The organism is Paeniroseomonas aquatica, assembly GCF_030409335.1.
GTDB classification, from domain to species: Bacteria; Pseudomonadota; Alphaproteobacteria; order Acetobacterales; family Acetobacteraceae; genus Belnapia; species Belnapia aquatica.
Genome location: NZ_JAUFPN010000167.1, coordinates 1 through 54,234, shown reverse-complemented (window position 1 = coordinate 54,234; position 54,234 = coordinate 1). Strand labels below are relative to the sequence as shown.

Genomic DNA, 54,234 nt, shown 5'->3' with positions numbered 1-54,234 from the left:
CAATACACTTCCAAAACCGATAAAGTTTTAAAAGAACAAGATCCCCGCTAGAACCACCAAAGGCGAAGCCCCTGGCAAACCAGCTTTCAGACCCAACCGGGTAGGGAAACCGCATTTCCGTGCGGGCCAATCAACATAGTGACCAAGGTCACCGGCGTCAAGGCCCGCTCTTCAGCGGTCCCGGCGAGCGGCGGAAGCGCCGTCGTCGGGAGGCGGCTTCTAGGCGCCGGCTCCCTGGCTGTCAAACCGGTTTTTTGAAAGTTCCGCTGCCGTCTCAACTCGTCTCGTAGCCGTACACGTCAACCCATTGACTTAGAATGCTTTATCCCAGAAAGGTTTCTGCGTATTTCAGCCCTGGGAGGGGTATTCATGCTGTTTCGCGCCGCGCACCCCGCGCGCTGGCTCCTGCCTGCCATGCTTTTTGCTGCATTGCCGAACACCGTCTTCGCACAGTCCGAGCCGGAAGGTCCGGCGCCGGCCCAGCCGGCCCCTCTCCAGTCGGAATCCGTCCGCGTCCTGGTCGTCCGCCCCGGCGATACCCTCACCCGCCTGCTGGCCGGTGCCGGCGTCGAGGCTGGCCAAGCCAAGCCCGCGATCAACGCCCTCGCCCCGATCTTCCCGCCCCGCAGCCTGCAGCCCGGCCACGAGATCACCGTCCGCCAGGACCCCAGCCGCGACGACGCCCTCCTGGCGCTCATCCTCGAGCCGCAGCCCGGGCGCACCGTCACCGTCACCCGCAACGGGACGGGATGGCAGGCCGTCGAGGAGGAGGCCGCCCGCCACCGGCACCTGGTCCTCGCCCGCGGCGAGGTCAGCGGCAGCATCTTCCAGGACCTCAGCCAGGCCGGCCTGCCGCAGCCCCTGGCCCTCGGCCTCGTGCGGATGCTGGGGCATGCCGTCGACTTCCAGCGCGAGCTGCAGCCGGGCGACGAATTCACCGTGCTGTTCGAGCGCTTCCGCGACGCCGAAGGCGGCCTGCTGCGCGATGGCGAGGTGCTGCATGCGGAGTTCCGCCTGGCCAACCGGCAGCTCTCGCTCTGGCGGCAGGAGACGCCGAACGGCGCCGAATGGTTCGACGAGACCGGCCGCAGCCTGCGCCGCAACTTTCTCCGCACCCCCCTCGACGGCGCCAGGGTCACCTCCGGCTTTGGCCAGCGGCGTCACCCGGTGCTGGGCTTCACCCGCATGCACCAGGGGGTCGATTTCGCCGCCCCGACCGGCACGCCGGTCCTCGCCGCGGCGGACGGCGTGGTCGCCCGCATCGGCTTCGCCGGCGGTTATGGCCGGCTGATCACCCTGCAGCACCCCGACGGCAGCGAGACCCGGTACGCCCACCTCTCCGGCTTCGCCCGCGGCCTGGCGCAGGGCAGCCGCGTGGCCCAGGGCGAGGTGATCGGCAAGGTCGGCTCCAGCGGCATGGCGACCGGGCCCCACCTCCACTACGAGATCGTCGATGCCGGCCGCCTGGTGGATCCCTCCATCGCCCGGCCGGCGCCGACCACCCAGCTCGCCGGCGCCGACCTCGAGTCCTTCCAGCAGACCCGCACCGCGATCCTGGCCCAGATCGCCCATCTGGAGCCGAAGCAGGAAGTCGCCTGGGCGGAGTGACCCGCCCAGAACCGAGCCTCCGCTTGACGCCTCAGGCCGCCGCCGCCAGCGGCTGCTGGACCACCAGCCCGTCCGGGCCGGTGGTGACCGTCAGCCGCTCCCCATCGTGGATACGGCCTTCCAGCAGCAGGTTGGCCAGCTGGTCCTGCAGCGCCCGCTGGATCACCCGCTTCAGCGGCCGGGCGCCATAGGCCGGGTCGTAGCCGGCCTCGGCCAGCCACTCCCGCGCCGCCTCGTCCAGCGTCAGGGTGATCTTGCGGTCCTCCAGCAGCCGCCGCAGCCCGGCGAGCTGGATGTCGACGATCGAGGCCATGTCGCTCCGGGCCAGGCGCCGGAACAGCACGATCTCGTCCAGCCGGTTGAGGAACTCCGGCCGGAAGCGCTCCCGCACCGCGCGCATCACCGCCGGGCGGGCCGCCTCGATGTCGCTGCTCTCGGGCAGCTCGGCGATCGCCTGGCTGCCGAGGTTGCTGGTCAGCACGATGATCGTGTTGCGGAAATCGACCGTCCTGCCCTGCCCGTCGGTCAGCCGCCCGTCGTCGAGGACCTGCAGCAGGATGTTGAAGACATCCTCGTGCGCCTTCTCCACCTCGTCGAACAGGATGACCTGGTAGGGCCGCCGCCGGATCGCCTCGGTCAGCGCACCGCCCTCGTCGTAGCCGACATAGCCCGGCGGGGCGCCGACCAGACGCGAGACCGAATGCTTCTCCATGTACTCGGACATGTCGATGCGGGTCATTGCCCTTTCGTCGTCGAACAGGAAGCTGGCGAGGGCCTTCACCAGCTCGGTCTTGCCGACGCCGGTCGGGCCGAGGAACAGGAAGCTGCCGATCGGCCGGTTGGGGTCCTGCAGCCCGGCGCGCGCCCGGCGCACCGCCTTGCTGACCGCCTCCAGCGCCTCCTGCTGGCCGACCACCCGCTGGCGCAGCTGGTCCTCCATCTTGAGCAGCTTGGCCCGCTCGCCCTCCAGCATCTTCTCGACCGGGATGCCGGTCCAGCGGCTGACCACGCCGGCGATGCCCTCCTCGGTCACCGCCTCGTTCACCAGCCGCGCGTCGCCGTCGCCCGCGGTCGAGAGCTTCTTCTCGAGCTGCGGGATGACGCCGTACATCAGCTCGGAGGCACGGCCGAGGTCGCCGCGGCGCTGCGCCAGCTCGACCTCGGTGCGGGCGCGGTCCAGCTCCTCCTTCAGCTTCTGGCTCTCGACGACCTTGCCCTTCTCGGCCGCCCAGCGCTGCGTCATCTGGTTGGAGCGCTCCTCGAGATCGGCCAGCTCCTTCTCCAGCTTGCCCAGACGGTCGCGGGAGGCGGTGTCCTCCTCCTTCTTCAGCGCCTCGCGCTCGATCTTGAGGCGCATGAGGTCGCGGTCGATCGCGTCCAGCTCCTCGGGCTTGCTGTCCACCTGCATCCGCAGCCGCGAGGCCGCCTCGTCGATCAGGTCGATCGCCTTGTCCGGCAGGAAGCGGTCGGTGATGTAGCGGTTGGACAGGGTCGCCGCCGCCACCAGCGCGCCATCGGTGATGCGGACGCCGTGGTGCAGCTCGTACTTCTCCTTGATGCCGCGCAGGATGGAGACGGTATCGGCGACGCTCGGCTCGCCGACGAACACCGGCTGGAAGCGCCGGGCCAGCGCCGCGTCCTTCTCCACATGCTTGCGGTATTCATCGAGGGTGGTCGCGCCGATGCAATGCAGCTCGCCGCGGGCCAGCGCCGGCTTCAGCAGGTTGGAGGCGTCCATCGCCCCATCCGCCTTGCCGGCGCCGATCAGCGTATGCATCTCGTCGATGAAGAGGATGACCTCGCCGGCCGCCTCCGTCACCTCGGAGAGCAAACCCTTCAGCCGTTCCTCGAATTCGCCGCGGTACTTGGCGCCGGCCACCATCGCGCCGAGGTCGAGCGCCATGACGCGCTTGGTCTTCAGCGCCTCCGGCACGTCGCCGTTGACGATGCGCAGCGCCAGCCCCTCGACGATGGCGGTCTTGCCGACGCCGGGCTCGCCGATCAGCACCGGGTTGTTCTTGGTGCGGCGGGCCAGCACCTGGATGGTGCGGCGGATCTCCTCGTCGCGGCCGATCACCGGGTCGAGCTTGCCCTCGCGCGCCACCTCGGTGAGGTCGCGGGCGTATTTCTTCAGCGCGTCGAAATTCTGCTCGGCGTTCTGGCTGTCGACCTTGCGGCCCTTCCGCAGGTCGGCAACGGCGGCTTCCAGCCGCTGCGCATCGGCGCCGGCGGTCTTCAGGATGCGTCCCGCGCCGCTGTCGCTGGCGGCGAGCGCCACCAGCAGCCGGTCCTGGGCGACGTATTCGTCGCCGGCCTTCTGCGCCTGCTGCTGCGCGCCATCCAGCACGCGGACGATATCGGGGGTGAACTGCGGCTGCCCGGCGCCGCCGCCGGAGACCTTTGGCTGGCGGCCGACCTCGAGGTCGACGGCCTGCTTGGCCTTCGCGGCATCGCCGCCGGCAGCCCGGATCAGCCCGGCGGCCGCGCCCTGCTCATCGTCGAGCAGCGCCTTCAGCAGATGCTCGGGCGTGACCCGCTGGTGGTATTCGCGGATGGCGATGGTCTGCGCCGCCTGCAGGAAGCCCTTGGCGCGGTCGGTGAATTTCTCGATGTCCATACTGGTGGTCCCTCCTCTGGCCTCCCTGGCGGCCCTGCTGGGCCCGCCAGCGGGCGAGACTCGACGGCAACTGATGCGCCCGCCCCTATCCCGGCGACGGACAGCATCATGGTCGCGCCGGATGTGGTAAGCCGCCTTGCGTTGGGTCAAGAGCCGGAGGAATTAATTCCGATGCGCGTCGAACATATCTACCGTTACCCGGTGAAGGGCCTGACCGCGGAGGCTCTGGAAGAGGTCGCCCTGCGGGAAGGCGAATGCCTGCCGCACGACCGCCGCTTCGCCCTCGCCCAGGGCGACGCCCCCTTCGACCCCGCCGCCCCGACCTGGCTGCAGAAGCGCCATTTCGGCTGTCTCATGGCCAATGCGAAGCTCGCCCTGCTGCACAGCGCCTTCGACGCCCGGACCGGCCAGATGCTGATCCGCCCGCCGGAAGGCGCACCCCTGCTGGCCGATACCCGCAGCGAAGCGGGCCGCGCCGCGATCGCCACCTTCCTCGCCGGCTTCCTGGGCGAGGAGGCCCGCGGCACCCCGCATTTCGTCGAGGCGCCGGGCCACAATTTCACCGATGTGGCCGCCAAGGCGGTGTCCATCATCGGCATGGCCAGCCTGCATGCCCTGGAACGGGCGGCCGGCATGACGCTGGACCCGCTGCGCTTCCGCGCCAATGTCTATGTCTCGGGTGGCCGACCCTGGGCCGAATTCGACCTGGTCGGGCAGGAGATCCAGCTCGGCGGCGCCCGGCTGCGGGTCTTCAAGCGGATCGTCCGCTGCCCGGCGACCGAGGTGAACCCGGACACCGCCGAACGCGACGCCAAGCCGCCGAAGGCGCTGCGCGAGCATTTCGGCCATGCCGACCTCGGCGTCTATGCCGAGGTCATCGAGGGCGGCCACCTCGCCATCGGCGATGCGCTGGAGCCGCTGCAGGGCGACCTGCTGCATTGAGCTAGGCCGGCCAGCGCCCGGCCCAGGGCTCCGCCGCCTCCCATTCCCGCGCCATGGCGCAGAGCAGCCCATCCGCCCCGCTTGCCCCGACCAGCTGGAACCCGATCGGCAGGCCATTCGCCGCCGGCGCCGCCGGCAGCGCGATGCCCGGCAGGCCGCCGATATTGGCGAAATTGGTGAAGACGGCATGGCCGCGCGGCCCGACCGCCTGCCGGGCGATGGTCACCGGGGCGACCGCCTTGGCGGGCCAGGGCAAGGCCGCCGCCGCCGGGGTGAGGATCAGGTCCCAGGCCCCGAAGAAGCCAGCCATCCGGCGCCGGAAGGCGGCGATGCCGTCGATTGCGCCGAACAGCGCGGCCGCCGACAGGCCGCGCCCGGCGGCGGCCATCTCCCGCAGCCCCGGGGCGGTCGGCTCGCCGCCCTTCTCGGCCAACAGCCAGGCAAGGCCGGCCTGGCCGACCGGGCCGAAGATGGCGGCCAATTCCTCCACGGTGAAAGGCGGCTCGCCCTCCTCCACCGCATGGCCGAGGCCTTCGAGGCGGACCGCAACGGCAGCGATGCTGGCGGTGATCTCCGGGTTAACCGGCGCGGCGCCGAAGCGCGGCACATACAGGATGCGTTGCCGCGGCAGCGCGTCCGGCACCAGGAAGGGCGGCATGGCCCGGCAGGAGGGGTCGCGCGCATCGGGCGCCACCAGCAGCGACAGCAGGGCGATCAGGTCCCCGGTGGTGCGGGCGAGCGGCCCGATCTGCTCGAGGTCCAGCAGGATGGCCGGCAGCCCGTCGCAGCGCGGCACCCGGCCGGGCGAGGGCTTCAGCCCGACCACCCCGGCATGCGAGGCCGGCCGGCGGATCGAGCCACCGCCATCGGTGCCGAGCGCCAGCGGGCCGAGGCCGGCCGCCAGCGCCGCCACCGCGCCGCCGGAGGAGCCTCCGGGCGTCAGCCGCGGGTCCCAGGGATTGCGGGTCACCCCGAAGACGCTGTTGTCGGTGTAGCCCTGCAGGGTGAACTCCGGGACATTGGTCTTGCCCAGCAGCACCAGCCCCGCGGCCCGCAGCCGCGCCACCGGCAGCTCGTCCCGCTCCGGGACGAAGTCGCGGAAGAGCGGGCTGCCCCAGACGCAGGGCAGGCCGGCGACGGCGATGTTGTCCTTCACGTGGAAGGGCACGCCATCCAGCGGCGACAGCGGCACGCCGGCCCGCCAGCGGGATTCGCTGGCCCGGGCCGCGGCGCCGGCCCCGGCCGCATCCAGGGTGACGATGGCGTTCAGCGCCGGGTTGAGCCGCTCGATCCGGGCCAGCACCGCCGCCAGCACCTCGGCCGGGGACAGGGCCTTGCGGGCGAAGAGCCCGGCCAGGGTGGTGGCCGGCAGCAGGCAGGGGTCGCTCATGCGAACACCCCCCGCATCCGGGCCAGGCCCTCGGTCGCCTCCGCCGCCATCCGGGCGATGATGGCGCGCGCCGGCTCGATGCCGTCGATCAGCCCGACGCTCTGGCCGGCCCAGACATAGCTGTCCTCGAGGTCGCCGTCGTCGGTGCCGCGCGCATTGGCCCGGCCGGCGATCAGCGCGACGATCTCCTCCTTCGGCGCCCCGGCCGCCTCGGCGGCCACGATGCGCTCGGCATAGGCGCTGTGCAGGACGCGGCCGGGCATGCCGAGCGTGCGCTTGATCAGCATGGTATCGGTCGGGACCGCACCGACCAGCGCCTGCTTGTAGCGGGCATGCGCCACGGCTTCCTCGCTGGCGACGAAGCGGGTGCCCATCTCGACCCCCTCGGCGCCGAGCGCCAGCGCCGCCAGCAGCCCGGCCCCGGTGGCGATGCCGCCCGAGGCCAGCACCGGGATCTTCACCGCGGCGACGGTGCGGGGGACCATGACCATGGTGGTCTCGTCCGAGCGGCCGATATGGCCGCCGCCCTCGTAGCCGACGGTCGCCACCATGTCGGCCCCGGCGGCCTCGGCCTTCCGCGCCAACTCTGGCCCGGCGGTCAGCACCAGGGTCTTCGCGCCGACCTCCTGGCAACGGCGGATATAGGGCGCGGGATTGCCGGCGGTGAGCGCGATGACCCGCACGCCCTCCTCCAGCGTCGCCTCCAGCCCGGGCCAGATATCCTGCCGGCCGATCGGGAAATTCACCGCGAAGGGCTTATCCGTCAGCATCCGGCAGCGGCGGATCTCGGCCCGCAGCGCCTCCGGCCCGTCGAGCCCGCCGGGCAGCCCGGCCGTGCTGATCTGGCCGAGCCCGCCGGCATTGGAGACGGCGGCGGCCAGGTCGGCGAAGGCGACCCGGGCCAGCCCGCCCTGCACGATCGGGTAGCGGATGCCCAGCAGGCGGGTGACGCGGGTTTCGATGGCGTGCGACATGAGGCCCCGTAGAGGAAGGATTGGGCTTCATGCTGACCCATCTGGGCGGGATCGACCATGGCGTGGTGCTGGTGCGGGACCTCGACGCGGCGGCGGCCGGCTTCGCCGCGCTCGGCTTCACCATCGCCGCGCGCGGCACCCATTCGCCCCACATGGGCACCGGCAACAATTGCGTCATGCTGCGGCGGGATTACTTCGAGCTGCTCGGCGTGCTGGTGCCGACCGAGCTGAACGCGCGCTGGCGCCGGCTGCTGGAGACCCGCGAGGGCATCTCCGGCATCGCGCTGCGGGCGCATGACGCCGATGCCGGCCGCACCGAGCTGGAGGCCCGCGGCATCGCCACCCTGCCGGTGCAGCATTTCGGCCGCCCGGTCGTCCTGCCCGGCGGGCATACCGCGGAGACCCGCTTCCAGACCTTCCACGTGGCGGAGCCGCCGGCCCCGGGCCTCCGCCTCTTCGCCTGCCAGCACCTGACGCCGGAGGCGACCTGGGTGCCCGGGCTGATGGACCATGCCAATACCGCCGAGGCGCTGGACGCGATCGAGGTGCTGGCGGCCGACCCCGCCGCCGCGGCGGCCGGCGTCGGCCGGCTGCTGGACCGGGCGCCGGCGGCGGAGCCGGACGGGGCCCTGCGGCTCGAGACCGGTGCCGCGGCGCTGGTCTTCCTCACCGCCGGGCAGCTGGCGGCGCGCTACACCGGGCTCGACCTCGGCGGGCTGCCGGAGGAAGGGCCGGTGACCCTGGCGATCCGCGTCGCCGACCGGGCCGCCGCGGCGCGCTGCGCCGCCGGGGCCGGCGCCATCGAGGGGGCCCATGGGATCGCGGTGCCGCCGGCGGCGGCGCATGGGATCATCCTGGCCTTTCGTTGACGGGCTTGCATGCCGTGCCCGGCCCTGGGCATTTTGCGCCGCAACAGACCAAGGAGCCGGTGATGGAGCTAACGCGCAGGCAGGCACTGGCGGGTGCCGGCGGGATGGCCATGGGCGGGCTGCTGCCCGGGCTGGCGCTCGGCCAGACTTCCCCTGGGGCCCCGCAGCGCGGCGGCACCCTGACGGTACAGCTGACCAGCGAGCAGCGGGTGCTGAACCCGGCCATCCAGGCCTCGACCGGCGTCTACGTCATGGCGTCGAAGATCGTCGAGCCGCTGGTCGACCTCGATGCGGCGGGCGAGCCGACCGGGGTGCTGGCCGAGCGCTGGGAAAGCGCCGCGGACGGCCTGACCCATACCTTCTTCCTCCGCCGCGGCGTGACCTGGCACGACGGGAAGCCCTTCACCGCGAAGGACGTGCAGTTCAGCGCCATGGAGTGCTGGAAGAAGATCCTGAACTACGGCACCACGCTCTACCAATTCCTCGACGCGGTGGAGACGCCGGACGACCATACCGCGGTCTTCAAATTCTCCAGGCCGATGCCGCAGGGGCTGCTGCTGCGGGCGCTGCCCGACCTCGGCCACGTGATCCCGGCGCATGTCTATGCCGGCACCGATATCCGGGCCAGTCCGGCCAATACCGCCCCGATCGGCACCGGCCCCTTCAAATTCGCCGAATACCAGCGCGGCCAGTACCTGATGGCCGAGCGCAACCCGAACTACTGGCGCGGAGGCGGGCTGCCCTACCTCGACCGCATCGTCTGGCGCTTCATCGCCGACCGCGCGGCGGCGGCGGCGGCGGTCGAGAGCGGCCAGGTGCAGTTCAGCCCCTATTCCGGCCTGTCGCTGTCCGACATCGCGCGGCTGTCCAAGGATGCGCGCTTCACGGTCGGCACCAAGGGCAACGAGGGGAATACCGCGCATACCGTCACCGAGTTCAACCTGCGGCGGAAGGAGCTGTCCGACGTCCGCGTGCGGCGCGCCATCGCCCATGCGCTCGACCTCGACTTCTTCATCGAGAACTTCCTCTATGGCTACGCCAAGGTCGGGACCGGGGCGATCCCGTCGTCGAGCGCCGCCTTCTACGTGCCGCGCCCGGCGCCCTATCCCTTCGACCGAGTCAAGGCCGAGGCGCTGCTGGACGAGGCCGGCTACAGGCGCCCCTCCCGCAACGGCCAGCGCTTCGCCCAGCCGCTGAAGCTGCTGCCGGCGCCCTGGGGCGAGTACACGCTGAACTTCGCCACCTTCATCCAGCAGTCGCTGCGCGAGATCGGCATAAGGGTGGAGATCGAGGCGCGGGATGCTCCCGGCTTCCTCACCGGCGTCTATCGCGCCCATGAATTCGACCTGACCACCGGCTGGCACCAATACCGCAACGACCCGGCGGTCAGCACCACCGTCTGGTTCCGCACCGGCAGCCCGGTCGGTGCCCCCTGGACCAACCAGTACGGCTACGCCAACCCGGCGATGGATGCCGTCATCGATGCCGCGGCGACCGAGCTGGATGCGGCGAAGCGGAAGGCCCTCTACCAGGACTTCGTCCGCCTCGCGATCGAGGATTTGCCGGTGCATACCGCGGTGGAGCATGCCTTCATCAGCGTCTATTCCAAGCGGTTGATGGGCAGCCACAACACCCCGCGCTGGGCCAGCAGCAGCTGGCACGACGCCTGGCTCGCACCCGCTTGAAGCGCCTCGGCGGATTGGCGCTGCGCCGGCTGGCGCAGTCGCTGCCGGTGCTCGCCATCATCCTCATCGGCCTGTTCCTGCTGCTGCAGCTGGCGCCGGGCGATACGGTGGATGCGCTGATGGCGCAGATGGGCGGCGGCAGCGCCGAGGATGCGGCGCGGCTGCGGACCCAGTACGGGCTCGATGCCGGCGTTGCGGTGCAGCTCGGTCGCTACCTGCTGCGGCTGCTGACCTTCGACCTCGGGCAGTCCGCCATCTACGGCAAGCCGGTGGCGAGCGTGATCGCGGAACGCCTGGCGGTGACCGCGATGTTCATGTCCTGCGCGCTGGCCTTCGCCTTCTCGGCCGGGCTGGTGCTGGGCGTGCTGGCAGCGCGGCGAGTGAACGGCTGGCCGGACACCGTCATCAGCACCCTCGGCCTGGTCTTCTACGCCATCCCCAGCTTCTGGCTCGGCCTCATGTTGATCGTGCTGTTCAGCGTGAAGCTGGCCTGGCTGCCGCCGGGCGGCTTCGAGAGCATCGGCGCCGGGCTCAGCGGCCTCGACCGGGTGCTGGATATCGCCACCCATCTGGTGCTGCCGACGCTGTCCCTGGCGCTGATCTTCCTCGCCATCTACCTGCGGCTGATGCGGGCCTCGATGCTCGAGGTGATGAACCTCGACTTCGTCCGCACCGCCCGGGCCAAGGGCCTCTCCGAGGGGCATGTGCTCTGGCGGCACGTGCTGCGCAACGCGCTGCTGCCGATGGTCACCTTCATCGGGCTGCAGTTCAGCACCATGCTCGGCGGCAGCGTGGTGATAGAGAGCGTCTTCTCCCTGCCCGGCCTCGGCCGCCTGGCCTTCGAGAGCGTGGTGCAGCGGGATTTGAATACCCTGCTCGGCATCGTGCTGGTCTCGGCCGTGCTGGTCATCATCGTGAACTTCCTGGTCGATATCCTCTACGCGAAGCTCGATCCGCGGATCGGGGCGAATTCATGAAGGCGGTCCGCGCCTATCTGCGCAGCCCGGCCGGGATCATCGGCGCGGTGCTGCTGGTCGCGGTCATCGCCGCGGCGCTCTCGGCCGACTGGCTCTTCCCGCGCGACCCGATGGCGCTCGCCGGGCGGCCGCTGCAATGGCCCGGCGCCAATCCGCGGCTGCCGCTCGGCACCGACAACCTCGGCCGCGACATCGCCGGCTTCATCTTCCATGGCGCCCGGGTCTCGCTGCTGATCGGGCTGGTCGCCTCGGTCGTCGCGGTCGGCATCGGCGTGCTGGTCGGCGCCGTTGCCGGCTTCTACGGCGGCTGGGTCGACGATCTGCTGATGCGGATCACCGAGGCCTTCCAGACCGTGCCCAATTTCATCCTGCTGCTGGTGCTGGTGGCGGTCTTCGGCTCGGAGCTGGAGGTGATCACCATCGCCATCGGCCTGGTCGGCTGGACCGCGCCCTGCCGGCTGGTGCGGGCGGAGTTCCTCTCGCTGCGGTCGCGGGAATTCGTGCTCGCCGCGCGCGGCCTCGGGATGCGCGACGCGCAGCTCATCCTGGGCGAGGTGCTGCCGAATGCGCTGCCGCCGGTCATCGTCTATGCCAGCGTGACCATGGCCATCGCCATCCTGCTGGAAAGCGCGCTCGCCTTCCTCGGCCTGTCGGACCCGAACGTCGCCTCCTGGGGCAACATGATCGGTGCCGGTCGCTCGGTGCTGCGGACCGAATGGTATGTCTCGGCCATCCCAGGTGCGGCGATCCTGACGACCGTGCTGGCCTTCAGCCTGGTCGGCCAGGGGCTGAACGATGCGCTGAACCCGCGGATGCAGGTGCTTTGAGCGCGCCCCTGCTGTCGCTGCGCGGCGTTTCCGTCCGGCTGCCCAAGGGGGCGGACCGCGAATTCGCCCTGCAGGATGTCGACCTCGACGTGGCGGCGGGGGAGATCCTCTGCGTCGTCGGCGAGAGCGGCTCCGGCAAGTCGCTGACCGCGACCGCCATCCTCGGCCTGCTGCCGGCGCCGCGGGTGACCTTGGCCGGCGGCAGCATCACCTTCGAGGGCGAGGACCTGGCCAGCCTCTCCCCCGCCCGCCTCCGCGCCATCCGCGGCAAGCGGATCGGCATGATCTTCCAGGAGCCGATGACGGCGCTGAACCCGCTGATGCCGGTCGGCCGCCAAGTCGCGGAGGTGCTGGAGGAACATGCCCGCGACCTGACCGCGGCGATGGTGGACGCCCGGGTGCAGTTGCTGCTCGAGGAAGTCGGCATCCCCGACCCGCCGGGCGCGGCCCGGGCCTATCCGCATGAGCTCTCGGGCGGCCAGCGGCAGCGGGCGATGATCGCCATGGCGCTGGCGATGGAGCCGAAGCTGCTGATCGCCGACGAACCGACGACGGCGCTCGACGTGACGACGCAGGCGCGCATCCTGGCGTTGATCAAGGAGATCCAGTCGCGCCGCGGCACCGGCGTGCTCTTCATCACCCATGACTTCGGCGTGGTGGCCGAGATCGCCGATCGCGTCGTGGTCATGCAGCAGGGCCGCATCGTCGAGACCGGCCCGGCGCAGCAGGTGCTGCGGGCACCGGTGCACCCCTATACCCGCGCCCTGGTCGGCGCGGTGCCGCCGCTGACCCCGCCCGCCCGCGCCCCGACGCCGCAGGGCCCCGCCGTGCTGGTGGTGGAGGGCCTGCGCAAAACCTACCGGACCGGCGGGCTGTTCGGCCGTCGCCGCGTGGTGGCTGCGGTGCAGGGCGTCTCCTTCACCCTGCACAAGGGCGAGACGCTCGGCATCGTCGGCGAGAGCGGCTCCGGCAAGTCGACCGTCGCCCGTACCCTGGTGAAGCTGCTACCGGCCGATGGCGGCTCCATCCGGCTCAACGGCACCGAGGTGCGGGAGGCGACGCGGACCGCCTTCCGGCCGATGACGCGGCATATCCAGATGGTCTTCCAGGACCCCTTTGCCTCGCTCAACCCGCGCCGCCGGGCCGGCGACCTCATCGCCCAGGGGCCACGCATCCATGGCGCCTCGCGGGCCGAGGCCCGGGCCACGGCGGAGCGCATGCTGGCACTGGTCGGGCTCGACCCCTCGGCCGCCGGGCGCTTCCCGCATGAGTTCAGCGGCGGCCAGCGCCAGCGCATCGGCCTCGCCCGGGCGCTGGCGCTGGAGCCGGCGGTGCTGGTGGCGGACGAGCCGGTCTCGGCACTGGATGTCTCGGTCCAGGCGCAGGTGCTGCGGCTGCTGGCGGAGCTGAAGCAGCGGCTGTCGCTCTCCCTGGTCTTCATCACCCATGACCTGCGCGTGGCGGCCCAGGTCTGCGACCGGATCCTGGTGATGCACCGGGGCGAGGTGGTGGAACAGGGCGAGACGGCGGCGATCTTCGCTGCGCCGGGCCATCCCTATACCCGGGCGCTGCTCGCCAGCGTGCCGGGCCGCGGCTGGGTGCCGCCGGCTGTCGCGGCGGAATAAGCCCCCGACAGGCGGTGGAAAGTGTGTTGCCCCGTCGCACCGGGAACCGGCACCCTGGCGGATCGCAGCCAGGGAACAGCCGGATGAGCGTCGTCGCGAGAGCCAAGGCCTTGATCCTCCAGCCGGAGCAGGAATGGCGCGTCATCGCGGCCGAGCCGGCGGATACCAAAAGCCTGTTCCTGGGCTATGCGGTGCCGCTCTCGGCGGTGCCGGCCGTCGCCGGCTTCATCGGCTCGGCGATCTTCGCCGGCACCCTGGAGCAGGTGACGGGCGTGCAGATCGGCGTCGTCAGCCTGCTGCTGCAGGCGATCGCCGGCTATGTGCTGGGGCTCGTCGGGGTCTGGGTCTGGGGCAAGATCATCCAGGCGCTGGCCCCCCGCTTCGGCGGCACCGGCGACGAGACCGCGGCCATGAAGCTGGCGGTGCATGCGCCGACCGCGGCCTGGCTTGCCGGCGTCTTCGCCATCGTCCCGCCGCTGGCGATCCTCGGCATCCTCGGGCTCTACAGCCTCTATATCTTCTACAAGGGCGCGCCGGTCGTCGCACAGGTGCCGCGGGACAAGGTGATGGTCTTCACCATCGCCGTCATCGTCGTCGGCATCCTGGTGAACATCCTGGTCGGGCTGGTGGCGGCCACCTTCCTACGGTTCTGACGCCGGCGCTACCGGCCGAGCTTCGCCGCCACCCAGCGGAGCAGCAGCGCGCTGATCGCCGCGCTGTTCGCCTCCAGCATCAGCATATGGCCATTGCCGGGCTGGCCATGCTCCTCGAGCCGCATGTGCTCGACGCCGGCGCCGGCCTGGGCCAAAAACTTGACGGTGCAGTGGTCGTAGGTGGCGCGGTAGCTCGCCTCCCCGGTCACCACCAGGATGGGGATGCCGGCGAGCCGCGGCAGGCGCCGGGCCGGGGCGCGCTGCACCCAGCAGCGGACCAGCCCAGGCCCATCGGGCAGCGCCTGGCGTTCCAGCGCCAGGTCCTCCGGCGCCGCGGCCGGCGGATCGAAGGTCAGCGGCAGCCGGGCGATGCCCCAGGGCCGGGCGGGGGTCGCACCCTCGGCGTACCAGTCCTCGCCGCCCTGGAAGGTCACGTCGAAGAAGGGCGGGCCATTGGGCTCGATCGCCAGGATGGCGCGGACCAGCGCAGGCCGGGCATCGGCCAGCTTCCAGCCGAAGACGCCGGATTGGGAATGGGTCAGCAGCACCGCCGGGCCGATCCGCTCCAGCAGCGCGAGATGGGCATCCAGCACCACCGCCTCGGTCTTCGCGGGGTCGGCGATATAGCCCACCTGGCTGGCGAAGAACTGGTCGAAGGCCGGGTTGCCCGGCCGCCCGGGCCCGCCCGGCCATTGGCTGTGCCGCGCCGCCTGCGGGTAAAGCGCGGTGCCGGCCGGGTCGGTGAACATGCGCGTCACCTGGGCGACCGGGGCGCGGGCATGGGCGCCATGCGCGGTATCCTGGCCGGAGCGGCCGCGCCCCGCCTGGTCCACGACATAGACCGCATGGCCGGCGCGGAGGAAATCCTCGGCCCAGCCGGGGCGGCCATCCGGCGTCGACAGGAAATTGGTCCCGGTCTGGCCGGTGCCGTGGATCATCACCACCGGCGGGCCGGTCTCCACGGCGGGGATCTGGAACTGCACGAAGGACTGGCCGCGCATCGCTTGGCCATCATCGGTATAGCGGCCGCCGGTGAAGAAGCAGCCCTGGCGGGCGATGGCGAGGGGTGTTTCCTTGGTCAATCCAGGCACTCCGGCGGGTTCGCCGGATGATGAATTGAAAAGGGGGCGCCGACCAGCGGCGCCCCCTTCTGATTTATGCCGCCTCGCTGTCCGAGCGGCGCGCGTGCTTCTTGCGCTCATGCGGGTCGAGGTAGCGCTTGCGCAGGCGGATGGCGCCCGGCGTCACCTCGACCAGCTCGTCGTCCTCGATGTAGGCGATCGCCTGCTCCAGGCTCATGCGCCGCGGCGGGATCAGCAGCAGCGCCTCATCCTTGCCGGCGGCACGGATGTTGGTGAGCTTCTTCTCCTTGATCGGATTCACGTCGAGGTCGTTCTCGCGCGAATGCTCGCCGAGGATGAGCCCGACATAGACCTTCACGCCGGGGTCGACGAAGAGCGTGCCGCGGTCCTGCAGGTAGAACAGCGCGTACTGGATCGCCTCGCCATCCGAGTTGCTGATCAGCGAGCCGTTGCGACGGCCCTCGATCGGGCCGGCCCAGGGCTGATAGCCATGGAACAGCCGGTTCATGATGCCGGTGCCGCGGGTGTCCGTCATGAACTCGCCGTGGTAGCCGATCAGGCCGCGCGACGGGATGATGAAGGTCAGCCGCTGCTTGTTGCCGCCCGAGGGCCGCATGTCCTGCATCTGGCCCTTGCGCATCGACATCTTCTGCACGACGGCGCCCGAGTATTCCTCGTCGACGTCGATCAGCACCTCCTCGAAGGGCTCCTCGCGGTCGCCCGTCTCCGGGTTCTCGCGGGTCAGGACGCGCGGGCGGCCGATGGTCAGCTCGAAGCCCTCGCGGCGCATCTGCTCGATGAGCACGCCGAGCTGGAGCTCGCCGCGGCCGGCCACCTCGAAGGCGTCGGATTCCTCCGACTCCTTCACCTTGATGGCGACGTTGCTCTCGGTTTCCTTGAACAGCCGGTCGCGGATCTGCCGCGACGTGACCTTCTTGCCCTCGCGGCCGCCAAGCGGGCCGTCGTTGATGCGGAAGGTCATGGCGAGCGTCGGCGGATCGACCGGGATGGCATGCAGCGGCTCGGTCACTTCCGGCGTGCAGACGGTGTCCGGGATGGTGCCATTCTCGAGCCCGGCGATGGCGATGATGTCGCCCGCTTCGGCGGTCTCCACCGGCACCCGCTCCAGGCCGCGGAAGGACAGCAGCTTGGTCAGCCGCCCCGTCTCCACCAGCGAGCCATCGGCGCGCAGCACCTTCAGCGGCATGTTGACGCGGGCGGTGCCCTGCTCGATGCGCCCGGTCAGGATGCGGCCGAGGAAGTTGTCGGCCTCGAGGATCGAGGCGGTCATGGCGAAGGGCGCGTCGACGTCCTTGCCCGGCGCCGGCACGTGCTTGAGGATCAGGTCGAACATCGCCGAGAGGTCCTTGCGCGGACCTTCCATGCTGTCGTCCGCCCAGCCCTGCCGGCCGGAGGCAAACAGCGTCGGGAAGTCGAGCTGCTCATCCGTGGCGCCGAGCGCGGCGAAGAGGTCGAAGACCTGGTCGTGCACGGCATGCGGCGAGCCGTCCGAGCGGTCGACCTTGTTGATGACCACGATCGGGCGGATGCCACGGGCCAGCGCCTTGGTCAGCACGAACTTGGTCTGCGGCAGCGGGCCTTCGGCCGCGTCGCACAGCACGATGGCGCCGTCGACCATGGACAGGATACGCTCGACCTCACCGCCGAAATCGGCGTGGCCGGGGGTATCGACTATGTTGATCTTCACGCCCTTCCACTCGACCGCGGTGCACTTGGCGAGGATGGTGATTCCCCGCTCGCGCTCCAGGTCGTTGCGGTCCATGGCGCGGTCGGCAACCACCTGATTGGTCCGGAAGGCGCCGGCCTGCTTCAGCAGGTTATCCACCAGCGTCGTCTTGCCGTGGTCGACGTGGGCGATGATAGCGACGTTACGGAGTTCCATTAGGGGGCCTTGCTTCCCATGCGGCCGCAAAGCAAAGCAAAACCCGACCCCAACCCTGCGTTTCGAACGCGGTCGGGGATCGGGCAGAGCAGGCAGGCGGCTTGTTGCAGCGCACACATAGGGGTTTGCTGCGGAAAAAGCGAGCGTCACCTGCGCTTATGCCATGCGCATGACGCTCGCCTTGCATGCAGCGGCTCCCGGAATCCGGGAATCCGCCGCAAATCCAGGCGTTTAGCCTAGCGGGTCGGATTGCCGCCGGTGCCGCCGCCGCCCGGAGGGCTGCCCGGCTGGATCGTCGCCCCGCCCAGCCCGCCGCGGCCGCTGCCCTGCTGCGGCGTGCCCGAGCCCGGCGGCGGGGCGCCGACCCCGGACGAGCCCGAGCCCATGTTGCTGCCGGGGCTGGCGCTGCCCTGCGGCGGCTGGGTCGTGGTGCCCATGCCGGTGCTCGGCGTGCTGCCGGGGTTGCCGACGCCCGGCGAGCCGGGGGTGGAGCCGGACACGCCGCCGCTGCCGCTGCCGCCGGCCTGCACCCGGATGATGCCGTCCGCCCGGCTCATCGAGCCGCCGGCCGGGCCGCTGTCGCGCATCATCTGGCTGCCCGCGCCGCCGCCCTGGGCCGGCATGTCGCGCATCGGCGCCGCGCCGCTGCGCGCATCCGAGGGCATCGTCCGCAGCCCGGCCATCGCCTGGTCCATCTCGCGCAGCGCCCCGGCCCGGTCACGGGCCTGGATCGCGCCACGGGCGGCCGCCAGGCGCTGGAGCACCGGCCCCTGCATCGGCTGGCCGGCCTGGTCGGCCGGGGTGCTGCGGGTCAGCAGCCGGGTCTCGGACTGCTCGATCAGGTCCCGGGCCTGGGCGGTGCGGCCGGCGCGCAGGGCGGTGCTCGCCTGCTGGACCAGCTCGCCGGCATCCATCCGGTTCTCCGCCCGGGCCGCGGCCCGCTCGGCGCGCATCTTGCCATGGCGATGCCGGCCATCCTCGGCGCCACCCATGGCGTGGTGGGGCACGCCCCTCGGCATGCGCTCCGCGCCGAGGCCGGTGGTGGCCGGGGCCGGCATCGGCATGGCGCCGTTCTGCATCGGCATGTCGCGCCGCATCGGCGCATCCGCCTGCTGGGCCAGTACCGGACCGGCCAGCAGCGCGAGTCCGAGCGTCGAGGCAAGCAGCTTGGATTTCGTCATGAGGAGCGTCTCCTTGGCCTCCGGCCCAGGAGCAGACGTCCGGCCGGGGCGTTCTGGCCTTTACTGCCTGGCCCGGCAGCGAGAGAGCCGCCGGCCGACACTGGCCTTGCCCTAGCCCAACACGGTGGAGACCGGGTGGTTCCCCGGAACGGCCGCCACCAGCGCCCGCAGGTCCGCCTGCGGCCTGGCGCCGAAGTGCGAGATCACCTCCGCCGCGGCGATCGCGCCCCAGCGGCCGCACTCCGGCAGGGGCAGCCCCTGGGTCAGCGCCGCCAGGAAGCCGGCGGCATAGGCGTCGCCGGCGCCGGTGGTGTCCACGACCTCGGTCGGCACCGCCGCCACCTCGTGCCGCTCCTCCCCGGCGATGATGACGCTGCCCCGCTCGCTGCGGGTCAGCGCCACCATGGCGACGTCCTGCCGGGCCAACATCGCCGCCGTCTCGAAGTCGTCGGTCTGGTACAGCGACAGGATCTCGCTCTCGTTGGCAAAGAGGATATCCGTCTCCTCTCGCAGGAAGCGGCGGAAGGCGGCGCGGTGGCGCTCGACGCAGAAGGCGTCCGACAGGCTCAGCGCCACCAGCCGCCCCGCGCCATGCGCGGCGTCGGAGGCGGCAAAGAAGGCCTCCTGCGCCGCCGGCGGGTCGAACAGGTAGCCCTCGAGGTAGACCACCTTGGCCCGCGCCACCTCGTCCGGATCGACATCGGCGGCCGAGAAGGTCACGCAGGCGCCGAGGAAGGTGTTCATGGTCCGCTGCGCATCCGGCGTCACCAGGATCAGGCAGCGCGCGGTGGGCGCGTCGCCGACCAGCGGCGCGGTCGGGAAATGCACCCCGGCCGCCCGGATGTCGTGGCCGAAGACCTGGCCGAGCGCGTCATCCGCGACCTTGCCGAGGAAGCCGACCCGGGCGCCGAGCGCCGCCGCCACCGCGCAGGTATTGCCGGCGGAGCCGCCCGAGCTCTCGAGCCCCGGCCCCATCTGGCCATAGAGGGTTTCCGCCTCCTCCGCCCCGATCAGCCGCATGCCGCCCTTGGCGAGGCTGCGGGCTTCCAGGAATTCGTCTTCGGCGCGGGCGAGCACATCGACGATGGCGTTGCCGATGCCGAGGATGTCGAGGGTGGGCTCGCTCATGGAACGGAAGACCTCTTGTACGGTTGCGTCCGGCCGGGTGACAGGCGGAAGGCGCGGGCCATGCCCGATTAGCCTCCGCTCCGGCCGGCCGCAACCAACTAAGGGTTCCACCTGATGCTGACCGCCTGCCTGCTCGCGCTCCGGCAAATGACCGACCCGGTCTTCCTCGGGCCGCTGGCCAAGGCCTTCGGCGCCGCCCTGCTGGCCTTCCTCGGCCTGGCGGGCCTGGCCGCCTGGGGGGTCGCCGGGCTGGCCGGGGGCGAGGGCTGGCTGGCCGGCCTGGCCGGGGCACTCGGCGGGCTGCTGGTGCTGGGGCTGGCGGTCTGGCTCTTCGTGCCGGTGATGCTGGGCCTGTCCGGGCTGTTCCTCGACCCGGTGGCGGCGGCGGTGGAGCGGCGCTTCTACCCCGCCCTGCCGCCGCCCCAGGGGGCCAGCCTGATCGCCCAGGCCGGCTTCAACCTCGCCTTCGCGGCCAAGACCGGCGTCGTCGCGCTGCTGGCCCTGCCGCTGCTGCTTTTTGCCCCGCCGGTCGGGGCGGTGGCGCTCTGGCTCATCTCCACCGTGGCGCTCGGCCATGGGCTGTTCGAAGGCGTGGCCCAGCGCCGCATGCCCATCGCCGCCGCCCGCGTCCTGCGCTGGCAGCGGGAGGTGCCGGTGCTCGGCATCGGCGCTTTGCTGGCGGCCATGGCACTGGTGCCGGGGCTGAACCTGCTGGTGCCGGTGCTCGGCACCGCGGCCATGACCCATCTGCTGCATCGGTCCGCCCCGCCGCGGTGACGCGGCGCCGGGGCCGCCGGCCCCGATACGAAATTGCAACATGATCCGAATTCCACGCCACGGTTGCCGCAGCCCGTTGTGTCTTCACAACTCGGCGTGTTAGCCCGATGGCCTTGGGACAGGCCGTGTGGGGATTGCACGGTGCACCAGGATGCACCGCTGTGGGGGGGAGCACATGGCCATCTTTGGCCGCAAGCGAGACGACGGGCCGGCGGCGCCGGCCAGCGACGACACCGTGGAGCCCACGGATCCCGCAGGGCAGGGCCTCGGCCAGGAGTCGGGCCAGGCTCCCGGCCAAACTCCGGGCCAGGCCATGGGCACGCCTCCCACCGCACGTGACGCCGATATCGGCGTGCCGCCTTTCCGCCCAACCCCGAAGGACACGCCCATGATGTCGATGGCCCCGAAGCCGACCGCCGCCCCCGCAACCCCCTCCCTTGCCCCGCGCCCGGCCGCGCCGGGTGCCATGGGCGTCCCCGCCCGCCCGCAGGGCCGCTCCGATGCCGCCGAGCGCCGCACCCTCGTCGTCGGCCGCGGCATCAGCCTGCAGGGCACCGTCACCGATGCCGAGCGGCTGGTGGTCGAGGGCACCGTCGAGTCCGAGATGATCCAGGCGGCCGAGCTCTTCGTCGCGCCGACCGGCGTGTTCCGCGGCGAGGTCCAGGTCGAGGACGCCGAGATCGCCGGCCTGTTCGACGGCACCGTCACCGCCCGCGGCTCGCTGACCATCCGCGGCACCGGCAAGGTCAACGGCACCGCCCGCTACCGCAAGCTCGCGGTCGAGGAAGGGGGCCAGATGTCCGGCCGCATGGAAATGCTGACCGAGGGCAGCGCCGCCCCGGCGCCGCGCTTCAGCCCGCCGGAGGGCTGACCGGGTGCCGGCTGCCAGGGCCCGGCCCCGGCAGCCCGCCCCGCCGCGGCCTCGCCTGCCTTGCCGCCGCCGCCCGGCGGCGGTCCGCCCACCCCGAGCCGCGCCGGAGCCCGCGCCGCCCATGGCGCCCCGCCTCCCCCTCCTGCTGCTGACCCTCGGCGCCTGCGCCACCGCGGCCGAGGAACGGGCCACCGCGCTGCGGCTGGCGTTCGACAGCAGCCGCGCCAGCCTCGGCCTGCCCGCCGCGGCCGTGCCGGCGCCGCCGGCCGCGGCGCGGCTGGTCGGAACCTCGGCAGGCTTGGCCGAACCGCGCAGCCCACCACCCGCCACCGCCGCCCCCGCGGCCGCCGCGCAGCTGCTCGGGGTCGAGCCCGAGGCGCTGCGCCGCTGGCTCGGCGAGCCCTCGCTCCGCCGCCGGGAGGGCGGTGCCGAGGTCTGGCTCTATGCCGGCGCCGCCTGCGCCCTCGACCTCGTGCTCTATCCGCAGGCCGGGCGGCTGCGCGTCGCCCATGCCGGCGCCCGGGCCAGTGGCGCGGAACCGCGGACCGAGGCGCATTGCCTGCAGGAGCTCGCCGCCACCCCCGCGGCGCGGCCCATGCCCACCGGCGACCGGGACAGCTGAGCACCGCGCATGGGCCTGTTCCTCGATGTCTTCGTTCCGCCCTTCGGGCTGCTGCTGCTCGGCGCGGTGCTGAAGCGCTTCCTGCTGCCGGCCGATGCGGTCTGGGCCGGCATCGAGCGGCTGGTCTTCTGGGCGCTGATGCCGGCGCTGCTGCTCTCGGCCATCGCCTCGGTCGACCTCGCGGCCCTGCCGCTCGGCAAGATGGGGCTGGCGATCTGGCTGACGCTGCTGGCCGGCGCCGTGGTCAGCCTCGGCCTGGCGCGGCTGTTCAGGGCGGATCATCCGGCCACCACCTCGGTCTTCCAGGGCGGCATCCGCTTCAACAACCTGATGGGCTTCGCCGTCATCGGCGGGGTCTTCGGCGCCGGCGGCACGGCGCTGGGGGCGGTCGCCACCGGTCTCATCGTGCCCTTCGTGCAGACGCTGACGACCCTGGTCTTCGCCTTCGGCCCGGTGGGCGGCGGCCGGATCTCGCCGCGCCGGGTGCTGCGCCAGCTGCTGCTGAACCCGCTGCTGCTCGCCTGCGTCGGCGGCTTCGCGGTGGCGCTGCTCGGCGGCCTGCCGCCCGGGGTGAAGCCGCTGCTGCAATCGCTCGGCCAGGCCTCGGTCGCGCTCGGGCTGCTCTGCGTCGGCGCCGCCCTGTCGCTCGGCGCGCTCGGCGGCCGGCTGCCGCTGCAGCTGGCGACCAGCGCGGTCAAGCTGCTGCTGATGCCCTGCCTCGCGCTCTGGCTCGGCCGCTGGTTCGGGCTGGACCCCCTGCCGCTCGCCGCCGCGGTGATCTTCATGGCGCTGCCGACCGCGACCACCAGCTACGTCATGGCCCGCGCCATGGGCGGCGACGCGCCGCTGATGGCGGCGCTGACCAGCCTCGAGCATTTGCTCTCGGCGCTGACCCTGCCCTGCTGGATCCTGCTGCTGCAGGCGATGGTGCTGCGCGCGGGACCGTGACGCGGCGCGGGGTTTGCCGCTAGATGCAACGCAGCAGATCGGGGCGACAACGATGTTCGGACGACGGGATTTTCTGGCGGGGACCGGCGCCGTGGCGCTGGCCGGCACGGCGCGCGCGCAGGGCGTCCCGGACCGCGTCTTCCCGGACCGGCCGCTGCGCTGGGTCGTCGGCTATCCGCCGGGCGGCGCCAGCGATGTCTTCGCGCGCCTCATCGGCCAGCACATCGGCGCCCGGCTGGGCCAGACCCTGGTGGTGGAGAACCGCCCGGGCGGCGGCGCCGTCCTCGCCAGCGAGATCGTGGCCCGCAGCCCGCCCGACGGCTACACGCTGATGCACGTCGACAACGGCATCCTGACCTACAACCCGGCGCTCTATGCCCGGCTGCCCTACGACCCGGACCGGGACTTCCAGGGCGTCGGCTTCATCGGCCGATTCCCGCTGTTCATCGTCGTCCGCCCCGACAGCCCGGTGCGCGACTTCGCCGATCTCGTCGCCCGCTCGAAGGCCCAGGCGCCGAATTACGGCTCGCCCGCCGTCGCCTCCCCGCATCACCTGGCGATGGAGATGGTCAAGCGCCGCACCGGGCTCGAGGCGACGCACGTTCCCTATCGCGGCGGGCCCTCGGCGATGCAGGACCTGCTGGCCGGCAACGTCGATGCCGTGGTCATCGACTGCGCCACCGGCATCCCCTTCCTCACCAGCGGCCGGGCCAGGGCGCTCTGCGTCTTCTCCGAGGCCCGCGCCCCGCGGGCGCCGGAGGTCCCCACCTTGCGCGAGCTCGGCTTCGCCGGCGCCGTCGCCTATGGCTGGCAGGGCATGAGCGCGCCGAGCGCCGTTCCCGCCCCGATCATCGCCCGGCTGGCCGAGGCGCTGAAGGCCGGCGTCGGCGCCGAGGACGTGCAGGCGCGCTACCGCGACCTCGGCATCGAGAGCACGCCCTGGAGCCCGGCCGAATTCCAGGACTTCGTCCGCCGCGAGAACGCCGAATGGCGGCCGCTGATCCGCGAGCTGGGAATCCGGCTGGACAGCTGAGGGCGGGCCGGCCGCCGCCGCGTGATCCCCTTTCTCCTGCGCGGCCTCGCCCGCTGGCGGCGGCGCCATCCGACCCTGCCGCTGCTCGGCGATACCCGCCTGCGCCGGGAGCGGGAGGCGGCGCTGCTGCGCTGGACGGTGAAGGTGCTCGGCGCCGAGATGGCGCAGCGCTTCTACGCCGCGGGCCTCGCCGGTCCCGCCGCGCCGGTGCCGGCCGGGCCGACCCATGTCGGCGTCACCAGCCGCAGCTGCCGCCAGGCGGACATCGAGCACGACTGGCTGCGCCACTGGGCCGGGCTCATCGGCACCCCGCCGGTCTACCACCGCAAGCTCTGGGAGGATTGCTTCATCCTCCAGGCCGCCTGGGAGGCCGGGATGCTGGCACCCGGCCGCCGCGCGCTGGGCTTCGCGGTCGGCCGGGAAGCGCTGCCGGCGATCCTCGCCGCGCATGGCGTCGCGGTGGTGGCGACCGACCTCGACGCCGGCGATGCCCGGGCGCGGGACTGGATCGAGACCGGCCAGCACGGCACCGCGGCCGAGGGGCTCCACCGCCCCGCCCTGCAATCGCGGGCCGAATTCGACGCGCTGGTCCGCTTCCGCCAGGCCGACATGGCCCGGCTGCCGGCCGAGCTGCAGCAGGGCGGCTTCGACCTGGTCTGGTCGGCCTGCGCCATGGAACACCTCGGCAGCCTCGACCGCGGGCTGGCCTTCGTCGAGTCGGCGATGCGCTGCCTGAAGCCGGGCGGCATCGCCGTGCATACCACCGAGTTCAACCTCGATGCCCGGGGCGGCACGCTCGGCCGCGGCAGCACGGTGCTGTACCAGCGCCGCCACCTCGAGGCCCTGGCGCAACGCCTGGCCGCGGCCGGGCACCGGATGCTGCCGCTCGACGACGGCCATGGCGACGGCATGCTGGACCGCTTCGTCGACCTGCCGCCGCAGGAGCACGAGGCGCCGCCGCTCGGCGCGATCTTCCCGCCGCACCTCCGGCTGTCGGTGCGCGGCTTCCCGGTCACCTCGGCCGGGATCGTCGTCGTGGCGGGGCTAGGCCGGCCGTAGCCAGACCGCGATGTCGTGGAAGGCGACGCCGCCGGCCGGAGCCACCGGATCGGCGCCGACCAGGGCGTTGATGCCGATGCCCTCGGGGAAGTCGGCGCTGGGCGAGATGCCCTCCACCGCCAGCACGCCGGTCAGCAGGCCGTCGAAGCGCATCGCGGTCAGGGTCAGCGCACCGCGGGCATTGCCGATCCGCACCCGGGCGCCATCGGCGATGCCGAGCCGGTCCGCGTCCGCGGGATGCAGCCGCAGCGCCGGGCCGCCCTCCCGGCTGCGGGAGCCCGGCGTCTCGGTGAAGCTGGTATTGAGGAAGCTCCGCGCCGGCGGGGTGATGAGGCGGAAGGGCGTCGCCTCCGCCGCCTCCTCCAGGTTCAGCCAGTAGCTCGGCAGCCCCGGCATGCCTGCGGCATAGGGGCCGAGCGCCGGCCAGTCCGGCTTGAAGCGGAACCGCCCGTCGGGCTGCGGGAAGCCGGCGAAGGCCTCGCCCACCGCGATCTCATTCGCCGCCGGGATGAAGCCGGCGGCCGTCGCCGCGGCCCAGCTCCCCTTGCCGGAACTCCGCAGCGTCGCGTCCAGCACCTCCACCTCGGTCATGCCGAAGCCGGGATGCTCGGCCCCCAGCCGCGCGGCCAGGGCGCAGACCACGGCGTGGTTGCTGCGCGCCTCCCCCACCGGTTCGATCACCCGCGGCCCCACCGTCAGCGCGGTATGGCCAAGGCCCAGGTAGAGGTCGTCGTGCTCGAGGAAGGTGGTCGCGGGCAGGACGATATCGGCCAGCGCCGCGGTCGGGGTCATGAAATGCTCATGCACCGCGACGAAGAGATCCTCCCGCAGCAGGCCGCGGCGGACGGCGTGGCTGTCGGGGGCGACCTCGGCGCTGTTGGCGTTCTGGATCAGCATCGCCGCCACCGGCGGGCCGCCGGCCAGCGCCTCCCCGGCCAGCACCGCGCCGATGCGGGACTGGTCCAGCACGCGGATTTTCGGGTCGATCAGGTCGCTGCCCCAGGCGAGGCGGGTGTCGAGGCCCCAGCCGTCCAGCGCGTAGAAGAAGCCGCCGCCGCCCTGGTGCAGCCAGCTTCCGGTCAGGGCGGCGAGGCAGGAGACGGCATGCATGGTGGCCGCGCCGTTCCGCGCCCGGGTGAAGCCGACGCCGGCGCGCAGGAAGCAGCGCTTCGTCCCGGCATAGAGCCGCGCCAGGGCGAGGATATCCGCCTCCGGCACGCCGGTGACCTCGGCCGCCCAGGCCGGAGTGTGCCTGCGGATATGCGCCTCCACCGCCGCATCCCAGTCGGTATGGGCGGCCAGGAACGCGCGATCCGCCGCGCCCTCCTCGAGCGCCACCGCCATCATGGCGAGCGCCAGCGCCGCATCGGTGCCGGGGCGCAGGATCAGTCCGATGTCGGCCGCCTCGATGCTCGGCGAGCGGTAGGCATCCACCACCACCAGCTTCGCCCCGCGCCGCTTCCGCGCCCGCTGGATATGCGCCATCAGGTTGACCTGGGTCGAGACCGGGTTGCCGCCCCACATCAGGATGACATCCGCCTCCGCCACCCCGCGCGGGTCGGCGCCGCGCGCCGCGCCGTGCCCGGCCTTCCAGCCCATCTCGGCCGGGGTGATGCAGATGGTCGACTTCTGCCGCGAATAGCCCATCACGTGCCGCAGCCGGTCGAGCCCCCAGCGGCCGAGCACGCCGAGCGTCCCGCCGCTGTGGTAGGGCCAGACCGCCTCCGGCCCATGCCGGGCCGTGGCCGCCCTGAAGGCTTCAGCGATGCGGTCGAGCGCCGCGTCCCAGCCGATCGGCGCGAATTGCCCCGAGCCCTTCGGCCCGACCCGCTGCAGCGGCTGCGTCAGCCTCCCCGGGTGATGCACCCGCTCGGCATAGCGGGCGACCTTGGCGCAGCAGGTCCCGGCCGTGTAGTCGTAGGCGGCGGAGCCGCGCACCCGGCCGATGCGCGTCGGCGACAGCCGCTCCACCTCCAGCACGCAGGCGCTCGGGCAGTCGTGCGGGCAGGCGGTGCGGACGATCCGGGGGGCGAGGCTGCCGTCCATGCGACTGCTCCTTCAATTCGTCCTCATCCTGGCGCCGCGCCGAACCCGGCGCCACCCCGGAGGTTGTTGCTGGCATGATCCCAGAATCCCCCCAGGCCCTGTCCGGCGACGCCTCGAACGGCCGAAGCCTGCCCGCCCTCGCCGGCCTCCACAGCGACGATCAGGCGGCGCTCGCCGGGGCCGTCGCCATCCTCGAGGGCACCTCCCTGCCGGTGCGGCTCGCCGCCCTGGTCGGCGGCTCGGTGGAGGCGCTGAAGCGCCGGCTGCCCGAGGCCGCGCAGCGGATGATCGACGGGGCGGTGCGCCGCGCGCTCGAGACCGCGATGGGCGCGGCGATGCGCAGCGACCCCGCGCGCAACCCGACGCCGCTCTCGGGCAGCTGGCTGCATCGCGGCCTGCTCGCCGCCTCGGGCGCCGCCGGGGGTGCCTTCGGCCTGCCGGGGACGCTGGTCGAGCTGCCGGTCTCGACCACGCTGCTGCTGCGGCGCATCGCGGCGATCGCCGCCGAGGAAGGCGAGGACCTCAGCGACCCGCTGATCCAGGCGGAATGCCTGCAGGTCTTCGCCCTCGGCGGCCGCGACCCGGCCGATACCGAGGCCGAAAGCGGCTATTTCGTATTGCGGATCGCCCTGACCGAGGCGCTGAAGGGCGCGGTCGGCCGCGGGCTGGGGGCCATGCTGCCGGGCTTCCTCGGCGCCATCGCGGCGCGCTTCGGCGGGCCGGTGGCGCTGAAGCTCTCGGCCCAGGCGGCGCCGGTGGTCGGTGCGGCCGGCGGCGCGGCGGTGAACATCGCCTTCCTCGAGCATTTCTCCGGCATCGCCCGGGCGCATTTCACCATCCGCCGGCTGGAGCGGGTGCATGGCCCGGCGCTGGTGAAGGCGGGTTACGAGGCGATCCGGCGCGGGACGGCGGCCTAGCCCGCGCCCAGCGCCCGCGCGGTCTGGAAGGTGATGAAGGCCGCCGCATAGGCCAGCGCCAGCATGTAGCCGAAGCTGAACCACATCCAGCCGCGGCTGCCGGTCTCCCGCCGGATGACGCTGAGCGTCGCCACGCATTGCGGGGCGAAGATGTACCAGGCGAGGAAGGCCAGCGCCGTCGCCAGGCTCCACTTCCCGGCCAGGGCCTGGCCGAGCTGGGCCGCATCCTCCTCGGCATCCTGCACGGCATAGACGGTGCCGAGCGAGGCGACGGCCACTTCCCGCGCCGCCATGCCGGGGATCAGCGCCACGCCGATCTGCCAGTTGAAGCCGATCGGCCGCAGCACCGGCTCCACCAGGTGGCCGATGCCATAGGCGAGGCTGTACTCGATGTCGGGGCGGTCCGCCCCCTCCGGCGGCCGCGGCACCGAGGAAAGGAACCAGATCACCACCATCATCGAGAGGATGATGGTCCCGGCCCGGCGCAGGAAGGCCTGGGCCCGCTGCCACAGCGCCAGCAGCACGTTGCGCCAGCGCGGCAGCTTGTAGTCCGGCAGCTCCAGCATGAAGGGCTCGCTCGGCGTTCCCCGCCAGAGCAGCCGCTTGAACACGAAGGACATGATCAGCGCGCTGGCGATGCCGGCGGCATAGAGGCCGAACATGACCAGCCCCTGCAGCCCGATCCAGCCCCAGGCCCCGGTGCCGACCGGCCGGTCCGGGATGAAGGCGCCGATGATCAGCGTATAGACCGGGATCCGCGCCGAACACGTCATCAGCGGCGCCACCAGGATGGTGGCCAGCCGGTCCCGCCGGCTGTCGATGACCCGCGTCGCCATGATGCCCGGGATGGCGCAGGCGAAGCTCGACAGCAGCGGGATGAAGGCCCGGCCGTGCAGCCCGGCGCCGCCCATGATCCGGTCCATCAGGAAGGCGGCCCGGGCCATGTAGCCGAAATCCTCCAGCAGGAGGATGAAGAGGAACAGGATCAGGATCTGCGGCAGGAAGACCAGCACGCTGCCGACGCCGGCGATCAGCCCGTCCTGCACGAAGCTCCGCAGCAGGCCGAGCGCGCCCTCCGCCGGCAGCAGCCCGCCCACCAGCACGCCGAGCGCCTGGAAGCCGCCGTCGATCACGTCCATCGCCGGCTGCGCCCAGGCGAAGACCGCCTGGAACATCAGGAAGAGCACCGCCAGCAGAATGGCCAGCCCCGCCACCGGGTGCAGCAGCACCGCGTCCAGCCGGCGGGTGACGGCATCCCGCCGGTCCGGCGCCCGGACCGTGGCCTGGAGGATGCGGTCGGCCTCCTGCTGCAGCCGGCGGATGCCGGTCGCATCCGGCGGGGTCCAGGTGGTGGTGGCCAGCGGCGCCTCGGCCAGGTCGCCGCGCCGGTCGAGCGCCTCCAGCAGCGCCGCGGTGCCGCCGCGCCGCACCGCGACGGCGGTGACGACCGGCAGGCCGAGCTCGGCCGCCAGGCGGTCCGTGTCGATCTCCAGCCCGCGGTGCCGGGCGATGTCGAACATGTTCAGCGCCAGCAGGATCGGCCGGCCGGTCTGCTTGAGCTCCAGCGCCAGCCGCAACCCGAGCCGCAGGTTGGTGGCGTCGGCGACACAGATCAGCAGGTCCGGCGGCGGCACCGCGTCCTGGGTGCCCAGCACCACGTCGCGGGTGACGACCTCATCCGGGCTGCGGGCGCGGAGCGAATAGGTGCCGGGCAGGTCCAGCAGCAGCACGCGGCGGCCGGCGGGGGTGGTGAGCCCGCCCTCCTTCCGCTCCACCGTGACGCCGGGGTAGTTGGCGACATGCTGGCGGCTGCCGGTCAGGGCATTGAACAGGGCGGTCTTGCCGCAGTTCGGGTTGCCCACCAGGGCGACCCGCAGGTCGCGCTGCGCCTGGGCCAGGATGTTCATCGGGCGCTACTCAAGCGGCTCCACCAGGATAGCCGCCGCCTCGCGCCGGCGCAGCGCGATGGTCGCGGCATCCACCCGGACGGCGATCGGGTCGCCGCCGAACAGGCCCTGGTGCAGGATCTCGACCTGGGCGCCCTCGACGAAGCCGAGCTCCAGCAGCCGGCGCTCGATTTCCTCGGCCGGCAGGCCGCCGGACTCGAAGGCGCGCAACCCGCGGATCCGGCCGCGGAAACCGGGTCGGGCCGAGCCCAGGGCGCAGATGGCAGGCGCCGGGCGGATATCTGCGATGGCGGCATCGAAGGTGATGGACATGCGGGACCTGGCCGGTTGCCCCCCTTGTAGATGCGAACGCGTGGCATCTGCAAATCACAGGGCAGGGGTGAGACCCGGCGGCGCCATGTCGTTCCCGTCCCGGCAGGAGCATGCGCCGAAGCCGGCGCAGGGAAAAGCCCCGCGCCGGAGTCGTCAGATGTCGCGCGGCGGGCGTGGCCGGCGCGGCACGCGGGGGCCGGTGCCGAACTGTTCCTGGTGCGGCGGCCCGCGGCGCTCCCGCGGCGGCGGCGGCGGGGCGGCCAGCTCGGCCATCAATTCCCGGATCTTGGCGGCGATGGAGGTCCGCAGCTCCGGCGAAGTATGCGGCTTCATCGAATGCCAGGTCTCCTTCAGCTCGGCCAGCTGGCGCATCTTCTCCTCCCGGGTCCGCTTCAGCGGTCGGTTGTCGGAGAACTGGCCATCGAAGGAACGCATCGTACTCTCCCGGCGTGGGTGACGGCGCGGCGCCGTGGCGCGCGCCGGAGGTCCGGCAAGGGGCCGGCCCGGTTGCAGAAGTCTAGCAGAATGCCCGGCGCGATGCGCGGAGGAAGCGGTGCCGGCCAGGACCGGCACCGCTCAATGCCCCGGGGTGATGCTCAGATGTCGAGCATCAGGCGGCGCGGATCCTCGATGCTTTCCTTCACCCGCACCAGGAAGCTGACCGCCTCCTTGCCGTCGACGATCCGGTGGTCGTAGCTCAGCGCCAGGTACATCATCGGCCGGATCTCGATCTTGCCGCCGACCACCATCGGCCGCTCCTGGATCTTGTGCATCCCGAGGATGCCCGACTGCGGCGGGTTCAGGATCGGCGTGCTCATCAGGCTGCCGTAGATCCCGCCGTTGGTGATGGTGAAGCTGCCGCCGGTCATCTCCTCCAGCTTCAGCTGGCCGTCGCGGACCCGCTTGCCGAAGGCGCCGATGGTCTTCTCGATGGTGGCGAAACCCATGTCGTCGGCGTTGCGCAGCACCGGCACCACCAGCCCGTTCGGGCCGCCGACCGCGATGCCCATGTGGACGAAGTGCTTGTAGACCACCTCGTCGCCGTCGATCTCGGCGTTGACCGCCGGGAATTCCTTCAGCGCGGCGACGCAGGCCTTCACGAAGAAGGACATGAAGCCGAGCTTCACGCCGTGCTTCTTCTCGAAGGCGTCGCGGTACTCGCTCCGCAGCGCCATCGCCGCGCCCATGTCCACCTCGTTGAAGGTGGTCAGCATGGCGGCGGTGTTCTGCGCCTCCTTCAGCCGGCGGGCGATGGTGATGCGCAGCCGGGTCATCTTCACCCGCTCCTCGCCGGCATCGGCCGGGCGGGGCGCCTTGGCCGCCGGCGCGGCGGCCGGGGCCGCGGCGGGGCGGGACAGGAAGTCGAGCACGTCGCCCTTGCTGATCCGGCCGTCCTTGGCGGTGCCGGCGCCGAGCTGCTCGGCGCTCACCTTGTTCTCGGCCATCATCTTGGCGGCGGCGGGCAGCGGCGCATGCGGCGCGCCCGGCACCGCGACCGGGCCGGCCGGAACCCGCGGCTCCTCGACCTTGGGTTGCGCCGCGACGGCGGGCGCCGGGGCCGGCGCCGGCTTGGCCGCGGCCGGCTTGGCCGCGGCGCCGGCACCGGCGGCGCCGATCACGCCCAGCACCGCACCCGGCACCACCTCGGCCCCCTCGTCGGCGGCGATCGACTCGATGACCCCGGCGGTCGGGGAGGGAACCTCCACCGTCACCTTGTCGGTCTCGAGCTCGACCAGCGGCTCGTCGACCGCCACCTGCTCCCCGGCCTTCTTCAGCCAGCGGGCCACGGTCGCGCTGCTGACGCTCTCGCCCAGGGTGGGTACCAGAATATCCGTCGCCATCTCTATCGCCTTCCCATCCATGGTCGCGCCAGTCGAACCAAGACCGTCACAGTCCCAGCGCGGCCCGAACCAGGGCTTCCTGCTGCTGCTGATGTACCCGGGCGAGACCCGTCGCCGGGCTCGCCGCATCCTCGCGGCCGACGTAGTCGGGCCGCTTCGCCTTGATGTCGAGGGCCTTCAGGACCTTCTCGATCCGCCGGTCCACGAAGGTCCAGGCGCCCATGTTCTCCGGCTCCTCCTGGCACCAGACCACCTCCGCGTTGCGGTAGGGGGCCAGGGCCTGGCTGAGGCTCTGCTGCGGGAAGGGGTGGATCTGCTCCATCCGGATGATGGCGACATCCTTCACCCCCTTGTCCCGGCGTTCCTGCAGCAGGTCGTAGTAGACCTTGCCGCTGCAGAGCACGACGCGCTTCACCGCCTCCTCGGGGGCGATCGCATCGATCTCGGGGATGACGTACTTGAAGGCGCTGCCCGGGCCGAAGTCGGACAGGCTGCTGACCGCCAGCTTGTGCCGCAGCAGCGACTTCGGCGTCATCAGCACCAGCGGCTTGCGGTAATTCGCCTTCAGCTGGCGGCGCAGCGCGTGGAAGTAGTTGGCCGGGGTGGTCAGGTTGCAGACCCGCATGTTCCGCTCGGCGCAGAGCTGCAGGTAGCGCTCCAGCCGGGCCGAGGAATGCTCCGGTCCCTGCCCCTCGTAGCCATGCGGCAGCAGCATCACCAGCCCGGACATCCGCAGCCACTTCGTCTCGCCCGAGGCGATGAACTGGTCGATGATGACCTGGGCGCCGTTGGCGAAGTCGCCGAACTGCGCCTCCCACAGCACCAGCGTATGCGGGTCGGCCAGGGAATAGCCGTAGTCGTAGCCGAGCACGCCGAACTCGCTCAGCAGGCTGTTGAAGGCCTCGAAGCGCGGCTGGCCGCTGCGGATGTTGTTCAGCGGGACGTATTCCGCCTGGGTCGCCTGATCGACCAGCACCGCGTGGCGGTGGCTGAAGGTGCCGCGCTGCACGTCCTCGCCCGAGAGGCGGACGCGGTGGCCTTCCAGCAGCAGGGTGCCGAAGCCCAGCGCCTCGCCGGTCGCCCAGTCGATGCCCTCGCCCGTCTCGATCGCCTGGCGTTTCGCCTCGAGCTGCCGGGCGATCTTGGGGTTGATCCCGAAGCCCTCCGGCACCCGGGCCAGGGCGCCGCCGACCTCCCGCAGGGTCTCGAGCGGCACCGCGGTCGGGTGCAGCTGCTCCACCTGCTCGTCGGTGCCGATCGGCTTCAGCCCGGACCAGTGGCCTTCCAGCCAATCGGCCTTGTTCGGCTTGAAGTTCTGCGCCGCCTCATGCGCCTCCTCCAGCCGCTGGTTGAAGGCATCCAGGATGGCCTTCGACTCCTCGGCCGAGACGCTGCCCTCCGCCGCCAGCTTCTCGGCGTAGAGCGTGCGGGTGGTCCGCATCTCCTTGATGCGGGCATACATGATCGGCTGGGTGAAGGCCGGCTCGTCGCTCTCGTTGTGGCCGTGCCGGCGGTAGCAGACGATGTCGATCACCACGTCGGTCGAGAAGGTCTGGCGGAACTCGGCCGCAAGCCGGGAGACGAAGACCACCGCTTCCGGGTTGTCGCCGTTCACGTGCCAGATCGGCGCCTGCACCGCCTTGGCGATGTCGGTGCAGTAGAGGCCGGAATAGGCATGCGCCGGCACCGTGGTGAAGCCGATCTGGTTGTTGGTCACCAGGTGGATGGTGCCGCCGGTGCGGTAGCCGATGAGCTGGCTCATCGCCATGGTCTCATAGACCAGGCCCTGGCCGGCGAAGGCGGCATCGCCGTGCAGCAGGATGGCCATGACCGAATGCCGGCCCTTGGTGTCGCCGGCCATGTCCTGCCGCGCCCGGACCTTGCCGACCACCACCGGATCGACCGCTTCCAGATGCGAGGGATTGGGCTGCAGCGAGAGATGCACCGGGCGGCCGGCCACCTCGATGTCGGTGCTGGTGCCCAGGTGGTACTTCACGTCGCCCGAGCCCTGGACGTCGTCCGGGTTGGCGCCGACGCCCTTGAACTCGGAGAAGACCTGGGTGAAGGCCTTCTTCACCACGTTGACCAGCACGTTCAGCCGGCCGCGGTGGGCCATGCCGATCGCCATCTCGTTCACCCCGGCCTTGGCCGCGCTCTCGATGATGGTCTGGATCGCCGGGATGGTGCTCTCGCCGCCCTCGAGGCCGAAGCGCTTGGTCGAGACGTATTTGCGGGCGCAGAAGGCCTCGAAGCCCTCGGCCTCGGTCAGCTGCTCCAGGATCTGGCGCTTGCCCACCTTGTCGAAGGCGGTGCTCCAGGGCGCGCCTTCCATGTGCTGCTGGATCCAGGCCTTCTGGTCCGGGGCCTGGATGTGCATGAACTCGACGCCGATCGGCCCGCAATAGGTCGCGCGGCAGACCTCCATGATCTTGCGCGGCGTCGCGGTATCCAGGCCGAGCACGCCGTTGATGAAGACCGGCCGGTCCATGTCGGCCTCGGTGAAGCCCCAGAACTCCGGGTCCAGCTCCTGGTGCGGCTTCGGCTGCTGCAGGCCGAGCGGGTCGAGCTGCGCATGCAGGTGGCCGCGGACGCGGTAGCTGCGGATCAGCATCAGGGCGCGGATCGAATCGAGCTGGGCGCGGCGGATGACCTCGGGGTCAATGGCGGCCGCGGCGGCCGGTGCCGAAGCCTGCTTGCCCTTGGCCGCCGGCGGCGCCTCGGGCTCGGGGGCGAAGCCGCCACGCGAGCGCGGCGCCCAGGAGGCGCCGACCGCATCGCCCAGCACCGCCTTGGCGTCGTCATCGAGCAGGGCAAAGAGCTCGGCGAAGGAGGGATCGACGCTGTCGGGCTTTTCCGCCCAGCGGGCGTAGAGATCGGCGAGGAAGGCGGCGTTGGCGCCCGTCATCGCAGTCGCGAGGATATCCACTCCGGCCATCTGTCTCTCCGTGCCGGCCGAGGGAGCCGGCGGTCACTGTCAGCGCATGCGGCAGACCGCCGCATCCATATTGGACGCGGCGATGGTTAACGTAAGGTCCATGGCAGGGCTGCGGCAGGGGAATGCCGCATCATGCAGGGCAGACCCGCGCCATATGCCGGTCGTCCCGCTGCCTTTCAAGGCATGCCGTGCCTAACCCTTGAGCGCCTTCACCATGGTCGAGCCCAGCGCCGCCGGGCTGTCGGCGACATGGACGCCCGCGGCGCGCATCGCCTCGAACTTCGCCTCCGCGGTATCCTTGCCGCCCGAGATGACCGCGCCGGCATGGCCCATGCGGCGGCCCGGCGGGGCCGTCGCGCCGGCGATGAAGCCGACCACCGGCTTGTAGTTGGCGCCCCCCGGGCGGTTCTCGCGCCCGAGGAACTCCGCCGCCTGGATCTCGGACTGGCCGCCGATCTCGCCGATCATGACGATCGACTTGGTCTCGGGGTCGGCCAGGAACAGCTCGAGCACCTCGATGAAATCGGTGCCCTTCACCGGATCGCCGCCGATGCCGACGCAGGTGGACTGGCCGAGCCCGGCGGCCGTGGTCTGCGCCACCGCCTCATAGGTCAGCGTGCCCGAGCGGGAGACGATGCCGACCGAGCCGCGGCGGTGGATATGGCCGGGCATGATGCCGATCTTGCAGGCGTCCGGGGTGATGACACCGGGGCAGTTCGGGCCGATGAGGCGCGACTTCGAGCCCGACAGCGCCCGCTTCACCCGCACCATGTCGAGCACCGGGATGCCCTCGGTGATGCAGATGATCAGCGGCAGCTCGGCGTCGATCGCCTCGAGGATGGCGTCCGCCGCGAAGGGCGGCGGCACGTAGATCACGCTGGCATTGGCGCCCGTGGCGGCGACGCAATCGGCCACCGTATCGAAGACCGGCAGGCCGATATGGGTGGTGCCGCCCTTGCCCGGCGTCACGCCGCCGACGTACTTCGAGCCATAGGCAATGCCCTGCTCGGCATGGAAGGTGCCCTGGGCGCCGGTGAAGCCCTGGGTCATGACCTTGGTGTTTTCGTCGATCAGGATCGCCATGGCTCAGGCCCCCTTAACAGCGGCGACGACTTTCTGTGCCGCATCCGCCAGGTTCTCGGCCGGGATGATGGCCAGGCCGCTCTCGGCCAGGATCTTCTTGCCGAGCTCGACATTGGTGCCCTCGAGCCGCACGACCAGCGGCACCGACAGCTTCAGGTTCTTCGAGGCCTCGACGATGCCATTGGCGATCATGTCGCACTTGGCGATGCCGCCGAAGATATTGACCAGGATCGCCTTGACGTTGACGTCCGAGGTGATGATCCGGAAGGCCTCGGTCACCCGCGCCGCATTGGCGGTGCCGCCGACGTCGAGGAAGTTCGCCGGAGAGGATCCATAGAGCTTGATGATGTCCATGGTGGCCATCGCCAGCCCGGCGCCGTTCACCATGCAGCCGATCTCGCCGTCGAGGGCGACGTAGTTCAGGTCGTTCTTGACCGCGTCCAGCTCCTTCGGGTCCATCTCGCTGTCGTCGCGGAGGCCCTCGAGGTCCTTGTGGCGGAACAGCGCGTTGTCGTCGAAGGAGACCTTGGCATCGAGCGCCACGATCTCGCCCGCGCCGGTCACGACCAGCGGGTTGATCTCGACGATGGCGCAATCCAGCTCGAGGAAGGCAGCATAGAGCGTGAGGACAAATTTGGTGAAGCTGCCGACCTGCTTGCCGGTCAGCCCGAGGCCGAAGGCCAGCTTCCGCGCATGGAAGGCGGAGATGCCGGAGGCCGGGTCGATCGCGACCTTCAGGATCTTCTCGGGGTGGTGCTCGGCCACCTCCTCGATCTCCATGCCGCCCTCGGTCGAGGCCATGACGGTGACGCGCGAGCTGTCGCGGTCGACCAGCAGACCGAGGTAGAGCTCGCGCTTGATGTCGCAGCCGTCCTCGACATAGACGCGGGAGACCAGCTTGCCGGCCTCGCCGGTCTGCTTGGTGACCAGCACCTTGCCGATCATCGCCTCGGCCGCGGCCTTGACGTCCTCGACCGACTTGACGACGCGGACGCCGCCCTTGCCGTTCGGGTCGTTGGCGAAGCGCCCGGCGCCACGCCCACCGGCATGGATCTGGGACTTCACCACATAGACCGGGCCGGGCAGCTTGGCCGCGGCCGCGGCGGCTTCCTCGGCAGTCCAGGCCACATGGCCCTGGAGCACTGCGACGCCGTAGCGCCCCAGCAGCTCCTTCGCCTGATATTCATGGATGTTCATGCGGTCATCCCCTGCAAGCGAATGGGACCAGGTGGCTGGTCAGCCGATCAGACGCCGAGCTTCTTGAAGTCTTCGATAAGCTTCTTCACCGCGTCGCAGGACGCATCGAAGGCCTTCTTCTCCTCCGGCGTGAACTGGACCTCGACGATCCGCTCGGCGCCGCCCGCGCCGATCACCACGGGCACGCCGACATAGAAGTCGCTCAGCCCGTACTCGCCGTTCAGCATGACGGCCGCCGGCAGGACCCGCTTCTTGTCCAGCAGGTAGGCCTCGGCCATGGCGATGGCGGAGGCGGCCGGGGCATAGAAGGCCGAGCCGCGCTCGAGCAGCTTCACGATCTCGCCGCCGCCGTTGGCGGTGCGGGCGACGATGGAGTCGATCTTCTCCTGCGTGGTCCAGCCCATCTTGATCAGGTCGGGCACCGGGATGCCGGCCACCGTCGAGTAGCGGGTCAGCGGCACCATGGTGTCGCCGTGGCCGCCGAGCACGAAGGCGGTCACGTCCTCGACCGAGACGTTGAACTCCTGCGCCAGGAACAGGCGGAAGCGGCTGGAATCCAGCACGCCGGCCATGCCGACGACCATGTTGGAGGGCAGGCCCGACTTCTGCTGCAGCGCCCAGACCATGACGTCGAGCGGATTGGTGATGCAGATCACGAAGGCGCCCGGGGCATGGGTCTTGATGCCCTCGGCCACCTGGCCCATCACGCCGGCGTTCTTGGTCAGCAGGTCGTCGCGGCTCATGCCCGGCATGCGCGGGAAGCCGGCGGTGACGATGATGACGTCCGCCCCGGCGATGGCGGCATAGTCGCCGGTGCCGACCATGTTGCTGTCGAAGCCGTCGACCGGGCCGGACTGCATGATGTCGAGCGCCTTGCCGGCGGCGACGCCGGGGAACACGTCGAACATGACGACGTCGCCGAGCTGCTTGAGGCCGATCAGGTGGGCGAGGGTGCCGCCGATATTGCCGGCGCCGATCAGCGCGATCTTCTTGCGGGCCATGACGTGTCCTTAGGAGCCAGGTGGCGGGAGGCGCCAGGGCAGCCGAGCCAGCAGCCGGGCGGCCCAAGCAAAAACAGCGCCGGCTTCCTACTCCTGCCTGCCCGGACCGGCAAGGCGGCCCCGCGCCTTATCAGATGGGCATGCAACGGATGATGTCGTCGTGACCCCGGGCCAGGGTGGCCATGGTGCCGTCCGGGCACTCATTCGCCTGGATGCCGGCGGCCGGCGACAGGCCCTCGGTCCAGACCATGCGCGGGGCGCGGCACTGCGCATTGCCCTTGCGGCCGGTGCAGGCGATGCCGGAGGCCGAGGCCGCCCGCTGGTCCCGGACCGTGCCGAGCTGGGCCCGCATCGGGGCGGAACGCTGGACCTGCGCCTGCGCCTGCGCCGTAACGGCCTGGGCCGGGCTGCGGCGGGGTGCCGCTGCCTGATGCGCCGCCGGCCTCGCCTGCACCTGCTGCTGCCTGCCCCCGGTCCGATCCGCGGCCTGGGCCGCCAGCGGGGCCGCCACGAAAACCATGCCGCAGAGAGCAATCAACAGGCGGTGCATGCGAAATCCTATCGAATCCGTGAGCCTTATTACTGTGTATTACGTCAAATGTGGCAGGGCGAGATAGTCCTGACTTTGCATTTCCGTCAGGCGGCTCGCGGTGCGCTCGAACATGGCGGCGTTCTCGCCCTGTTCGTACAGGGCATCCGGCGGCGCCTCGGCCGAGGCGACCAGCTTGCACCGATGCTCGTAGAGGGTATCGACCAGGGTGATGAAGCGCCGCGCGCGGTCGAAATTCTCCGGCCCCAGGCGGGGAACGGCGTCCAGCACCAGGGTGTGGAAATGGGTGGCGATCGCCAGGTAGTCCGCCGGGCCGAGCGGCCGGCCGCAGAGGTCGTCGAAGTCCGCGCGGGCCACGCCCCGCGCCGTCTCGGGCAGGCCCACCGCCCGGCCGAGCACCGTCAGCGTCGCCGGGGTGCCCCGCGCCACCCCGGTCAATTCCAGGAAGGCCGCGTCCAGCGCCCGCTCCGCCCGGCCGTCGACCGGGCTGTGCCAGGTCGGCAGCCCGCGGATCCGCTCCCGCCGGTAGTCCCGCTGGGCCTCGAGGTAGAGCACGTTCAGCCGCTGGTTGATCAGCCCGATGAAGGGCAGGAAGGCATCGCGCCCCGGCCGGCCCTTGAACAGGTCGCTCGGCGCGGTGTTGGAGGTGGCGACCACCACCACGCCGCGGGCGAACAGCGCCTCGAACAGCCGGCCGAGGATCATCGCATCGGCGATGTCGTGCACCTGGAACTCGTCGAAGCAGAGCAGCGCCGCATCGGCCACGATGCTGGCGGCCAGCGGCGGGATCGGGTCGGTCTCGTCCGGGTTGTTCTTCTTCCAGGCGTGGATGCGCTGGTGGCACTCCTGCATGAACTGGTGGAAATGGATGCGCCGCTTGCGGATGACGTCGGCGCAGTCGAAGAACAGGTCCATCAGCATGGACTTGCCGCGGCCGACCTCGCCGACGAGGTAGAGCCCCTGCGGCGTGTCGTCGGGGGCTTCCGGCACCGGCTTGCGGCGGAAGAAGCGGGCGAGGAAGCCGGCCTCCTCGGGCGCCTCGGGGTGCGGGTCGTAGCCGCGCAGCCGGTGCCACAACTCCTGCAGCGTCTCCGCCGCCAGGGCCTGGGCGACGTCGGGCTTCAGCAGCCCGGCCGCGACTCGGGCGCGGTAGGCCGGCAGCGGGCCTTGATCGGGGCGGGGACGGGTCAGGGCATCCATCGGATGGCGGGGATAGCCCGGCCCAGCCTTGCCGACAACTGCGCCGGCGACAGCCGGACCCGGCCGCCCCCGCTGCCGACCCGGCCCTATTGCTGCGCCAGGTAATGCGCCAGGGCGGCGAGATCGGCGTCCGGGACGCCGTAGACCACGGCATTCATGTTGGTGTCGCTGCCGTGCCGCTTGCCGTCCCGGTACTGGGTCAGGGACTGCGCCAGGTATTCCTCCCGCTGGCCGGTGATGCGGGGTATCTGCGCCCGGCCGCGGTAGTCCGGCAGGTGGCAGATGCCGCAGCGCAGCTTCTCGGACAGCGCCGCCCCGGCCTGGTAGCGGGCCTCGTCGCGCGGCGCCCGGTCGGCGGCATGGCCCGGGGCCAGGCCGGCGTAATGCGCCGCCAGGGCCTCGATCTGCGGATCCTCGAGGCCCTGGGCCATGTCCGGCATGGGCGGCGCGTCGCGCAGCCGCTCGCGGAACAGGATCATCTGCAGGGTGATGAAATCCTCCGGCTGGCCGGCCAGCGAGGGGATGTTCGGCGTGGCCGAGACGCCGGCCGCGCCGTGGCAGGTGGCGCAGTTCCGCTCCGCCGCCAGGGCCTTGCCCTGGGCGGCGTCGCCGGCGGCCCGCGCCGGCCCGGCCGGCAGGCCGGCGCATGCGGCGGCCAGCACGGCCGCCGCCAGGACAGCCCGCCGCATCAGCGGGCGTAGCTGATGCGGTAGATGGCGCCCATCTGCTCGTCGCTGACCAGCAGGGAGCCGTCGGGCAGCTGCTGCACGTCGGTCGGCCGGCCGAGGAAGGCGTTGCCGTCCAGCAGCCCGCCGAGGAAGGGGTGCATGGTCGCCTTGCCCTGCGCATCCAGGCTCACCCGGACCACGTCGTAGCCGGAGCGCTGGGTGCGGTTCCAGGAACCGTGCCGGGCGATGAACATGCTGTTCTTGTACTCGGCCGGGAACATGTCCCCGGTGTAGAAGCGCATCCCCAGCGCCGCCGTATGCGGGCCGAGGCGCAGCGCCGGGGCCGAGAACTCGGAGCATTCACGCCCCTTCATCTCCGGGTCCTGCATGGAGCCCATGTGGCAGAAGGGGAAGCCGAAGTGCTCGCCGACCTTCTGCACCACGCCCAGCGTATCCTCCGGCTCATCCTCGCCGGCCCAGTCGCGGCCGTTGTTGGTGAACCAGAGCTGGCCGGTCACCGGGTGGTGCGCCATGCCGACGCTGTTGCGGACCCCGCGCGCCACCACTTCCCGCCCGGTCCCGTCCGGGTTGTAGCGCAGCAGCAGCGCATGCCGGTTCTCGTCGACCAAGCAGATGTTGCAGGGCGCGCCGACCTGCATGTAGAGCTTGCCGTCCGGCCCGAAGGTCATGAACTTCCAGCCGTGGTGCTCCTCCGGCGGCAGGGCGAAGGCGGCGGTCAGGTCGACCGGCGTGCCCGGGGCATCCAGCTTCCCCTCGATCCCGTCGAAGCGCAGCACCTTGTTGATGGCGACGACGTAGAGCGCGCCGTCGCGGAAGGCGATGCCATTGGGCTGGGTCAGGCCGGAGGCGATGGTCCGCACCTTCTGCTGGCCGCCTTCCATGGTGACCGCATAGACCCGGCCGATGGTGCGGGTGCCGACGAACAACGTGCCATTGGCGCCGACCGCCATCATCCGGGCGCCGGGCATGCCATGGGCATGGACCTCGGCCTTGAAGCCGGCCGGCAGGGTCAGCCGGCCGACCGGCAGCTGGTCCACCGGGGTCACGGTCAGCTTCGGCGCATTGGGGGCGAGCGGCGAGGCGGCCTGGCTCTCGGGCCGGCCCTGCTGCCAGCCGGGCACCGGCGCCTGTTGCGCGGCGGCGGCAAAACTCAAACTCACGGCGGCAAGCGCCAGCAGGCCAGGCTTCATCGACATCTCCCCTGCGGCGAGCATCTTTACGGTGCTTCGCCGATATGAAACTTCGGCCACCATCGCAAACCGCCCGAGGCCCCGCCAGCCTGAACTTCGCGGCGTGACCCGCCCGCTCGATCGTCACACATAAAGATATCCTTATGCTTCGCCGGAAGATGCTGGCCAGCCCGGCTGGGCCGTGCTACGCGCCGCCGGAAGAGACGAAGGAACCCAGACCATGGCCGCAGCCACCGATTACATCGTGAAGGATCTCTCGCTGTCCGATTGGGGCCGCAAGGAGATCGCCATGGCCGAGACCGAGATGCCCGGCCTGATGTCGGTCCGGAAGGAATACGGCGCCGCCCAGCCGCTGAAGGGCGCCCGCATCGCCGGCTGCCTGCACATGACCATCCAGACCGCCGTGCTGATCGAGACGCTGAAGGCGCTCGGCGCCGACGTCCGCTGGTCCAGCTGCAACATCTTCTCGACCCAGGACCACGCCGCCGCCGCCATCGCCGCCACCGGCACGCCGGTCTTCGCGGTGAAGGGCGAGAGCCTGCCGGAATACTGGGACTACGTGCAGAAGACCCTCGAATGGCATGACGGCGGCGAGCCGAACATGCTGCTCGACGACGGCGGCGACATGACCCTGCTGGTCCACTACGGCCTGCGCGCCGAGCAGGGCGACACCGCCTTCCTCGACAAGGCGACCAACGAGGAGGAGGAGGTCTTCTTCGCCCTCATCAAGAAGCTGGTCGTCGAGAAGAAGGGCTGGTTCGCCAAGCTGGCGAAGTCGATCAAGGGCGTCTCCGAGGAGACCACGACGGGCGTCCACCGCCTCTACATCATGGCGAAGGAAGGCAAGCTGCTCTTCCCCGCCATCAACGTGAACGACAGCGTGACGAAGTCGAAGTTCGACAACCTCTACGGCTGCCGCGAATCCCTGGTCGACGGCATCCGCCGCGGCACCGACGTGATGATGTCCGGCAAGATCGCCATGGTCGCGGGCTTCGGCGACGTCGGCAAGGGCAGCGCCGCCTCGCTGCGCAACGCCGGCTGCCGGGTGATGATCTCCGAGGCCGACCCGATCTGCGCGCTGCAGGCGGCGATGGAAGGCTATGAGGTCGTGACCATGGAGGATGCGGCGCCGCGCGCCGACATCTTCGTGACCGCGACCGGCAACGTCGACGTCATCACCATCGAGCACATGCGGGCGATGAAGCACCGCGCCATCGTCTGCAACATCGGCCACTTCGACAGCGAGATCCAGGTCGCCGCGCTGAAGAACCTGAAGTGGACCAACATCAAGCCGCAGGTCGACGAGATCGAGTTCCCCGACGCCAAGCGCATCATCCTGCTGTCCGAGGGACGGCTGGTGAACCTCGGCAACGCGACCGGCCACCCCAGCTTCGTCATGTCCGCCAGCTTCACCAACCAGACGCTGGCGCAGATCGACATCTGGGCGAACCCGGGCAAGTACGAGAACAAGGTCTACGTCCTGCCGAAGCACCTCGACGAGAAGGTCGCCGCGCTGCACCTCGACAAGGTCGGCGCCAAGCTGACCAAGCTGACGCCGCAGCAGGCCAGCTACATCGGCGTGCCCGAGCAGGGCCCGTTCAAGGCCGAGCAGTACCGCTACTGAGACGGCGCGGCCCCGCTTCCGGCGGGGCCGCAGCCCTTCAGCGCTGTGCGCTGGCCACGGCGATGAAGTTCGCCATGGAATCCTCCGCCACCCGGAACCACTGCGACTGTTCCTGGCGGTGCTTCTCCCAATGGTCCCAGACCCGGCGGAAGCGCGGGTTCTGCTCGGCGATCTCGCCATATAATTCCTGCGTCGCCTTGTAGGCCGCCAGCAGGATCTCCCGCGAATAGGGCCTGAGCTGGGTGCCGGAGGCCAGCAGCCGCTTCATCGCCGGCGGGTTGAGCTGGTCGAATTTCGCCATGGACCAGTGCCAGACCTCGGCACTCGCCGTCTCCAGCGCCTGCCTGTACTGCGCCGGCAGCCCTTCCCAGGCGCGGAGGTTGATCATCAGGTCGGTGGAGGGCGCGTATTCCCACCAGCCGGGGTAGTAGTAGAAGCGCGCCACCCGGTTGAAGCCGAGCTTCTCGTCGTCGTAGGGGCCGATGTACTCGGCGGCATCCACCACGCCCCGCTCCAGCGCCGGGTAGATGTCGCCCGGCGCCAGCTGCTGCGCCACCACGCCGAGCTTGGTCATGACCGCGCCGGCCAGCCCGGCGATGCGCATCTTCAGCCCCTTCATGTCCTCGACCGTGCGGATCTCGCGGCGGAACCAGCCGCCCATCTGCGCCCCGGTGCAGGCGGCCGGGATGGCCCAGACCCCCTGGTCGGCATAGACGTCGCGCAGCTGCTCCCGCCCGCCGCCCTGGTGCAGCCAGGACCACATCTGCCGGCTGCTCGGCCCGAAGGGCACGGCGGTGCCGAAGGCCAGGGTCGGGTCCTTGCCGTAGTAGAACAGCGCCGGGGTGAAGCCCGCCTCGACCGAGCCCTGCCCGACGGAATCCATCACCTGCAGCGCCGGGACGATCTCGCCCGGCCCGAAGGGGGTGATCTGGAAGGCGCCTTCGGTCAGCTCGTGCACCCGGCGGCAGATCAGCTCATGCGCCGCCCAGAGCGTGTCGACCGATTTCGGGAAGCTGCCGGGGCAGCGCCAGCGGATGCGCGGCTGCGCGCTGGCGAGATGAGGCATGGCAAGGGTGGCCGCACCGGCTGCACCGCCGGTGACGAGATTCCGCCTGTTCATTGATTCGCTCTCCCTGCGCCTCGTTGGGCGCGGAACGAGCCTGCGGGGCCTGACGCGCCGCCGGCAACAGGATTCCGCCGTGGCGGCGCCGTCCCGCCGCCGACTCAACCGCGACGTTGCAGTCTCGGCCGGCAATTCCGCCCGGCGTGGCGAACCGCCGGCTAGCCCCGCCGCAGCAGGAACAGCGCCTGCTCGCCGAACAGGTTGGCCAGCCAGGCCGAGCGCCGCCACGGCGCCTTCAGCCCCATCTCGTCGACCGCCAGCCACTGCTCGACCACGACGCCGTCCATGGCGCAGAGGTCGAAGAAGTCGCGGATGGTGCAGGGGTGGATGTTCGGCGTCTCGTACCAGCCGCGGTGCCAGGTCTCGGTCATCGGCATCTTGCCGGTGGACAGCAGCTGCCAGCGCACCAGCCAATGGCCGAAATTGGGGAAGCTGACGATGGCGCGGCGGCCGATCCGCAGCATCTGCCGCAGCACCTCGCGCGGCCGCTCCACCGCCTGCAGGGTGCGCGACAGCACGACATAGTCGAAGGCCCCGTCGGGGTAGGAGGCAAGGTCGTGGTCGGCGTCGCCATGGATGACGGCGAGGCCGGCGGCCACCGCCCGCGTCGCCTCCGCCATGTCGATCTCGATGCCCCGGGCGTCGGCGCCCTTCTCGGCGGTGAGATGCGCCAGCAGGGCGCCGTCGCCGCAGCCGATGTCCAGCACCGTCGCCCCCGGCGTCACCATCCCGGCGATCAGCCGCAGGTCCAGCCGCATGTTCTTGGCCACGTAGCGGATCGGGAAGGGCGTGTCGGGCATGCGCCCGGAATAGCCCCCTGCCCCGGCAGCGGCAACGCTTCCTTCATCCCGGCGTGGTCTCCTCGCGCCACCATCAGGCGCAAAGGACGGCGTCCCCATGATCCGGGCCCGCATGCCGGCGCTGCTGCCCGTCCTGGCCAGGCTGCCATCGGCCGGCCGGGTGCGCGGCTTCCTGGCCGGACTGCCGCAGCGGGGCTCCCGCCGGCTCTCCGAGCATCTGCACCGGATGGCCGACCGCCTGGCCGGGCTGCCGACCGGGAGCCTCGCCGCCCCGGCCCTGCCCGGCGCCGGCCACCCCGCTCCCGCCCCGGGGCAGGAGGCGGCAGGCCCGGCCCCCTCCCTGGCGGCCGCCCGCGCCGCCTGGACCGACCGGCTCTGGGAGGATGGCTACCTGCTGCCCGGCGGCGCGGCCGAAATCCAGCGCCTCTCGGGCCTGCTGCCGCTCTCGCCCGCCACCACCCTGCTGCTGGTCGGCCGCGATGCCGGGGGGGCCGCGGCCACCATCGTCGCCCAGCGCGGTGCCTGGGTCGCGGCGCATCAGCACGACCCGCAGCTGGCCGAGCGCATGGCGGCCCGGCTGCGGCCCATCGGCCGGCGCGTCGCCATCCTGCCCTGGTCGCCCGCCGCCCCGGCCTTCCGGCCGCAGTACCACCACCATGCCCTGGCGCTGGAGCCGACCGCGGGCGGTGGCAGCCTCGCCACCCTTGCGCCCGCCCTCGCCGCGGCGCTGACGCCCGAGGCCCAGCTGGTTTTGCTTGACCTCACCCTCGGTGCGGCCGCCGCGGCGCATCGCCCCGCGCTCGACCGCTGGCTCGCGCTCGAGGGCCGCGCCGGGCCGCCGCCGGCGCAACCGGCGGCGGAGGCGGCGATCAAGGCCGCCGGTTTCCAGCTGCACGTGGCCGAGGATGCCGGGCCGCGGCATTGCGCCGCGGTCACCGAGGGCTGGGCCCGGCTCATCGGCGCGGTCCGCCGCCAGGGCCAGCGCACCCCCCGGGCCGATGCCCTGGCGCTGATCACCGAGGCCGAAGTCTGGCTGCTGCGGCACCGGCTGCTGACCGCAGGGGCGATCGGCCTGGTCCGCTGGCACGCGACCCTGCGGCGCTAGGGAGGAAAACTCACCCTAGGTGGTGCTGACCACCCGCCAGGAGAACTCGGGGCCGCCCTGGTCCTGGATCGTGAGGTACTCGCCGGGGCGCAGCTGGCCGGCATTGCGGATCTGCGCCTGCAGCGGCGCATCGGCCGAGCTGCCCTGGGCGAAGATCCGCAGCGACCAGCCGCCTTCCTCGTCCCACTGGACATCGCCAGGGCGCGGCGCCTCGCCCGGGCGGTAGCGGGTCGCGGGCCAGGGTTCGGGATCGGCCAGCCAGGCGGCGACATCCAGCTGTCCGCCGGGCGTCAGCGCCACCGAAAGCTCATAGCGGTGGTCGGCGCTGCCCAGCGGGAAGCCGGGGCCATTCGCCAGAACCAGGGTTACCAGGGGCATCGGCTGCTCAACCCTCCATCCGCCAAACCCGGCAGGTCGAGTGGAACGCCCGGGGGCCCCTTCGGTTCAGATCGCGACCCGGACCCCGAGTTCCACCACCCGGTCGGAGGGGATGCGGAAGAATTCGGTCGCCGGCACCGCGTTGCGCGACATCAGGGTGAACAGCCACTGCCGCCAGCGCGACATCTTCGGCACCACCGCCTGCACCAGCGTCTCCCGCCCGAGGAAGTAGCTCGACTGCATCGGGTCGAAATTCACCCCCTCCTCGCGCAGGCTCTCGAGCTCGCGCGGGATGTTCGGGCTTTCCTGGAAGCCGTAGCGGAGGATGACGCGGTGGATGCCGGCGGCCAGTTCCTGCACCTCGCGCCGGCGGTCGGCGCCGACCTGCGGCACGTCCTCGTTCAGCACCGTGACGAACAGGACGCGCTCGTGCAGCACCTTGTTGTGCTTGAGGTTGTGCAGCAGCGCGCCGGGGACGTAGTCGGCCTGGCCGGTCATGAAGACCGCGATCCCCGGCACCCGGATGGTGCGGGACTGCGGCAGCCGGGCGAGGAAGGACTTCAGCGGCAGGCTGTCCTGGCGGAAGCGGGCGAACAGCAGCTGCCGGCCGCGGTACCAGGTGTTCATCAGGATCATCAGGATGCCGCCGAGCACCAGCGGCACGTAGCCGCCGTCCGGGATCTTCAGCACGTTGGCGATGAAGAAGACCAGGTCCAGCGCCATCAGCGGCGCGAAGACCGCGAGCGTCAGGGCCAGGGACCAGCCGAACTGCCGGTGGAAGACCAGCAGCGCCAGGCAGGAGGTGCAGACGAAGGTCCCGGTCACCGCGATGCCATAGGCCGCCGCCAGGCTGTCCGAGTTGCGGAACTCGAGCACCAGGATGACCACTCCGATCAGCAGGGCGAAATTCACCTGCGGCAGGTAGATCTGCCCCTCCTCGGTCACGCTGGTGTGGCGCACCTCCAGCCGCGGGGAGAAGCCGAGCTGGACGCATTGCCGGGCGATCGAATAGGCGCCCGAGATCATGGCCTGGCTGGCGATGATGGTCGCGGCCGTGGCCAGCACCACCAGCGGCAGGCGGAACCACTCGGGCGCCAGCAGGAAGAAGGGATTCTCCAGCGCCGCCGGGTTGGACAGCAGCAGCGCCCCCTGGCCGAAGTAGTTCAGCGCCAGCGCCGGCAGCACGAAGACCATCCAGGCGAACTGGATCGGCCGCTTGCCGAAATGGCCCATGTCGGCATAGAGCGCCTCCGCCCCGGTCACCGCCAGCACGACGCTGCCCATGGCGATGAAGGCGGCCAGCTTGTAGACGTAGCAGAAGTGCAGCGCATAGGTCGGCGAGAGCGCCACCAGCACCTGCGGCTCCCGCACGATCTCGACCAGGCCGAGGAGGCCGATGGTCGCGAACCACAGGGCGCAGATCGGGCCGAAGATCGCCCCCATGCTGCCGGTGCCCCGGTACTGGAAGACGAAGAGCGCGATCAGGATGACGATCGAGAGCGGGATCACCGCCTCCTCGAAGCCGGAGGAGACGACCTTCAGCCCCTCCACCGCCGAGAGCACCGAGATCGCCGGGGTGATGATGCCGTCGCCGAAAAAAAGGCAGGCGCCGGCCATGCCGACCAGCGCCACCCACCAGCGGCCGCGCTCGGTCCGGCAGCAGCGCTGGGCCAGCGCCATCAGCGCCAGGATGCCCCCCTCCCCGCGGTTGTCGGCGCGCAGCACGAAGACGACGTATTTCACCGTGACGGTGAGGATGAGCGCCCAGAAGATGAGGCTGAGCAGCCCCAGCACCTCCCAGCGCTCCACCCCGTCGGCGGAGAAGTGCAGGACGGAGGCCTTCAGCGCATAGAGCGGGCTGGTGCCGATATCCCCGTACACGACCCCCAGCACGCCGAGGATCATGGCCGGGGTCAGGGGGCGCCGGGTGCCGGACTCAGGGGATACGGTCAAGGTTCAGGGACCCGGGGGTGCGAGGGTCGGCACGCATAGGCCCGGGGCAGGGGCGATGCAAGGGCATCCCCCATGGACTTTCCCCCCCGGCTTCCAGGGCTGCTCAGTGCCCCCGCAGGATCTGGCTGAGGAAGAGCTTGAGGCGCTCGGTCTGCGGCGTCTCGAAGACCTGGGTCGGGGTGCCCATCTCGACGATCTCGCCGCGGTCCATGAAGACCACCCGGTCCGCCACCTGCCGGGCGAAGCCCATCTCGTGCGTCACGCAGATCATGGTCATGCCGGTCTCGGCCAGGCTGACCATGGTGTCCAGCACCTCCTTGATCATCTCGGGGTCGAGCGCCGAGGTCGGCTCGTCGAACAGCATGATCTTCGGCTTCATGCAGAGCGCCCGGGCGATGGCGACCCGCTGCTGCTGCCCGCCCGAGAGCTGGCCGGGGTACTTCTTCGCCTGTTCCGGGATGCGCACCTTGGTCAGGTACTCCATCGCCAGGGCCTCGGCCTCCTTCTTCGGCATCCGGCGGACCCAGATGGGCGCCAGGGTGCAGTTCTCGAGGATGGTGAGGTGGGGAAACAGGTTGAAGCTCTGGAAGACCATGCCGACCTCGCGGCGGATGTCGTCCAGCGCCTTCACGTCGTCCGACAGCTCGATGCCGTTGACCTTGATGACGCCTTCCTGGTGCGTCTCCAGCCGGTTGATGCAGCGGATCATGGTCGACTTGCCCGAGCCCGAGGGGCCGCAGACCACCACCCGCTCGCCCAGCGCCACGTTGAGGGAGACGTCGCGCAGCACGTGCAGGGCGCCGTACCACTTGTTGACCTTGTCCAGCAGGATGGCCGGCGGCGCATCGGTGCGGGCGGAGGAGGCGACGTGGTCCAGGGTCTCGCTCATCGGTGTGTCCCCTTACCGCACGCGATGGCGGTTGAGTTCGGCTTCAAGGCTCTGGCTGTACTTGCTCATGGCGAAGCAGAAGACGAAGTAGATGGCGCCGACCGTCAGGTAGACCTCGACCCCGAAGCCCTGCCAAGCCGGCTCGATGATGGCGGTCTTGCCGGCGGTCAGCAGGTCGAAGATGCCGATGATCAGCACCAGCGACGTGTCCTTGAAGAAGCCGATGAAGGTATTGACCAGCGGCGGGATCACCAGCCGCAGCGCCTGCGGCAGGATGATGAAGCCGGTCTTGTGCCAGTAGGACAGGCCGAGCGCGTCCGCCGCCTCGTACTGGCCCTTGGGCAGCGCCTGCAGCCCGCCGCGCACGACCTCGGCCAGGTAGGCCCCGGCAAAGAGGATGATGGCGATCTGCGCCCGCAGCAGCTTGTCCACGTTCATGCCTTCCGGCAGGAACAGCGGGAACATCACGCTGGCCATGAACAGCAGGCTGATCAGCGGCACGCCGCGGATCAGCTCGACATAGATGACGCAGATCGCCTTGATCGCCGGCAGGTTGGACCGCCGCCCCAGCGCCACGACGATGGCCAGCGGGAAGGCGAAGGCGAGCCCGAAGGTCGCCAGGATCAGGGTGATGACGAGCCCGCCCCAGCGCTCCTGCGGGACATAGGGCATCCCGAGCACGCCGCCCCACATCAGCAGGCCGATCAGCGTCAGCACCCCGACCCAGACCAGCGCCAGCGAGGGCCGCCAGAAGCGCCGCATGGCCGAGACGACATAGAGCGCGACGAAGAGCAGCACGCAGAGCGCCGGGCGCCAGTGCTCCTCGTAGGGGTAGGTGCCGAACAGGATGAAGCGGTGCTTCTCGGTGATGACCGCCCAGCAGGCGCCGACGCCGCGGGCATCCCGGCAGGCCTGGGTCTGGTTGTTCGGCACCGACCAGACCGCGTTGACGAAGGCCCAGTCGACGAAGCCGATCGCCCAGCGGATGATGAAATAGGCCAGCACCAGCGTGACCGCGGTCGAGATCCAGCCGGAGAAGAGGTTGGCGCGGGCCCAGCCGACCAGCCCGACCTCGGTCAGCGGGGCCGAGCGGGGCGCGGCCTCCGGCACGGTGGCGGCGGCGTTCAGGGTGACGTCGCTCATGGCTCAGCGCTCCACCAGGGCTATTCTGGCATTGTACCAGTTCATGAACAGGCTGATCGACAGGCTGATGCTGAGGTAGACCAGCATGATGATGGCGATGCCCTCGATCGCCTGGCCGGTCTGGTTCAGCGTCGTGTTGGCGATGCTGACGATGTCCTGGTAGCCGATGGCGACCGCCAGCGAGCTGTTCTTGGTGATGTTCAGGTACTGGCTGGTCATCGGCGGGATGATGACCCGCAGCGCCTGCGGCATGACCACCAGCTTCAGCACCGAGGCCGGCCGGAGGCCGAGCGCCTGCGCCGCCTCCCACTGCCCGTGCGGCACCGCCTGGATGCCGGAGCGGACGATCTCGGCGATGAAGCCGGCGGTGTACATGGTCAGGCCCAGCAGCAGGGCGAAGTATTCCGGGCTCATGTTCAGCCCGCCGCGGAAATTGAAGCCGCGCAGCGCCGGCCAGTCGACCACGAAGGGAGCGCCGGCGGCGTACCAGACGACCAGCGGCAGCACCAGGATGCAGCCGATCGCGATCGGCCAGACCGGCCGCGGCTTGCCGTCGAGGATGCGCTTCCTGATCGCGTCGCGCCGGTAGAGCAGCGTGTAGGCGAGGCCGAGGACGAAGGCGAGCAGCGCATAGGAATGCGCATCCTGCCATTCGATCCAGGGCAGCTTGAGCCCGCGGTTCGAGAGGAACACGCCGGCGACCGGGTTCATCGCCTGGCGCGGCCCGGGCAGCGCCTGCAGGATGGCGTACCAGAACAGCAGCTGCAGCAGCAGCGGCAGGTCGCGGATGACCTCGATGTAGACGCCGGCGATCTTCGACAGCAGCCAGTTCTTCGACAGCCGGGCGATGCCGATCAGGGTGCCGAAGATGGTCGCCAGGATGATGCCGACCACCGCCACCTTCAGCGTGTTCAGCAGGCCGATGAGCAGGGCGCGGAAATAGGTGTCGGTCGGGCTGTAGGGGATCAGGTTCTCGGCGATCGGCAGCCCGGCCTCGCGCGTCAGGAAGCCGAAGCCGGTGGCGATCCGCCGCACCTCGAGGTTGTGGACGGTATTCGACCAGAGCCACCAGATGACGGCGCCGATGAGGCCGACGACGAGGATCTGCCAGACGATGGCGCGCACCCGCTCGTCCGACCAGGACAGCCGGATGGGCCGGCGCGGCGGGGCTCGGAGCGATCGGGGATCTATGGTGGTCTGGGACATCGGCGCGCCTTCTCGTCCAGGCCGTCAGCGACAGGCAAGGGGGAGCCGGGTGTCGCCACCCGGCTCCGGTCGGCTCAGCGGAAGGGCGGCGAGTACTGCAGCCCGCCCGGGGTGGTCCAGAGCGCGTTCGGGCCGCGCTGGATGCCGATCGGCGTCAGGTTGCGGGCGAAGATCTCGCCGTAGTTGCCGACCGCCTTGATGACATTGACCGCCCAGAGGTTGTCGAGCCCGAGCATCTTCCCGAGTTCGCCGTTCTTGCCGAGGATGCGCTGCACTTCCGGCCGCGGGTCGTTCGCCGCCATCTGCGCGACATTCGCCTGGGTGATGCCGAATTCCTCGGCGCTCAGCAGCAGGTAGTGGGTCCAGCGGACCACGTCGGCGAAGCGCGCGTCGCCCTGGCGGACGCCGACGGCCAGCGGCTCCTTGCTGATGACCTCGGGCAGGATCAGGTGGTCGTCCGGCTTCGGCTGCGCCGAGCGGGTGGCGGCGAGGCCGGAGATGTCGGTGGTATAGGCGTCGCAGCGGCCGGCGATATAGGCCGAGACCAGCTCCTCGAGCCGCTCGATCACCACCGGGGTGAAGCGGACCCGGTTGGCGCGCGACCAGTCCGTGAGGTTCTGCTCGGTGGTGGTGCCGGGCTGGACGCAGATGGTGGCGCCGTCCAGCTCCTTGGCGGATTTCACCCCGAGGCTGGCCTTCACCATGAAGCCCTGGCCGTCGTAGAAAGTGGTCGCGGCGAAGTCGAGGCCGAGCACGGTGTCCCGCGACAGGGTCCAGGTGGTGTTGCGCGAGAGCACGTCGATCTCGCCCGACTGCAGGGCGGTGAAGCGGACCTGGGCGGTGGTCGGGACGTAGCGCACCTTGGACGGGTCGCCGAAGATGGCGGCGGCGATGGCCCGGCAGTAGTCGGAGTCGAAGCCCTTCCAGACCCCCTGGCTGTCGGGCTGGGCGAAGCCGGCGAGGCCGGTGTTCACGCCGCAGATGAGCTGGCCGCGCGACCGCACCGCATCGAAGGTGTTCGACGCGGCGGCGGGGGCCGGCTGCGCCTGGGCGAGGCCCGGCGCCAGCATGGCGCAGCCGAGCGCCGCAGCCCCCAGAGCACGCTTCAAGAAAAGCCCGAAGTGGGGCATCAATTCCGTCTCCCGTTGTGTCCGGCCCTCGTCGGGGCGGATCGCTGTCCCTGCATGTCCAGCAAATGCTGCGCCAGCGATGGCCCCGGGCGCAACGATGGATGCACCCGGACCCCTGGCCGCGCCTGCCGGCCCTTTGGGCGATAGCAGACGGCCGGGCGAATGCGAAGCGGCGGCGTGCGCCGGGGGCGCCGCCTGCGAGCGGATGAGGCGGCGGCTGCCCAAGGCGGCGGCGGCGCGCCCGGACGCGCCCCGGGCAGGATCCGCCGGCCGGCCTCAGGGCGCGGCGGGCAGCGCCGGCAGGCTGAGGTGGATGCCGTCCGGGCGGCGCTCGGCCCGGCCGCCGGCCTCCTCGCCGACCGCGGCCAGCGCGGCGATCGCCGGCAGCTCCAGCCCGGCCGGCGTGACCACCGTCAGCGTCACCAGCCCGGCGTCATGCGCCAGCTCGAGGCCCAGCCCGGCGCCGCGGGGCATCCGTTCCGCGATCTCCTGGGCGAGGCCGAGCAGCCCATCCTCCAGCGCGGTGCGGTCGAGCCGCACCCGCGGGTCCCCGGCGGCGAGGCTGAGGCTGAGGCCGCTGGCGCTGGGCAGCAGCAGGGCCAGCAGCGGCTGCAGCATGGTCAGCACATCCGCGAGGCAGACCGGGGCGGCGCCGTCGGTCGACCGGCGCAGCAGGGTCAGCAGCGAGCGGGTCGAGCCGTCCAGCCGGCGGGCGGCCTCGTGGATGCGGTCGAGCTGCCGCTGCGGGCCGCCGGCCGCGGCGGTGCGCTTCAGCAGCTCGAGGTTGGCGAAGACCACGGTCAACAGGTTGTTGATGTCGTGCTGCACCGGCCGCGCCAGCGTGGCAACGGCGGTCATGCGCCGGGCCTTCGGCCCCAGTGTCGCGTGATCGGGATCCATCGGCGGCGAGTCCTGGCCCTGCATGGGCAGCGGTGTAACGTGGCAGCGGGCGGAAAGCACCCCTGCTCCGCTGCATGACTCAACCGAGGGTTCAGGGCAAGGCTTCCGCGACCTCCCGGAAGAGGCGCGCCGGCAGCGTGCCGCCGCGGACATCATCCATCGGCCGCGCGTCGTCATTGCCCAGCCAGATGCCGATCACCCGCTGGCCGAGCATGCCGACGAACCAGGCGTCGCGGAAATCCTGGGTGGTGCCGGTCTTCCCGGCCGCCACCCGGCCGGGGACGGCGGCGGCGCGGCCCCTGCCGCGGGCCACCACCGCCTCCAGCATCCGCCGCATCGCCGCG

47 protein-coding genes are annotated in these 54,234 nt (G+C 71.2%); 17 read left to right on the top strand and 30 right to left on the bottom strand.

Annotation, left to right across the window (positions count from 1 at the left end; all coding sequences use genetic code 11):
* Positions 1 to 369 precede the first annotated feature (369 nt).
* Positions 370 to 1,608 (top strand): M23 family metallopeptidase, encoded by a 1,239-nt coding sequence (locus QWZ14_RS17860; RefSeq protein ID WP_290318144.1) that lies wholly within the window; start codon positions 370 to 372, stop codon positions 1,606 to 1,608.
* Between the two features lie 31 nt (positions 1,609 to 1,639).
* Here QWZ14_RS17860 and clpB read toward each other — a convergent pair whose 3' ends face one another.
* Positions 1,640 to 4,225 (bottom strand): ATP-dependent chaperone ClpB, encoded by a 2,586-nt coding sequence (gene clpB, locus QWZ14_RS17855; RefSeq protein WP_290318142.1) that lies wholly within the window; start codon positions 4,223 to 4,225, stop codon positions 1,640 to 1,642.
* A gap of 171 nt (positions 4,226 to 4,396) precedes the next feature.
* On the opposite strand from clpB, the gene QWZ14_RS17850 reads away from it, so the two are divergent.
* Positions 4,397 to 5,167, top strand: a complete 771-nt coding sequence (locus QWZ14_RS17850; RefSeq protein ID WP_290318141.1) for an MOSC domain-containing protein — start codon at positions 4,397 to 4,399, stop codon at positions 5,165 to 5,167.
* A gap of 1 nt (position 5,168) precedes the next feature.
* Here QWZ14_RS17850 and QWZ14_RS17845 read toward each other — a convergent pair whose 3' ends face one another.
* Together QWZ14_RS17845 and QWZ14_RS17840 are read right to left on the bottom strand one after the other, a co-directional pair.
* Entirely contained in the window at positions 5,169 to 6,557 is a 1,389-nt protein-coding gene (locus tag QWZ14_RS17845) for an amidase (RefSeq protein WP_290318140.1), read from the bottom strand.
* On the bottom strand, positions 6,554 to 7,531 hold the full coding sequence (locus QWZ14_RS17840; protein ID WP_290318139.1) for an NAD(P)H-dependent flavin oxidoreductase: 978 nt from the start codon (positions 7,529 to 7,531) through the stop codon (positions 6,554 to 6,556). Before QWZ14_RS17840 ends, QWZ14_RS17845 begins: the two co-directional genes overlap by 4 nt.
* Before the next feature lie 29 nt (positions 7,532 to 7,560).
* Between QWZ14_RS17840 and QWZ14_RS17835 the strand changes: the two genes are divergently transcribed.
* The 6 genes from QWZ14_RS17835 to QWZ14_RS17810 all read left to right on the top strand — a co-directional run bounded on the left by QWZ14_RS17835 (position 7,561) and on the right by QWZ14_RS17810 (position 14,167).
* On the top strand, positions 7,561 to 8,400 hold the full coding sequence (locus QWZ14_RS17835; protein ID WP_290318138.1) for a VOC family protein: 840 nt from the start codon (positions 7,561 to 7,563) through the stop codon (positions 8,398 to 8,400).
* Positions 8,401 to 8,462: 62 nt separating this feature from the next.
* Complete coding sequence (locus QWZ14_RS17830; protein ID WP_290318137.1) at positions 8,463 to 10,085, top strand: ABC transporter substrate-binding protein; 1,623 nt, start codon at positions 8,463 to 8,465, stop codon at positions 10,083 to 10,085.
* Positions 10,082 to 11,062 (top strand): ABC transporter permease, encoded by a 981-nt coding sequence (locus QWZ14_RS17825; RefSeq protein WP_290318136.1) that lies wholly within the window; start codon positions 10,082 to 10,084, stop codon positions 11,060 to 11,062. Before QWZ14_RS17830 ends, QWZ14_RS17825 begins: the two co-directional genes overlap by 4 nt.
* Entirely contained in the window at positions 11,059 to 11,889 is an 831-nt protein-coding gene (locus tag QWZ14_RS17820; RefSeq protein WP_290318135.1) for an ABC transporter permease, read from the top strand. The genes QWZ14_RS17825 and QWZ14_RS17820 overlap by 4 nt, the downstream gene beginning before the upstream one ends.
* Positions 11,886 to 13,514, top strand: coding sequence for an ABC transporter ATP-binding protein (locus QWZ14_RS17815; RefSeq protein ID WP_290318134.1), 1,629 nt, complete (start codon positions 11,886 to 11,888; stop codon positions 13,512 to 13,514). Before QWZ14_RS17820 ends, QWZ14_RS17815 begins: the two co-directional genes overlap by 4 nt.
* A gap of 83 nt (positions 13,515 to 13,597) precedes the next feature.
* The gene (locus QWZ14_RS17810) at positions 13,598 to 14,167 is read left to right on the top strand and encodes a Yip1 family protein (protein ID WP_290318133.1); all 570 of its coding nucleotides are present in this window, start codon (positions 13,598 to 13,600) and stop codon (positions 14,165 to 14,167) included.
* An 8-nt stretch (positions 14,168 to 14,175) separates the two neighbouring features.
* Here the strand turns inward: QWZ14_RS17810 and QWZ14_RS17805 are convergent, their stop codons facing one another.
* The 4 genes from QWZ14_RS17805 to QWZ14_RS17790 form a co-directional block, all read right to left on the bottom strand.
* A complete protein-coding gene (locus QWZ14_RS17805) occupies positions 14,176 to 15,249 on the bottom strand; it encodes an alpha/beta hydrolase (RefSeq protein ID WP_290318132.1) in 1,074 nt (357 codons plus the stop codon).
* Between the two features lie 73 nt (positions 15,250 to 15,322).
* Positions 15,323 to 17,152, bottom strand: a complete 1,830-nt coding sequence (gene typA, locus QWZ14_RS17800) for a translational GTPase TypA (RefSeq protein WP_290318131.1) — start codon at positions 17,150 to 17,152, stop codon at positions 15,323 to 15,325.
* Between the two features lie 236 nt (positions 17,153 to 17,388).
* The gene (locus QWZ14_RS17795; protein ID WP_290318130.1) at positions 17,389 to 18,333 is read right to left on the bottom strand and encodes a hypothetical protein; all 945 of its coding nucleotides are present in this window, start codon (positions 18,331 to 18,333) and stop codon (positions 17,389 to 17,391) included.
* Positions 18,334 to 18,444: 111 nt separating this feature from the next.
* Positions 18,445 to 19,461 carry an adenosine kinase gene (locus QWZ14_RS17790; protein WP_290318129.1) on the bottom strand — a complete coding sequence of 339 codons (1,017 nt, stop codon included), beginning with the start codon at positions 19,459 to 19,461 and terminating at the stop codon, positions 18,445 to 18,447.
* 114 nt (positions 19,462 to 19,575) lie between these two features.
* On the opposite strand from QWZ14_RS17790, the gene QWZ14_RS17785 reads away from it, so the two are divergent.
* The 6 genes from QWZ14_RS17785 to QWZ14_RS17760 all read left to right on the top strand — a co-directional run bounded on the left by QWZ14_RS17785 (position 19,576) and on the right by QWZ14_RS17760 (position 24,771).
* Positions 19,576 to 20,238: an EI24 domain-containing protein gene (locus QWZ14_RS17785; RefSeq protein WP_290318128.1), complete on the top strand. Its 663-nt coding sequence runs from the start codon at positions 19,576 to 19,578 to the stop codon at positions 20,236 to 20,238.
* Between the two features lie 388 nt (positions 20,239 to 20,626).
* Positions 20,627 to 21,109 carry a bactofilin family protein gene (locus QWZ14_RS17780; RefSeq protein ID WP_290318127.1) on the top strand — a complete coding sequence of 161 codons (483 nt, stop codon included), beginning with the start codon at positions 20,627 to 20,629 and terminating at the stop codon, positions 21,107 to 21,109.
* A 121-nt stretch (positions 21,110 to 21,230) separates the two neighbouring features.
* Positions 21,231 to 21,731: a hypothetical protein gene (locus QWZ14_RS17775; RefSeq protein ID WP_290318126.1), complete on the top strand. Its 501-nt coding sequence runs from the start codon at positions 21,231 to 21,233 to the stop codon at positions 21,729 to 21,731.
* Positions 21,732 to 21,740: 9 nt separating this feature from the next.
* Positions 21,741 to 22,679: an AEC family transporter gene (locus tag QWZ14_RS17770; protein ID WP_290318125.1), complete on the top strand. Its 939-nt coding sequence runs from the start codon at positions 21,741 to 21,743 to the stop codon at positions 22,677 to 22,679.
* Between the two features lie 52 nt (positions 22,680 to 22,731).
* Complete coding sequence (locus QWZ14_RS17765; protein ID WP_290318124.1) at positions 22,732 to 23,712, top strand: Bug family tripartite tricarboxylate transporter substrate binding protein; 981 nt, start codon at positions 22,732 to 22,734, stop codon at positions 23,710 to 23,712.
* A 21-nt stretch (positions 23,713 to 23,733) separates the two neighbouring features.
* On the top strand, positions 23,734 to 24,771 hold the full coding sequence (locus QWZ14_RS17760; protein ID WP_290318123.1) for an SAM-dependent methyltransferase: 1,038 nt from the start codon (positions 23,734 to 23,736) through the stop codon (positions 24,769 to 24,771).
* On the opposite strand, the gene QWZ14_RS17755 is transcribed toward QWZ14_RS17760, so the two are convergent.
* Complete coding sequence (locus QWZ14_RS17755; protein WP_290318122.1) at positions 24,757 to 26,817, bottom strand: molybdopterin-containing oxidoreductase family protein; 2,061 nt, start codon at positions 26,815 to 26,817, stop codon at positions 24,757 to 24,759. The genes QWZ14_RS17760 and QWZ14_RS17755 overlap by 15 nt on opposite strands.
* A 74-nt stretch (positions 26,818 to 26,891) precedes the next feature.
* Here QWZ14_RS17755 and QWZ14_RS17750 point away from each other — a divergent pair, with 74 nt between their 5' ends.
* Positions 26,892 to 27,734 carry an EcsC family protein gene (locus QWZ14_RS17750; protein ID WP_290318121.1) on the top strand — a complete coding sequence of 281 codons (843 nt, stop codon included), beginning with the start codon at positions 26,892 to 26,894 and terminating at the stop codon, positions 27,732 to 27,734.
* On the opposite strand, the gene feoB is transcribed toward QWZ14_RS17750, so the two are convergent.
* The 12 genes from feoB to QWZ14_RS17690 all read right to left on the bottom strand — a co-directional run bounded on the left by feoB (position 27,731) and on the right by QWZ14_RS17690 (position 41,639).
* Complete coding sequence (gene feoB / locus QWZ14_RS17745; protein ID WP_290318120.1) at positions 27,731 to 29,641, bottom strand: ferrous iron transport protein B; 1,911 nt, start codon at positions 29,639 to 29,641, stop codon at positions 27,731 to 27,733. The genes QWZ14_RS17750 and feoB overlap by 4 nt on opposite strands.
* A 6-nt stretch (positions 29,642 to 29,647) precedes the next feature.
* Positions 29,648 to 29,953: a FeoA family protein gene (locus QWZ14_RS17740; protein ID WP_290318119.1), complete on the bottom strand. Its 306-nt coding sequence runs from the start codon at positions 29,951 to 29,953 to the stop codon at positions 29,648 to 29,650.
* Between the two features lie 153 nt (positions 29,954 to 30,106).
* Positions 30,107 to 30,388 carry a hypothetical protein gene (locus tag QWZ14_RS17735; RefSeq protein ID WP_290318117.1) on the bottom strand — a complete coding sequence of 94 codons (282 nt, stop codon included), beginning with the start codon at positions 30,386 to 30,388 and terminating at the stop codon, positions 30,107 to 30,109.
* A 161-nt stretch (positions 30,389 to 30,549) separates the two neighbouring features.
* Positions 30,550 to 31,794, bottom strand: coding sequence for a 2-oxoglutarate dehydrogenase complex dihydrolipoyllysine-residue succinyltransferase (gene odhB, locus QWZ14_RS17730; protein ID WP_290318116.1), 1,245 nt, complete (start codon positions 31,792 to 31,794; stop codon positions 30,550 to 30,552).
* Positions 31,795 to 31,840: 46 nt separating this feature from the next.
* Positions 31,841 to 34,729 (bottom strand): 2-oxoglutarate dehydrogenase E1 component, encoded by a 2,889-nt coding sequence (locus QWZ14_RS17725; RefSeq protein WP_290318115.1) that lies wholly within the window; start codon positions 34,727 to 34,729, stop codon positions 31,841 to 31,843.
* Between the two features lie 192 nt (positions 34,730 to 34,921).
* Positions 34,922 to 35,812, bottom strand: a complete 891-nt coding sequence (gene sucD, locus QWZ14_RS17720; RefSeq protein ID WP_290318114.1) for a succinate--CoA ligase subunit alpha — start codon at positions 35,810 to 35,812, stop codon at positions 34,922 to 34,924.
* Between the two features lie 3 nt (positions 35,813 to 35,815).
* A complete protein-coding gene (sucC, locus tag QWZ14_RS17715) occupies positions 35,816 to 37,009 on the bottom strand; it encodes an ADP-forming succinate--CoA ligase subunit beta (protein ID WP_290318113.1) in 1,194 nt (397 codons plus the stop codon).
* Positions 37,010 to 37,056: 47 nt separating this feature from the next.
* Positions 37,057 to 38,010: a malate dehydrogenase gene (gene mdh / locus QWZ14_RS17710; protein ID WP_290318112.1), complete on the bottom strand. Its 954-nt coding sequence runs from the start codon at positions 38,008 to 38,010 to the stop codon at positions 37,057 to 37,059.
* Positions 38,011 to 38,140: 130 nt separating this feature from the next.
* The gene (locus QWZ14_RS17705; protein ID WP_290318110.1) at positions 38,141 to 38,560 is read right to left on the bottom strand and encodes a hypothetical protein; all 420 of its coding nucleotides are present in this window, start codon (positions 38,558 to 38,560) and stop codon (positions 38,141 to 38,143) included.
* Between the two features lie 39 nt (positions 38,561 to 38,599).
* Positions 38,600 to 39,760: a cell division protein ZapE gene (gene zapE / locus QWZ14_RS17700; protein WP_290318108.1), complete on the bottom strand. Its 1,161-nt coding sequence runs from the start codon at positions 39,758 to 39,760 to the stop codon at positions 38,600 to 38,602.
* Positions 39,761 to 39,846: 86 nt separating this feature from the next.
* Positions 39,847 to 40,449, bottom strand: a complete 603-nt coding sequence (locus QWZ14_RS17695) for a c-type cytochrome (protein ID WP_290318106.1) — start codon at positions 40,447 to 40,449, stop codon at positions 39,847 to 39,849.
* Positions 40,449 to 41,639, bottom strand: coding sequence for a PQQ-dependent sugar dehydrogenase (locus QWZ14_RS17690; RefSeq protein WP_290318105.1), 1,191 nt, complete (start codon positions 41,637 to 41,639; stop codon positions 40,449 to 40,451). The genes QWZ14_RS17695 and QWZ14_RS17690 overlap by 1 nt, the downstream gene beginning before the upstream one ends.
* Before the next feature lie 220 nt (positions 41,640 to 41,859).
* On the opposite strand from QWZ14_RS17690, the gene ahcY reads away from it, so the two are divergent.
* On the top strand, positions 41,860 to 43,263 hold the full coding sequence (ahcY, locus tag QWZ14_RS17685) for an adenosylhomocysteinase (RefSeq protein WP_290318104.1): 1,404 nt from the start codon (positions 41,860 to 41,862) through the stop codon (positions 43,261 to 43,263).
* 37 nt (positions 43,264 to 43,300) lie between these two features.
* Here the strand turns inward: ahcY and QWZ14_RS17680 are convergent, their stop codons facing one another.
* Positions 43,301 to 44,383, bottom strand: a complete 1,083-nt coding sequence (locus tag QWZ14_RS17680; protein WP_290318103.1) for a TRAP transporter substrate-binding protein — start codon at positions 44,381 to 44,383, stop codon at positions 43,301 to 43,303.
* Between the two features lie 161 nt (positions 44,384 to 44,544).
* On the bottom strand, positions 44,545 to 45,144 hold the full coding sequence (gene metW / locus QWZ14_RS17675; protein WP_290318146.1) for a methionine biosynthesis protein MetW: 600 nt from the start codon (positions 45,142 to 45,144) through the stop codon (positions 44,545 to 44,547).
* Between the two features lie 139 nt (positions 45,145 to 45,283).
* Between metW and QWZ14_RS17670 the strand changes: the two genes are divergently transcribed.
* Positions 45,284 to 46,291 carry a hypothetical protein gene (locus QWZ14_RS17670; RefSeq protein ID WP_290318102.1) on the top strand — a complete coding sequence of 336 codons (1,008 nt, stop codon included), beginning with the start codon at positions 45,284 to 45,286 and terminating at the stop codon, positions 46,289 to 46,291.
* Positions 46,292 to 46,306: 15 nt separating this feature from the next.
* Here QWZ14_RS17670 and QWZ14_RS17665 read toward each other — a convergent pair whose 3' ends face one another.
* The 8 genes from QWZ14_RS17665 to QWZ14_RS17630 all read right to left on the bottom strand — a co-directional run.
* Positions 46,307 to 46,669, bottom strand: a complete 363-nt coding sequence (locus QWZ14_RS17665) for a hypothetical protein (RefSeq protein WP_290318101.1) — start codon at positions 46,667 to 46,669, stop codon at positions 46,307 to 46,309.
* A gap of 66 nt (positions 46,670 to 46,735) precedes the next feature.
* Complete coding sequence (locus QWZ14_RS17660) at positions 46,736 to 48,574, bottom strand: potassium transporter Kup (protein ID WP_290318145.1); 1,839 nt, start codon at positions 48,572 to 48,574, stop codon at positions 46,736 to 46,738.
* A gap of 151 nt (positions 48,575 to 48,725) precedes the next feature.
* Positions 48,726 to 49,511: an amino acid ABC transporter ATP-binding protein gene (locus tag QWZ14_RS17655; RefSeq protein ID WP_290318100.1), complete on the bottom strand. Its 786-nt coding sequence runs from the start codon at positions 49,509 to 49,511 to the stop codon at positions 48,726 to 48,728.
* 12 nt (positions 49,512 to 49,523) lie between these two features.
* Positions 49,524 to 50,654, bottom strand: coding sequence for an amino acid ABC transporter permease (locus QWZ14_RS17650; protein WP_290318099.1), 1,131 nt, complete (start codon positions 50,652 to 50,654; stop codon positions 49,524 to 49,526).
* A 3-nt stretch (positions 50,655 to 50,657) separates the two neighbouring features.
* A complete protein-coding gene (locus tag QWZ14_RS17645; protein WP_290318098.1) occupies positions 50,658 to 51,860 on the bottom strand; it encodes an amino acid ABC transporter permease in 1,203 nt (400 codons plus the stop codon).
* A 74-nt stretch (positions 51,861 to 51,934) separates the two neighbouring features.
* Positions 51,935 to 52,969: an amino acid ABC transporter substrate-binding protein gene (locus QWZ14_RS17640; protein ID WP_290318097.1), complete on the bottom strand. Its 1,035-nt coding sequence runs from the start codon at positions 52,967 to 52,969 to the stop codon at positions 51,935 to 51,937.
* 297 nt (positions 52,970 to 53,266) lie between these two features.
* A complete protein-coding gene (locus QWZ14_RS17635) occupies positions 53,267 to 53,848 on the bottom strand; it encodes a histidine kinase dimerization/phospho-acceptor domain-containing protein (RefSeq protein ID WP_290318096.1) in 582 nt (193 codons plus the stop codon).
* 133 nt (positions 53,849 to 53,981) lie between these two features.
* Positions 53,982 to 54,234, bottom strand: a 253-nt coding sequence (locus tag QWZ14_RS17630) for a penicillin-binding transpeptidase domain-containing protein (RefSeq protein WP_290318094.1), incomplete at its 5' end; no start/stop codon positions are given.

What these genes read in the sequence shown, in the direction of transcription:
- QWZ14_RS17695 (WP_290318106.1), bottom strand. Translation starts at nt 40,449, where the DNA reads ATGCGGCGGGCTGTCCTGGCGGCGGCCGTGCTGGCCGCCGCATGCGCC.
- QWZ14_RS17765 (WP_290318124.1), top strand. Translation starts at nt 22,732, where the DNA reads ATGTTCGGACGACGGGATTTTCTGGCGGGGACCGGCGCCGTGGCGCTG.
- QWZ14_RS17655 (WP_290318100.1), bottom strand. Translation starts at nt 49,511, where the DNA reads ATGAGCGAGACCCTGGACCACGTCGCCTCCTCCGCCCGCACCGATGCG.
- QWZ14_RS17835 (WP_290318138.1), top strand. Translation starts at nt 7,561, where the DNA reads ATGCTGACCCATCTGGGCGGGATCGACCATGGCGTGGTGCTGGTGCGG.
- QWZ14_RS17690 (WP_290318105.1), bottom strand. Translation starts at nt 41,639, where the DNA reads ATGAAGCCTGGCCTGCTGGCGCTTGCCGCCGTGAGTTTGAGTTTTGCC.
- sucD (WP_290318114.1), bottom strand. Translation starts at nt 35,812, where the DNA reads ATGGCGATCCTGATCGACGAAAACACCAAGGTCATGACCCAGGGCTTC.
- sucC (WP_290318113.1), bottom strand. Translation starts at nt 37,009, where the DNA reads ATGAACATCCATGAATATCAGGCGAAGGAGCTGCTGGGGCGCTACGGC.
- QWZ14_RS17660 (WP_290318145.1), bottom strand. Translation starts at nt 48,574, where the DNA reads ATGATCCTCGGCGTGCTGGGGGTCGTGTACGGGGATATCGGCACCAGC.
- QWZ14_RS17780 (WP_290318127.1), top strand. Translation starts at nt 20,627, where the DNA reads ATGATGTCGATGGCCCCGAAGCCGACCGCCGCCCCCGCAACCCCCTCC.
- QWZ14_RS17750 (WP_290318121.1), top strand. Translation starts at nt 26,892, where the DNA reads ATGATCCCAGAATCCCCCCAGGCCCTGTCCGGCGACGCCTCGAACGGC.
- QWZ14_RS17770 (WP_290318125.1), top strand. Translation starts at nt 21,741, where the DNA reads ATGGGCCTGTTCCTCGATGTCTTCGTTCCGCCCTTCGGGCTGCTGCTG.
- zapE (WP_290318108.1), bottom strand. Translation starts at nt 39,760, where the DNA reads ATGGATGCCCTGACCCGTCCCCGCCCCGATCAAGGCCCGCTGCCGGCC.
- ahcY (WP_290318104.1), top strand. Translation starts at nt 41,860, where the DNA reads ATGGCCGCAGCCACCGATTACATCGTGAAGGATCTCTCGCTGTCCGAT.
- QWZ14_RS17635 (WP_290318096.1), bottom strand. Translation starts at nt 53,848, where the DNA reads ATGACCGCCGTTGCCACGCTGGCGCGGCCGGTGCAGCACGACATCAAC.
- QWZ14_RS17645 (WP_290318098.1), bottom strand. Translation starts at nt 51,860, where the DNA reads ATGTCCCAGACCACCATAGATCCCCGATCGCTCCGAGCCCCGCCGCGC.
- QWZ14_RS17790 (WP_290318129.1), bottom strand. Translation starts at nt 19,461, where the DNA reads ATGAGCGAGCCCACCCTCGACATCCTCGGCATCGGCAACGCCATCGTC.
- clpB (WP_290318142.1), bottom strand. Translation starts at nt 4,225, where the DNA reads ATGGACATCGAGAAATTCACCGACCGCGCCAAGGGCTTCCTGCAGGCG.
- QWZ14_RS17705 (WP_290318110.1), bottom strand. Translation starts at nt 38,560, where the DNA reads ATGCACCGCCTGTTGATTGCTCTCTGCGGCATGGTTTTCGTGGCGGCC.
- QWZ14_RS17775 (WP_290318126.1), top strand. Translation starts at nt 21,231, where the DNA reads ATGGCGCCCCGCCTCCCCCTCCTGCTGCTGACCCTCGGCGCCTGCGCC.
- typA (WP_290318131.1), bottom strand. Translation starts at nt 17,152, where the DNA reads ATGGAACTCCGTAACGTCGCTATCATCGCCCACGTCGACCACGGCAAG.
- QWZ14_RS17850 (WP_290318141.1), top strand. Translation starts at nt 4,397, where the DNA reads ATGCGCGTCGAACATATCTACCGTTACCCGGTGAAGGGCCTGACCGCG.
- metW (WP_290318146.1), bottom strand. Translation starts at nt 45,144, where the DNA reads ATGCGGCTGGACCTGCGGCTGATCGCCGGGATGGTGACGCCGGGGGCG.
- QWZ14_RS17650 (WP_290318099.1), bottom strand. Translation starts at nt 50,654, where the DNA reads ATGAGCGACGTCACCCTGAACGCCGCCGCCACCGTGCCGGAGGCCGCG.
- QWZ14_RS17665 (WP_290318101.1), bottom strand. Translation starts at nt 46,669, where the DNA reads ATGCCCCTGGTAACCCTGGTTCTGGCGAATGGCCCCGGCTTCCCGCTG.
- QWZ14_RS17725 (WP_290318115.1), bottom strand. Translation starts at nt 34,729, where the DNA reads ATGGCCGGAGTGGATATCCTCGCGACTGCGATGACGGGCGCCAACGCC.
- QWZ14_RS17795 (WP_290318130.1), bottom strand. Translation starts at nt 18,333, where the DNA reads ATGACGAAATCCAAGCTGCTTGCCTCGACGCTCGGACTCGCGCTGCTG.
- odhB (WP_290318116.1), bottom strand. Translation starts at nt 31,794, where the DNA reads ATGGCGACGGATATTCTGGTACCCACCCTGGGCGAGAGCGTCAGCAGC.
- QWZ14_RS17680 (WP_290318103.1), bottom strand. Translation starts at nt 44,383, where the DNA reads ATGAACAGGCGGAATCTCGTCACCGGCGGTGCAGCCGGTGCGGCCACC.
- QWZ14_RS17785 (WP_290318128.1), top strand. Translation starts at nt 19,576, where the DNA reads ATGCTGACCGCCTGCCTGCTCGCGCTCCGGCAAATGACCGACCCGGTC.
- QWZ14_RS17810 (WP_290318133.1), top strand. Translation starts at nt 13,598, where the DNA reads ATGAGCGTCGTCGCGAGAGCCAAGGCCTTGATCCTCCAGCCGGAGCAG.
- mdh (WP_290318112.1), bottom strand. Translation starts at nt 38,010, where the DNA reads ATGGCCCGCAAGAAGATCGCGCTGATCGGCGCCGGCAATATCGGCGGC.
- QWZ14_RS17735 (WP_290318117.1), bottom strand. Translation starts at nt 30,388, where the DNA reads ATGCGTTCCTTCGATGGCCAGTTCTCCGACAACCGACCGCTGAAGCGG.
- QWZ14_RS17840 (WP_290318139.1), bottom strand. Translation starts at nt 7,531, where the DNA reads ATGTCGCACGCCATCGAAACCCGCGTCACCCGCCTGCTGGGCATCCGC.
- QWZ14_RS17860 (WP_290318144.1), top strand. Translation starts at nt 370, where the DNA reads ATGCTGTTTCGCGCCGCGCACCCCGCGCGCTGGCTCCTGCCTGCCATG.
- QWZ14_RS17830 (WP_290318137.1), top strand. Translation starts at nt 8,463, where the DNA reads ATGGAGCTAACGCGCAGGCAGGCACTGGCGGGTGCCGGCGGGATGGCC.
- QWZ14_RS17820 (WP_290318135.1), top strand. Translation starts at nt 11,059, where the DNA reads ATGAAGGCGGTCCGCGCCTATCTGCGCAGCCCGGCCGGGATCATCGGC.
- QWZ14_RS17670 (WP_290318102.1), top strand. Translation starts at nt 45,284, where the DNA reads ATGATCCGGGCCCGCATGCCGGCGCTGCTGCCCGTCCTGGCCAGGCTG.
- QWZ14_RS17755 (WP_290318122.1), bottom strand. Translation starts at nt 26,817, where the DNA reads ATGGACGGCAGCCTCGCCCCCCGGATCGTCCGCACCGCCTGCCCGCAC.
- QWZ14_RS17740 (WP_290318119.1), bottom strand. Translation starts at nt 29,953, where the DNA reads ATGTCCATCACCTTCGATGCCGCCATCGCAGATATCCGCCCGGCGCCT.
- QWZ14_RS17845 (WP_290318140.1), bottom strand. Translation starts at nt 6,557, where the DNA reads ATGAGCGACCCCTGCCTGCTGCCGGCCACCACCCTGGCCGGGCTCTTC.
- feoB (WP_290318120.1), bottom strand. Translation starts at nt 29,641, where the DNA reads ATGAACATCCTGGCCCAGGCGCAGCGCGACCTGCGGGTCGCCCTGGTG.